The organism is Streptomyces sp. TLI_053, assembly GCF_900105395.1.
In the GTDB taxonomy this organism is placed as follows: domain Bacteria; phylum Actinomycetota; class Actinomycetes; order Streptomycetales; family Streptomycetaceae; genus Kitasatospora.
Genome location: NZ_LT629775.1, coordinates 3,887,823 through 3,944,315, shown reverse-complemented (window position 1 = coordinate 3,944,315; position 56,493 = coordinate 3,887,823). Strand labels below are relative to the sequence as shown.

General features: G+C 73.1%; 52 protein-coding genes and 1 tRNA gene (1 of these 53 cut by a window edge). 41 read left to right on the top strand and 12 right to left on the bottom strand.

Features of this window, described 5'->3' with window-relative positions; all coding sequences use genetic code 11:
* The first annotated feature begins 1,298 nt into the window (after nt 1-1,298).
* Nucleotides 1,299-1,787, top strand: coding sequence for a hypothetical protein (locus BLU95_RS15640; protein ID WP_093860558.1), 489 nt, complete (start codon nt 1,299-1,301; stop codon nt 1,785-1,787).
* A 520-nt stretch (nt 1,788-2,307) separates the two neighbouring features.
* On the opposite strand, the gene BLU95_RS15635 is transcribed toward BLU95_RS15640, so the two are convergent.
* The 3 genes from BLU95_RS15635 to BLU95_RS15625 are packed head-to-tail and all read right to left on the bottom strand — an operon-like array spanning nt 2,308 to nt 3,127.
* The gene (locus BLU95_RS15635) at nt 2,308-2,535 is read right to left on the bottom strand and encodes a hypothetical protein (RefSeq protein ID WP_093860557.1); all 228 of its coding nucleotides are present in this window, start codon (nt 2,533-2,535) and stop codon (nt 2,308-2,310) included.
* Nucleotides 2,532-2,765 carry a hypothetical protein gene (locus BLU95_RS15630; protein WP_093860556.1) on the bottom strand — a complete coding sequence of 78 codons (234 nt, stop codon included), beginning with the start codon at nt 2,763-2,765 and terminating at the stop codon, nt 2,532-2,534. The genes BLU95_RS15635 and BLU95_RS15630 overlap by 4 nt, the downstream gene beginning before the upstream one ends.
* Nucleotides 2,762-3,127: an ATP-binding protein gene (locus tag BLU95_RS15625; RefSeq protein ID WP_093860555.1), complete on the bottom strand. Its 366-nt coding sequence runs from the start codon at nt 3,125-3,127 to the stop codon at nt 2,762-2,764. Before BLU95_RS15625 ends, BLU95_RS15630 begins: the two co-directional genes overlap by 4 nt.
* A 294-nt stretch (nt 3,128-3,421) precedes the next feature.
* On the opposite strand from BLU95_RS15625, the gene BLU95_RS15620 reads away from it, so the two are divergent.
* The 4 genes from BLU95_RS15620 (at nt 3,422) to BLU95_RS15605 (ending at nt 5,130) form a co-directional block, all read left to right on the top strand.
* On the top strand, nt 3,422-4,285 hold the full coding sequence (locus tag BLU95_RS15620) for a helix-turn-helix domain-containing protein (RefSeq protein ID WP_093860554.1): 864 nt from the start codon (nt 3,422-3,424) through the stop codon (nt 4,283-4,285).
* On the top strand, nt 4,278-4,469 hold the full coding sequence (locus tag BLU95_RS15615; protein WP_093860553.1) for a DUF397 domain-containing protein: 192 nt from the start codon (nt 4,278-4,280) through the stop codon (nt 4,467-4,469). The genes BLU95_RS15620 and BLU95_RS15615 overlap by 8 nt, the downstream gene beginning before the upstream one ends.
* A 215-nt stretch (nt 4,470-4,684) precedes the next feature.
* Nucleotides 4,685-4,903 carry a DUF397 domain-containing protein gene (locus BLU95_RS15610; RefSeq protein ID WP_093860552.1) on the top strand — a complete coding sequence of 73 codons (219 nt, stop codon included), beginning with the start codon at nt 4,685-4,687 and terminating at the stop codon, nt 4,901-4,903.
* Nucleotides 4,904-4,938: 35 nt separating this feature from the next.
* Nucleotides 4,939-5,130 (top strand): DUF397 domain-containing protein, encoded by a 192-nt coding sequence (locus BLU95_RS15605; RefSeq protein ID WP_093860551.1) that lies wholly within the window; start codon nt 4,939-4,941, stop codon nt 5,128-5,130.
* Nucleotides 5,131-5,319: 189 nt separating this feature from the next.
* Here BLU95_RS15605 and BLU95_RS15600 read toward each other — a convergent pair whose 3' ends face one another.
* Nucleotides 5,320-5,922, bottom strand: coding sequence for a CatB-related O-acetyltransferase (locus BLU95_RS15600; RefSeq protein WP_093860550.1), 603 nt, complete (start codon nt 5,920-5,922; stop codon nt 5,320-5,322).
* A 19-nt stretch (nt 5,923-5,941) separates the two neighbouring features.
* Entirely contained in the window at nt 5,942-8,221 is a 2,280-nt protein-coding gene (locus BLU95_RS15595) for an FdhF/YdeP family oxidoreductase (RefSeq protein ID WP_093860549.1), read from the bottom strand.
* A 205-nt stretch (nt 8,222-8,426) separates the two neighbouring features.
* On the opposite strand from BLU95_RS15595, the gene BLU95_RS15590 reads away from it, so the two are divergent.
* On the top strand, nt 8,427-10,274 hold the full coding sequence (locus BLU95_RS15590; protein ID WP_159424895.1) for a serine/threonine-protein kinase: 1,848 nt from the start codon (nt 8,427-8,429) through the stop codon (nt 10,272-10,274).
* 21 nt (nt 10,275-10,295) lie between these two features.
* Here BLU95_RS15590 and BLU95_RS15585 read toward each other — a convergent pair whose 3' ends face one another.
* Both BLU95_RS15585 and BLU95_RS15580 read right to left on the bottom strand, forming a co-directional pair.
* Complete coding sequence (locus tag BLU95_RS15585) at nt 10,296-12,254, bottom strand: FAD/NAD(P)-binding protein (RefSeq protein WP_093860547.1); 1,959 nt, start codon at nt 12,252-12,254, stop codon at nt 10,296-10,298.
* Entirely contained in the window at nt 12,251-13,297 is a 1,047-nt protein-coding gene (locus tag BLU95_RS15580; RefSeq protein WP_093860546.1) for an amino acid ABC transporter permease, read from the bottom strand. The genes BLU95_RS15585 and BLU95_RS15580 overlap by 4 nt, the downstream gene beginning before the upstream one ends.
* 773 nt (nt 13,298-14,070) lie before the next feature.
* Between BLU95_RS15580 and BLU95_RS15575 the strand changes: the two genes are divergently transcribed.
* The 7 genes from BLU95_RS15575 to BLU95_RS15545 all read left to right on the top strand — a co-directional run bounded on the left by BLU95_RS15575 (nt 14,071) and on the right by BLU95_RS15545 (nt 20,994).
* On the top strand, nt 14,071-15,249 hold the full coding sequence (locus tag BLU95_RS15575) for an LLM class flavin-dependent oxidoreductase (protein WP_093860545.1): 1,179 nt from the start codon (nt 14,071-14,073) through the stop codon (nt 15,247-15,249).
* Nucleotides 15,246-15,731 (top strand): GNAT family N-acetyltransferase, encoded by a 486-nt coding sequence (locus BLU95_RS15570; RefSeq protein ID WP_093860544.1) that lies wholly within the window; start codon nt 15,246-15,248, stop codon nt 15,729-15,731. Before BLU95_RS15575 ends, BLU95_RS15570 begins: the two co-directional genes overlap by 4 nt.
* 65 nt (nt 15,732-15,796) lie before the next feature.
* Nucleotides 15,797-16,750, top strand: a complete 954-nt coding sequence (locus BLU95_RS15565; protein WP_093860543.1) for an ABC transporter substrate-binding protein — start codon at nt 15,797-15,799, stop codon at nt 16,748-16,750.
* 28 nt (nt 16,751-16,778) lie between these two features.
* Nucleotides 16,779-17,783: an amino acid ABC transporter permease gene (locus BLU95_RS15560; RefSeq protein WP_093860542.1), complete on the top strand. Its 1,005-nt coding sequence runs from the start codon at nt 16,779-16,781 to the stop codon at nt 17,781-17,783.
* 65 nt (nt 17,784-17,848) lie between these two features.
* Complete coding sequence (locus BLU95_RS15555) at nt 17,849-18,601, top strand: amino acid ABC transporter ATP-binding protein (protein WP_093864896.1); 753 nt, start codon at nt 17,849-17,851, stop codon at nt 18,599-18,601.
* Between the two features lie 50 nt (nt 18,602-18,651).
* A complete protein-coding gene (locus tag BLU95_RS15550) occupies nt 18,652-19,641 on the top strand; it encodes an ABC transporter substrate-binding protein (RefSeq protein WP_093860541.1) in 990 nt (329 codons plus the stop codon).
* 138 nt (nt 19,642-19,779) lie between these two features.
* Nucleotides 19,780-20,994, top strand: a complete 1,215-nt coding sequence (locus BLU95_RS15545; RefSeq protein ID WP_093860540.1) for a serine/threonine-protein kinase — start codon at nt 19,780-19,782, stop codon at nt 20,992-20,994.
* On the opposite strand, the gene BLU95_RS15540 is transcribed toward BLU95_RS15545, so the two are convergent.
* A complete protein-coding gene (locus BLU95_RS15540; protein WP_093864895.1) occupies nt 20,950-21,651 on the bottom strand; it encodes an MBL fold metallo-hydrolase in 702 nt (233 codons plus the stop codon). The genes BLU95_RS15545 and BLU95_RS15540 overlap by 45 nt on opposite strands.
* 289 nt (nt 21,652-21,940) lie before the next feature.
* Between BLU95_RS15540 and BLU95_RS15535 the strand changes: the two genes are divergently transcribed.
* Entirely contained in the window at nt 21,941-22,801 is an 861-nt protein-coding gene (locus BLU95_RS15535; protein WP_093860539.1) for a fumarylacetoacetate hydrolase family protein, read from the top strand.
* A gap of 151 nt (nt 22,802-22,952) precedes the next feature.
* On the opposite strand, the gene BLU95_RS15530 is transcribed toward BLU95_RS15535, so the two are convergent.
* Complete coding sequence (locus tag BLU95_RS15530; protein WP_093860538.1) at nt 22,953-23,702, bottom strand: TetR/AcrR family transcriptional regulator; 750 nt, start codon at nt 23,700-23,702, stop codon at nt 22,953-22,955.
* Nucleotides 23,703-23,921: 219 nt separating this feature from the next.
* Here BLU95_RS15530 and BLU95_RS15525 point away from each other — a divergent pair, with 219 nt between their 5' ends.
* The 4 genes from BLU95_RS15525 (at nt 23,922) to BLU95_RS45090 (ending at nt 29,370) form a co-directional block, all read left to right on the top strand.
* A complete protein-coding gene (locus BLU95_RS15525) occupies nt 23,922-24,611 on the top strand; it encodes a rhomboid-like protein (RefSeq protein ID WP_093860537.1) in 690 nt (229 codons plus the stop codon).
* A gap of 84 nt (nt 24,612-24,695) precedes the next feature.
* Nucleotides 24,696-26,420 (top strand): DUF885 domain-containing protein, encoded by a 1,725-nt coding sequence (locus BLU95_RS15520; protein WP_093860536.1) that lies wholly within the window; start codon nt 24,696-24,698, stop codon nt 26,418-26,420.
* Nucleotides 26,421-26,717: 297 nt separating this feature from the next.
* Nucleotides 26,718-28,184 carry an MFS transporter gene (locus BLU95_RS15515; RefSeq protein ID WP_231978768.1) on the top strand — a complete coding sequence of 489 codons (1,467 nt, stop codon included), beginning with the start codon at nt 26,718-26,720 and terminating at the stop codon, nt 28,182-28,184.
* Between the two features lie 157 nt (nt 28,185-28,341).
* Nucleotides 28,342-29,370, top strand: coding sequence for a trypsin-like serine peptidase (locus BLU95_RS45090; RefSeq protein ID WP_093860534.1), 1,029 nt, complete (start codon nt 28,342-28,344; stop codon nt 29,368-29,370).
* On the opposite strand, the gene BLU95_RS15505 is transcribed toward BLU95_RS45090, so the two are convergent.
* The gene (locus BLU95_RS15505) at nt 29,337-30,041 is read right to left on the bottom strand and encodes a helix-turn-helix domain-containing protein (protein ID WP_093860533.1); all 705 of its coding nucleotides are present in this window, start codon (nt 30,039-30,041) and stop codon (nt 29,337-29,339) included. The two genes, BLU95_RS45090 and BLU95_RS15505, sit on opposite strands and share 34 nt — an antisense overlap.
* 442 nt (nt 30,042-30,483) lie before the next feature.
* On the opposite strand from BLU95_RS15505, the gene BLU95_RS42275 reads away from it, so the two are divergent.
* Genes BLU95_RS42275 through BLU95_RS15475 form a run of 7 tightly spaced genes read left to right on the top strand, consistent with a single transcriptional unit; the run spans nt 30,484 to nt 36,271 of the window.
* The gene (locus BLU95_RS42275) at nt 30,484-30,753 is read left to right on the top strand and encodes a phosphopantetheine-binding protein (protein WP_159424894.1); all 270 of its coding nucleotides are present in this window, start codon (nt 30,484-30,486) and stop codon (nt 30,751-30,753) included.
* Nucleotides 30,746-31,564: an SDR family NAD(P)-dependent oxidoreductase gene (locus BLU95_RS15500; RefSeq protein ID WP_159424893.1), complete on the top strand. Its 819-nt coding sequence runs from the start codon at nt 30,746-30,748 to the stop codon at nt 31,562-31,564. Before BLU95_RS42275 ends, BLU95_RS15500 begins: the two co-directional genes overlap by 8 nt.
* A complete protein-coding gene (locus tag BLU95_RS15495) occupies nt 31,561-32,094 on the top strand; it encodes a MaoC family dehydratase (protein WP_093860531.1) in 534 nt (177 codons plus the stop codon). Before BLU95_RS15500 ends, BLU95_RS15495 begins: the two co-directional genes overlap by 4 nt.
* Nucleotides 32,091-32,945, top strand: coding sequence for an SDR family NAD(P)-dependent oxidoreductase (locus BLU95_RS15490; protein WP_093860530.1), 855 nt, complete (start codon nt 32,091-32,093; stop codon nt 32,943-32,945). Before BLU95_RS15495 ends, BLU95_RS15490 begins: the two co-directional genes overlap by 4 nt.
* Nucleotides 32,946-32,967: 22 nt before the next feature.
* Nucleotides 32,968-34,251: a beta-ketoacyl synthase N-terminal-like domain-containing protein gene (locus BLU95_RS15485; protein WP_093860529.1), complete on the top strand. Its 1,284-nt coding sequence runs from the start codon at nt 32,968-32,970 to the stop codon at nt 34,249-34,251.
* Complete coding sequence (locus tag BLU95_RS15480; RefSeq protein ID WP_093860528.1) at nt 34,248-35,558, top strand: beta-ketoacyl-[acyl-carrier-protein] synthase family protein; 1,311 nt, start codon at nt 34,248-34,250, stop codon at nt 35,556-35,558. The genes BLU95_RS15485 and BLU95_RS15480 overlap by 4 nt, the downstream gene beginning before the upstream one ends.
* A gap of 23 nt (nt 35,559-35,581) precedes the next feature.
* Entirely contained in the window at nt 35,582-36,271 is a 690-nt protein-coding gene (locus tag BLU95_RS15475) for an alpha/beta hydrolase (protein ID WP_159424892.1), read from the top strand.
* Between the two features lie 86 nt (nt 36,272-36,357).
* Here BLU95_RS15475 and BLU95_RS15470 read toward each other — a convergent pair whose 3' ends face one another.
* On the bottom strand, nt 36,358-38,007 hold the full coding sequence (locus BLU95_RS15470; RefSeq protein ID WP_093860527.1) for an FUSC family protein: 1,650 nt from the start codon (nt 38,005-38,007) through the stop codon (nt 36,358-36,360).
* Between the two features lie 88 nt (nt 38,008-38,095).
* Here BLU95_RS15470 and BLU95_RS15465 point away from each other — a divergent pair, with 88 nt between their 5' ends.
* The gene (locus BLU95_RS15465) at nt 38,096-38,539 is read left to right on the top strand and encodes a MarR family winged helix-turn-helix transcriptional regulator (protein ID WP_093860526.1); all 444 of its coding nucleotides are present in this window, start codon (nt 38,096-38,098) and stop codon (nt 38,537-38,539) included.
* Between the two features lie 116 nt (nt 38,540-38,655).
* The gene (locus BLU95_RS15460; protein WP_093860525.1) at nt 38,656-39,465 is read left to right on the top strand and encodes an LppX_LprAFG lipoprotein; all 810 of its coding nucleotides are present in this window, start codon (nt 38,656-38,658) and stop codon (nt 39,463-39,465) included.
* Between the two features lie 127 nt (nt 39,466-39,592).
* Here the strand turns inward: BLU95_RS15460 and BLU95_RS15455 are convergent.
* A tRNA-Arg gene (locus BLU95_RS15455) sits at nt 39,593-39,664 on the bottom strand.
* A 195-nt stretch (nt 39,665-39,859) separates the two neighbouring features.
* On the opposite strand from BLU95_RS15455, the gene BLU95_RS15450 reads away from it, so the two are divergent.
* The 14 genes from BLU95_RS15450 to glyA form a co-directional block, all read left to right on the top strand.
* Entirely contained in the window at nt 39,860-40,288 is a 429-nt protein-coding gene (locus tag BLU95_RS15450; protein ID WP_502689864.1) for a response regulator, read from the top strand.
* An 87-nt stretch (nt 40,289-40,375) separates the two neighbouring features.
* Nucleotides 40,376-42,031 carry an arginine--tRNA ligase gene (gene argS, locus BLU95_RS15445; RefSeq protein ID WP_093860523.1) on the top strand — a complete coding sequence of 552 codons (1,656 nt, stop codon included), beginning with the start codon at nt 40,376-40,378 and terminating at the stop codon, nt 42,029-42,031.
* Nucleotides 42,032-42,118: 87 nt separating this feature from the next.
* A complete protein-coding gene (gene lysA / locus BLU95_RS15440) occupies nt 42,119-43,513 on the top strand; it encodes a diaminopimelate decarboxylase (RefSeq protein WP_093860522.1) in 1,395 nt (464 codons plus the stop codon).
* A gap of 139 nt (nt 43,514-43,652) precedes the next feature.
* A complete protein-coding gene (locus tag BLU95_RS15435) occupies nt 43,653-44,945 on the top strand; it encodes a homoserine dehydrogenase (RefSeq protein WP_093860521.1) in 1,293 nt (430 codons plus the stop codon).
* Nucleotides 44,946-44,954: 9 nt separating this feature from the next.
* Nucleotides 44,955-46,052 (top strand): threonine synthase, encoded by a 1,098-nt coding sequence (thrC, locus tag BLU95_RS15430; RefSeq protein WP_093860520.1) that lies wholly within the window; start codon nt 44,955-44,957, stop codon nt 46,050-46,052.
* A 381-nt stretch (nt 46,053-46,433) separates the two neighbouring features.
* Complete coding sequence (gene thrB / locus BLU95_RS15425) at nt 46,434-47,369, top strand: homoserine kinase (protein ID WP_093860519.1); 936 nt, start codon at nt 46,434-46,436, stop codon at nt 47,367-47,369.
* Nucleotides 47,370-47,972: 603 nt separating this feature from the next.
* Nucleotides 47,973-50,084, top strand: a complete 2,112-nt coding sequence (gene rho / locus BLU95_RS15420) for a transcription termination factor Rho (protein WP_093860518.1) — start codon at nt 47,973-47,975, stop codon at nt 50,082-50,084.
* A 134-nt stretch (nt 50,085-50,218) separates the two neighbouring features.
* Complete coding sequence (locus tag BLU95_RS15415) at nt 50,219-51,394, top strand: LCP family protein (RefSeq protein WP_093860517.1); 1,176 nt, start codon at nt 50,219-50,221, stop codon at nt 51,392-51,394.
* A gap of 155 nt (nt 51,395-51,549) precedes the next feature.
* The gene (gene rpmE / locus BLU95_RS15410; protein WP_093860516.1) at nt 51,550-51,771 is read left to right on the top strand and encodes a 50S ribosomal protein L31; all 222 of its coding nucleotides are present in this window, start codon (nt 51,550-51,552) and stop codon (nt 51,769-51,771) included.
* Between the two features lie 144 nt (nt 51,772-51,915).
* Nucleotides 51,916-52,992, top strand: a complete 1,077-nt coding sequence (gene prfA, locus BLU95_RS15405) for a peptide chain release factor 1 (RefSeq protein ID WP_093860515.1) — start codon at nt 51,916-51,918, stop codon at nt 52,990-52,992.
* A gap of 59 nt (nt 52,993-53,051) precedes the next feature.
* Nucleotides 53,052-53,918, top strand: a complete 867-nt coding sequence (gene prmC / locus BLU95_RS15400) for a peptide chain release factor N(5)-glutamine methyltransferase (protein WP_030392793.1) — start codon at nt 53,052-53,054, stop codon at nt 53,916-53,918.
* 142 nt (nt 53,919-54,060) lie between these two features.
* Entirely contained in the window at nt 54,061-54,708 is a 648-nt protein-coding gene (locus tag BLU95_RS15395; protein ID WP_093860514.1) for an L-threonylcarbamoyladenylate synthase, read from the top strand.
* 29 nt (nt 54,709-54,737) lie between these two features.
* The gene (locus tag BLU95_RS15390) at nt 54,738-55,379 is read left to right on the top strand and encodes an arsenate reductase/protein-tyrosine-phosphatase family protein (protein ID WP_231978767.1); all 642 of its coding nucleotides are present in this window, start codon (nt 54,738-54,740) and stop codon (nt 55,377-55,379) included.
* Between the two features lie 156 nt (nt 55,380-55,535).
* Nucleotides 55,536-56,493: the 5' portion of a serine hydroxymethyltransferase gene (glyA, locus tag BLU95_RS15385; RefSeq protein WP_093860512.1), read on the top strand. Its footprint extends 317 nt past the window's final position; the window shows 958 of its 1,275 coding nt (coding positions 1-958); it begins with the start codon at nt 55,536-55,538; its stop codon lies off the right edge, out of view.

The following is a 56,493-nucleotide window of genomic DNA, read 5'->3' as shown; positions in this document are numbered from 1 at the left end:
CTGGGAAGTCGGAGTCGTCGACTTCCCAGCCCCAGCTATCCAGTACCGAACTGGGTGAGGTAGGGGTCCTGGAGGAGTAGGAAGTCGACGAGACCGACTTCCTACTCCTCCACAGCGGGGCTGACAAGGGAGCCACTGGGACCGAGCTGCGCCAGTGGGGGAGCAAGATGCCGGAACCCTCGACTTTTCCACGTGCGGCCGGTCCTTCCGAGCCCGACCGCTCTGGACCGCACCCCCTCACCACCTTGGAGCGGGAGATCGGTGGTCCTGACTTCCCGCCCGAGGTTCGTCGTCCGGCTGCCCCTCGCTCGGCCCGAGCGAGGGGCAGCCACTCACAACCCGCCGCTTCCCAGCGAGATCCAGGAGCAGGTGGAGCAGGAAGTCGACGAGACCGACTTCCTGCGGTCGGGGGCAGACCGTGATAGCCGGTATCCGGTGGCCCTTGTCGCACAAGGGCCACCGGATACCGGCGTACTTCTGGTGAGGGCGAGGCCGGGGGGAGTGGAAAGTCGATGCTGCCGACTTCCTGCTCCAAGGCTTGCTCTGGTGGCTCCCTTGCGGGCGGCAAAGGAGCCACCAGGGTCGAGATGCGTCTCCACGGCGTGGGAAGTCGGCGGTTCCGACTTCCCACGCCGGCCTCCAAGGTAGGACCACCTCACCTGATAGCTGCCCCTCGCTCGGGCGAGCGAGGGGCAGCCACCCCTGACCTGCCGCCCGCGATGAGGTCGGGGCTGACCGGCTCACTGCCCGGCCCGTAGCTGCGTGAGCTTGCCACTGCTCATTCCGGTGGCCCCCTTGTGCGACAAGGGGGTCACCGGAATGCCGCCGTCCCTCTCTGTGAGGACCAAAGCTGGCAGGAGCAGGAAGTCGAAACCGCCGACTTCCTGCTCCCGGGGCTTTGTCCGGTGGCTTCCTTGCGAGCGGCAAGGGAGCGACCGGGACCGAGCTGTGCCGGTGGTGGAGTGAGATGTCAGAACGGTCGACTTCCCGCGTACAGCCAGTTTTTCGGAGCTCCTCAGCCGGGCTCGGAGTGGGAAGTCGATGGGTTCGACTTCCCACTCCACGATCCGACTGCCGTGGACCGCTACCTGGGCTGCCGCTCGCTCGGTCCGAGCGAGCGGCACCCCTCACCACTTTGGGCTGGGAAGTCGGCGATCCTGACTGCCCACCCCAAGGGTTCCTCTTCCGGTGGCCCCTTGCGCAGCAAGGGGCCGTCCTGCCGGTGAGGCCCAATGCCGGGTTCTCCTGACGCCGATCTGGCATGAGCTCAAGGTGGACGGCCCTGGTTGGATGCAGGTATGAACAGCCACCAGGAATCAGGTCTCTCGAAGAGTGTCTGGAGTGATGCCGACTTCGAGGATATGGGCTGGCACGACGCCACCGTCCACGGTCTGCACGTGCAGCAGACCGATGACATCCTGCCGAGGCTCCTGCTCGATCTCGACTACATTGTCCGCTGGGTCCACCCGGTCAGGCCTGCCAAGACCTTCTCCTTCTGGGTCGCCCCCGCGACGCTCGTCTTCGAGCAGGTCTGGGACCTTGAGGGCGGCCTCGGCTTCAAGGACATGCACCCGGAACTGGAGATCGCCGACGTGCACCGGCTGGTGCCGGACGACGGCAAGCAGGACTGGCAGCAATGGCACATCGAGGGCCACTTGTTCGACCTGAAGTTCCGCGCGTCGGGATTCCGTCAGTACTTCCGCCACGCCCCGCGGCTCATGCCGGGCCCGGTCCTGCCCATTGCCGAGCGCGGCGGTTGCTGCTTCACCGAGGTCGGCTTCGCCTGAGCAGCTTCGGTACGACCGGGAACCGATAGCCGGACCACCGCAGGTCGGGTCTCAGAAGCGACCCGAGAGTGGGAGGTCGCCGGCGCCGACTTCCCACTCCACGATCCGACTGCCGTGGACGACTGCCCGGGGTCCCGCTCGCTCGGTCCGAGCGAGCGGCAGCCTCTCACCACCTCTGGGGTTCTCGTTTCGGTGGCCCCTTTGCGAGCGGCAAAGGGGCCACGAGGGGAGCAGGAGGTGGGTGGAGTTGGTTCGCCCGGGTTGTTACCTCCTGCCCCTCGCTCGGCCCGAGCGAGGGGCAGTCAACCGGTGGTCCTTGCGCGGCAAGGGCCACCGGAACGCTGCCGCCCTTCTGGTGAGGACGAGGCCGGGAGGAGTGGGAAGTCGATGCTGCCGACTTCCTGCGTCCGGGATCTCCCGCAGTGATTCCCCGCTGTGTGCAAGGGAGCCACCGGGACCGAGCGGCGGCCGCTGGTGGAGTGGGAAGTCGGAGCGGCCGACTTCCCACTCCCGGAGGGGGTCACTTGGGTATGCGGTGGCGGTCGTGGGGCTGCTGGTCGGCCGGGTGGGGGGTCCAGGTGTGTTCGGTGGTGCCGTCGGGGTGGGTGTGGGGTTCCCAGTGGCCGTGGCGGGTGATCTGGGGTGGGGGCGGGCCGATCTTCAGGGCGGTGACGACGCCGGTGACGACGGTGGCGATCGCGAGGGCCAGGAGGACGGCGAAGGCGGCGCCGACGAGGAAGGTGCTCACTCCCGGGGCACCTCCCGCAGCAGGGTGAGGAGGTTGAGGAGGGTGGAGACGGGGGCGTCGCCGAAGTCGACGAGGAGGCGGCCGTCGATGGTGGGGTCCGAGACGGCGGCGGAGCCCCAGCGCAGGCCGAGGGGTCTGCCGCGTTCGTGGAGTTCACGGAGGAGGGCGGTGACCTCGGGTTCGGTGTAGGTGCGCAGGATGCGGTCGTGGGGGTCGATGGGGGTGTTCACGCGGCGAAGTCCAGTTCGAACCAGACGACCTTGCCGGTCTTGGTGGGGTCGACGCCGAGGCGGTCGGCGAGGGCGCTGACGAGGTGGAGTCCGCGCCCGGAGACCGCGTAGGGGTCGGCGGAGATCCGGGGTTCGGGCAGCTCGGGGCAGTCGTCGCAGACGGCGACGCGCAGGGTGCTCGGCCGCAGGCAGACCAGGACGGCCGGGGCGGGGCAGCCTCCGTGCTGCCACGCATTGACGAACAGTTCCTGGAAGGCGAGTTCGGCGTCGGCGATGCTGTCCGGCGGCCACCCGGCGGTGCGGAGGAGGGAGCGGAGTTCGGCCCGGACGGCGGAGCAGTCGGGCGGGTTGCAGGCACGCATGGCGAACCTCCAGAGGGAGGGCGAGGGAGAGGGAGCGTCGACGGACGCGTCACTGTGAACGAGGCCAGCCCGGACTGGCTGCTCTGCGGTGCAAGAGGGCAGCATGCGCCTACTGCCCTGATGAACAGGCATTACTGACGACCCGTCGGATCGCTGTGATGTAGACCATAGCCGACAGCACCTCTATTTATAGGTATCGGCGAGAAAGTTCCCCCTACCGTGTGGTCGACCCGTAGTTGGACCGGCCCGCCGGGCGCGCGGCACACTGATCCCGCCCCCGTGAGAGAGGACGTCATGGCCCTTCGCCCAAATCCGACCCTCCGTCAACGTCGCCTCGGAAGTGAGCTGCGACGCATGCGGGAGCAGGCAGGGCTCGGTGGCAGCGAGCTCGCCAGGAAGCTCGGCATCAGCCCGGCCCAGGTGACACAGATGGAGATGGCGAAGATCGGCGTCAGTCCAGAGCGGCTGCGGATGGTCGCCTCGGCGTGCCGGTGCGCCAATGGGCCGCTGATCGACGCTCTCGCAGAGATGGCTTCGGAGCGAGGAAAGGGCTGGTGGGAAGACTATCGGGGTGTCCTGACGATCGATTTCCTGGAGGTTGCCGAGCTTGAAGCACATGCCAAGAGGTTGACGTTCTGTACCACCGCGTACGTTCCGGGGCTGCTTCAGACCAGTGCTTACGCGTCCGCGGTCTTTGCTCGGATGTTTCCACCGCTCCCAGCCAGGGATGTTGAAGCCAGGACTGCCTTTCGAATTCGTCGGCAGGAGATCGTTCGGTCAGGTTCCACGCCGTTGCGAACCTTCATCCACGAGGCCGCGTTGCGGATGCAGTTCGGTGGCTCGGCGGTGCTTGTTGACCAGCTCGGTGCTCTTCTCAACGACTCCGAGCACCCTGGAATCTCTGTGCGAGTGGTGCCGTTCGCCCTCGACACCTTCCCGGGGTCGGGCGAGAACCTGACCTTCGCCGAAGGGCCGGTTCCCGAACTCGATGCCATCGAGATGGATGTGTCCCAAGGAGCCCTTTTCTTCGACTCACAAGCAGACCTGGCCACCCATCGAGTCATCTTCTCGCGTCTCGACTCGACCGCTCTCGGTGAAGCCGATTCGCGTGAGTTCATCCGATCCGTCATGAAGGAAGTGAAGAGCGGACATGCCTAGCTCTGAGTGGCAGAAGTCCAGTTACAGCGCCTCGAACAACGAGTGTGTCGAGGTCAGGGTCGGCATCGAGGCGGTTGAGCTCCGCGAATCCGATGCGCCTGGCTTGGTCCTCGCAGCGGGGCCCGCCGTTTTCGCGGATCTCCTCGCCACGATCAAGGCCGGCGATCTCGACCACCACATCTGACATGGCTGGCCGCTCGCTCGGCCCGAGCGAGGGGCCAGCAACCTGCAAGTCGGGGGGTAGGAAATCGGACTCGCCGACTTCCTACTCCGTGCTTCCGCAGCCGGAACGTCCTGTTGCCTTCTGCCGCAGATGTCCAGCCGCTGATCGGTCAACCTGGGAAGTCGGCGCGTCCGACTTCCTGCATCAAGTCCGTGAGAAGGAAGTGAACAGCGATCATGGCAAACGGCGCATGGCAGAAACCCAGCTACAGCGGCGCGCACGACGAGTGTGTTGAGGTCCGTGCAGCCGCCGACGGGTTGGAGTTTCGTGAGTCCGACGACGGCGAGACCATCCTCCGCACCACCCCTGCCGCCGTAGCCGCGCTCCTCCACGCCATCAAGGCCGGCGAACTCGACCACCACGCTCAGCTTCTTGTGGCCCCTCGCTCGGGCTGAGCGAGGGGCCGCAAGCCGGTACGGGGAAGGACGGCGTGTTCAATCACCAATGGCAGAAGTCCAGCCACTCGGGTTCGAGCAACGCGTGTGTCGAGGTTCGCGTGGTGGATGGGTGGGTGGAGCTGCGTGAGTCCGACGAAGGCGATCTCGTACTCTGCGCGACCCGTGCAAATTTCACGAACCTCCTCGACTTCGTCAAGGCAGGCGAACTCGACCACCACATCTGACATGGCTGGCCGCTCGCTCGGGCCGAGCGAGCGGCCAGCCACCCTGCAAGCCTCTGGTCGGCGGGGAGTGGGAAGTCGGAACCGCCGACTTCCCACTCCCCGTTTCCAATGCTGCCCCTCGCTCGGAGCGAGCGAGGGGCAGCCGGATGAGAGGGGTGGCGGAGATGAGAGGTCGGTCAGGCCGACTTCCTAAGCAGGGGCGGCGGCTTCCAGCTCCTCGACGGTGCCGGACATGATCGTCCTGACGTGCCCGGTGATGTGCTCGGTGGGCCAGTCCCACCACGCCATGGCCAGCAGGCGGGCGATTTCGTCCTCGCTGTACCGGGAGCGGATCACCCGGGCAGGGTTGCCGCCGACCACCGCGTAGTCGGGGACGTCCGCCGTCACCACGCTCCCCGTCGCCACGATCGCGCCGTGGCCGATGCGGACGCCGGGCATCACCGTCACGCCGTTGCCGAACCAGACGTCGCTGCCCACCACCGTGTCGCCCCGGTTCGGCAGATCCGTCAGCAGGTCGAAGTGCGCGGCCCACGAGCCACCCATGATCGGGAACGGGAAGGTGGACGGCCCGTCGACCCGGTGGTTGGCGCCGTTCATGATGAAGCGCACGCCGGTGCCCAGCGCGCAGTACCGTCCGATGACCAGCCGCTCCGGCCCGTAGTGGTACAGCACGTTGCGGGTCTCGAACGCCGTCGGGTCGTCCGGGTCGTCGTAGTACGTGAACTCCCCGACCTCGATCAGCGGGGACTTCACCAGCGGCCGGAGCAGCACCACGCGGGGCTGCTCCGGCATGGGGTGAAGGACAGCGGGATCAGGCTCCACTGTCGGCCTCGAAGCGGATCACGACGGCCTTGGACGTCGGCGTGTTGCTGATGTCCGCGGTCGAGTCCAGCGGCACCAGCACGTTCGTCTCCGGGTAGTACGCGGCCGCGCCGCCCCGGGCCACCGGGTAGTGGACGACGCGGAAGTGCGGGGCGCGGCGCTCCACGCCGTCCTTCCACTCGCTGACCAGGTCGACGTATTGGCCGTCGGCAAGGCCCAGATCGGCGCCGTCGGCCGGGTTGACGAGCACCACCCGCCGCCCGCCCTGGATGCCGCGGTAGCGGTCGTCGAGGCCGTAGATGGTGGTGTTGTACTGGTCGTGCGACCGCAGCGTCTGCAGCAGCAGCCGCCCCTCCGGCACCTCGGGCGCGGTGAGCGGGTTGACCGTGAAGTTGGCCTTGCCGGTCGCCGTCGGGAAGGTCCGGGTGTCGCGCGGGCCGTGCGGGAGGGTGAAGCCGCCCGGGCGGCGGACCTTGTCGTTGAAGTCCTGGAAGCCGGGCACGACCCGGGCGATCCGGTCGCGCAGGGTGTCGTAGTCGGACGCGAAGTCCTCCCACGGCACGGTGTCCTGCGGGCCGAGGGCGGCGCGGGCGAGGCGGCAGACGATGGCGACCTCGGACAGCAGGCCGGGGGCCGGCGGGCGCAGGCCGCCGCGCGAGGAGTGGACCTGGCCCATGGAGTCCTCGACGCTGACGAACTGGGCGCCGTGCGCGGTGATGTCCCGGTCGGTGCGGCCGAGGGTGGGCAGGATCAGCGCGCGGGCGCCGGTGATCACGTGCGAGCGGTTGAGCTTGGTGGAGACGTGCACGGTCAGCCGGCAGCGGCGCATCGCCGCCTCGGTGACCTCGGTGTCCGGGGTGGCGGCGACGAAGTTGCCGCCCATCGCGAAGAAGACGCCGACCCGGCCGTCCCGCATGGCCCGGATGGTGTCGACCGAGTCGAAGCCGTGCTCGCGCGGCGGTTCGAAGGAGAACTCGCGGCCGAGCGCGTCCAGGAACGCGGCGGACGGGCGTTCGAAGATGCCCATCGTCCGGTCGCCCTGGACGTTGCTGTGGCCGCGCACCGGGCAGACGCCGGCGCCGGGGCGGCCCACGTTGCCGCGCAGCAGCAGGAAGTTGACCACCTCGCGGATGGTCGGCACCGAGTGCTTGTGCTGGGTGAGGCCCATCGCCCAGCAGACGATGACCTTCTCGGAGGCGAGGACCATCCGGCCCAGCTCCTCGATCTGCTCCCAGGGCAGGCCGGTGGCGGCGAGCACCTCCTCGCGGGAGGTGGTCCGGGCCTCGGCGGCGAACTCCTCGAAGCCGTGGCCGTGCTCGGCGACGAAGGCGTGGTCGACGGCGTCCTTCTCCAGGATCAGCTGGTTCAGGGCGCGGAACAGGGCGAGGTCGCCGCCGAGCCGGATCTGCAGGAAGAGGTCGGTCAGCTTGGTGCCGTGGCCGACCAGTCCGCGGGCCTGCTGCGGGTTCTTGAACCGCTCGAGACCGGCCTCGGGCAGCGGGTTGACGCTGACGATGGTGGCGCCGGCGCGCTTGGCCCGCTCCAGGGCGGAGAGCATCCGGGGGTGGTTGGTGCCCGGGTTCTGGCCCGCGACGATGATCAGATCGGCCTGGTAGAGGTCCTTGAGGCTGACGCTGCCCTTGCCGACCCCGAGGGTCTCGGTGAGCGCCGAGCCGGAGGACTCGTGGCACATGTTGGAGCAGTCCGGCAGGTTGTTGGTGCCGAGCCGGCGGGCGAACAGCTGGTAGGCGAACGCGGCCTCGTTGCTGGTCCGGCCCGAGGTGTAGAAGGCGGCGCCGTCCGGGGTGTCCAGGGCCCGCAGCTCCTCGGCGATCAGCGCGAAGGCGTCGTCCCAGGAGATCGGGGTGTAGTGGGTGGCGCCCTCGTCGAGCAGCATCGGCGCGGTGAGCCGGCCCTGCTGGCCGAGCCAGTAGCCGGAGCGCTCCGCCAGCTCGGCGGCCGGGTGGGCGGCGAAGAACTCGGCGCGGATCCGGCGCTCGGTGGCCTCCTCGGCGACGGCCTTGGCACCGTTCTCGCAGAACTCGGCGGTGTGCGTCTTGCCCGGCTCGGGCCAGGCGCAGCCGGGGCAGTCGAAGCCGTCGGGCTGGTTGACCTTGAGCAGGGTGCTGAGGGTGCGGCGGGCACCCATCTGCTCGGCGGCCATCCGCAGGCTGTGGCCGACCGCGGGCAGCCCGGCGGCCGCGTGCTGGGGCGCGGACACCCGGGGGGCGTCCTGCGCCGGATCGCTCTGCGGGGCCTGCTTGGCCATGACTGCGCTCCTCGCTGTGCGTGCGGTCCGCGCGTCGTCGCGGGCCCGTTGCCATCCTCCCACCAGGGCACTCGGGCGCGGCAGGGGAGAGGTGGGGGAAGGCCGGAAGTGGAGGGCGGAGAAAGAGCGGACGAAGGGACGGCCGGAGCGGGCCGTCCCGTGGATAGAGTGCGGAGGCGGCACGAGTGCGGGGGTGGGGCGGGTGATGATCGGCGACGTGCTCGACGGTCGGTACGAGCTGGTCGAGCGGCTGGGCCAGGGCGGCTTCGGTGTGGTGTGGCGGGCCTTCGACTCCCGGATGCGGCGCCCGGTGGCGGTCAAGGTCATCAACCACCACGGCGAGGAGCAGCAGAAGGCCGCGCTGCGGTTCGTCCGCGAGGCGACCGCGGCGGGCAACCTCTCGCACCCGCACATCGTCACGGTGCACGACCTCGGCGAGGGTGAGCTGGGCGGTCGCAGGGTGACGTACCTGGTGATGGAGCTGATCACCGGCCGCACCCTGACCTCGGTGCTCCGGGACGGCCCGCCCGGTCCGGAGCGGAGCGTGCGCTGGGGGCGGCAGATCTGCTCCGCGCTGGCCGCCGCCCACGACGCGGGCATGGTGCACCGCGACATCAAGCCCGAGAACATCATGGTCACCGACGCCGGCGCGGTGAAGGTGCTGGACTTCGGCATCGCCCAGCTGGACATCGGAGCGGGCGGGCTGACCACCACCGGGACGGTCGTCGGCAGCCCCGCGTACATGGCGCCGGAACGCTGGACCGGCGGCCGGGTGGACGGCCGGGCCGACCTCTACGCCTTCGGCTGCGTGCTGGTGGAACTCTGCACCGGGGCGCGGCCGTTCAGCGGCGACTCGACGCCGGTGCTGATGTACCAGCACCTGAACGCGCCGCCGCCGGCGCTGGACCCGGCGGAGTTCGGGCTGCCGGCGGACCTGGCCGGACTGGTCACCGAACTGCTGGCGAAGGACCCGGAGCACCGGCCGGCGGACGCGCGGACGGTGGAGCGGCGGCTCGCGGAGCTGGAGGGCGGTGCCCCCGGGCGGACGGGCCCGGAGGAGCCGGTGGCGGAGGCGCCCGCAGTGGAGGCGCCCGCCGAGCAGCCGGGGTTCGGGCCGGTGGTGGTGCTCGTCCCGCCGGTGCCGGTGTTCCCGCCGCCCGTCGTGTTCGCACCGGTGCTGCCGCCGCCCGTGGTGTTCGGGCCGCCCGTGCTGCCCCCGCTCACCACGCCGCCGCAGGGCGCAGTGCCGCCGACCCCGCACGACACCGTCCGCTCCGCCCTGAGCGAGCGCCGGAGCGCCGCGCACCGGGCGGCGACGCCCGAGGAGGCCGCCGGCCTGCTCCACGCCCTCGCCCAGGAGGCGCTGGCCGCGCTCGGCCCCGCGGACCGCGAGACCCTCGCCGCCTGGCGCGACTTCGCCTGGTTCCTGAGCCGCACCGGTGACCTGGACGGCGCGATCCGGCTGCTGTCCACCGTCGCCGAGGACCTGGCACGCGCCCTCGGCCCGTCCGACCCGGACAGCCTCACCGCCCGCTACCACCTGCTCCGGTGCATCGGCGAGAGCGGCGAGACGATCAGCGCGATGCGCCGGCTCGCCGAACTGCTGCCGGAGCTGCACGCCGTCTGGGGCCCGCACGATCCGCGGGTGTTCCAGGCGCGGCACGACCTGGCGGTGTACACGGCCGAGCGGGGCGACCCGGAGGCCGCGGTGCTCCAGCTGCGCACCCTGCTGCCGGAGCTGGCCGCCGTCCTCGGCGAGCAGCACCCACTCACCGCGCGCGCCTGGCAGGACCTCGCCGCCCAGCAGCAGCGGCTGGCGGCGGCCCCGGCCGGGCGGCCGAAGCCCGGCAAGCGGCCGCGGATGCACCCGGCCGAGGCGCTGGTGCTGATCCGCCGCGTGCTGGCCTGGGAGTTCGCCTCGGAGCGGGAGGCCGACGCCTGTCTGGACGCGCTGGAACGGGGCACCGGGATCAAGCGGATCGGCGAGTGGATCCTCGCCGCGCCGGACCACGTCACGGCCGAGGACCTGGTGGAGGAGATCTACGGGCCGTGACGCGGCCCGACGGCGGAGCGTCTACACGGCCGCCGTCACCACCTCCGCCGCCACCACCTCCGCCGCCGCCCCCGCCCCGGCGAGCGCGCCCAGCAGCGCCCGCGCCGCCGCGTCGTTCTGCCGGAAGCCGGGCGAGTCGGTGCGCGGCCGGGCGAACGCGGCCGCCGCCCGCACGCTGGTGTGCGGGCCGAGCGCGGTGCGCCGCGGATGCGGCTCCCCGCCGAGCGCCGGGTCGAGCACGAGGCCGTCCCGGGGCCGGATCGTGAGCAGACCCGAGCGGTGGGTGTGCTCGGGGTCGGTGACCACCTCCTCGACGATCCGCCCCTCCCGGTGCAGTTCGCGCAGCAGCGGGTCCCGGGTGCGGGCCAGCACGTGCTTGGGCAGGTACGCCTCGACCAGCGCGGTGGCGGTCACGGTGCGGCCGGGCACGGTGGTGCCGGAGGCCAGCCAGCTGCCGGTGCGCTCGTCCCGCTCGACCCGGACGCCCGCACCGAGGAAGCGGACCACCCCGGCCTCGGAGAGCGCGAGCAGCTGCCGCAGCCGGAAGCCGGGCGGGCCGGACGCCAGGTAGCTGAAGTAGCCGAAGAACCACTCGTCTACCTCCTCGCCCACCGAGCGGGCGGTGAGCCGGCCGGAGGCGAGGATCCGGGGCAGCTGGCCGAACAGCGAGAGCAGGGCGAGGAAGGCGCCGAGGTCGGCGCTGTGGGCGGGGTCGGCGCGCCGGTCGGCGTCCTCGGCGATGTAGCGGCGCAGGTAGCGCTGGAGTTCCTCGCCGGAGCCGAGTTCCAGTCCGGCCAGCGGGTGGTCGAGGCGTTCGAGGTCGAGCCGGTCGGCCGGGTCGGGGACGGCGCGTTCGACCAGCGCGCCGAGTCCGGGGGACGCCCAGGGGTGCGCGTCGAGGCCGGCGAGGAACTCCGCCCAGGGCAGGGCGGTGCGCCCGGGGTGGGCGTGGAACAGCTCGTGGTAGTGGCCGAAGGCGATCTCCTTGGCCATCAACGGCCAGGCGTCGCGCCGCAGTTCCAGTGTCCCCGGCCGGTCCAGCAGTTCGTCGACGGCGGTGGCGTCGAAGTACCGGGGGAACGGCGGCGGCGGTCCGGCCAGGCGGTAGCCGGTCTTGGAGTGGTACGGGACGCCGCGCCGCGAGCCGACGTGGACCACCGGTTCGCGGCCCGAGGGCCGGTAGACCAGGCCGCCAGCGCCGTCGGCCGTCTCCTCGAACCGCCCGCCGCGGCCCTCGGTGAGCAGCGAGACCAGGTCGACGAAGGCGAGCCCGAAGCCGCGCAGCACGGTGTGCTCGCCGGGGGCGATGCGCTCCAGTTCGGCGGCGACGTCGGCGGAGTGGGCGGGCGGCAGGTGGAAGCGGCCGTGCCGGGCGGCGAAGGCGGCGTCGGCGGCGTAGCGGGGGTCGGGGGAGGAGTCGAGGTGGCCGAGGGTGAGGACGACGTGGTCGGCGGTGAGCACCCGGTCGGAGAGGTGGACCAGCTGCGGGCCGTCCGGCGGGCCCTCGATCCGCCGCGCGGTGTCCCGGTGGACGGTGACCGTGACGTGCGGCGGCAGGTCGGCGACGGCGCGCCGGAACACCCAGTCCAGGTAGGCGCTCTGGGCCCGCCGGGTGGGGAAGTCGGTCGGTGCGAGGGTGCGCAGCTCGGCCCGCAGCGCGGGGTCGGCGATCTCCCGGTGGGGGGCGAAGTCCTCGGGGCGCGCGGCCCATTCGGCCAGCGAGGGGCCGGGGCGGACCGGCCCGTCGAGGGTCGAGCGCTCGTCGGTGAACATGGTGACGTCCTCCGCCATCGAGTTCATCCGCAGCAGCGGGGACTGCTCGTGGCGCCAGATCCGGCCGCCGCCCGGTGGGTGCGGGTCGACCAGGTGGATGTGCAACGGCCGGTCGGCGGGCAGCAGTTCGGGGGCGTTGGCGGCGATCCGCTCCAGCACCCCGGTGCCGCGCGGCCCCGCGCCCACCACGACCAGGACGGCGCTCATCGGGCAGCCTCCCCACCGGTCGTGTCCGACGGGGCGGCCTGGTCCGCGACGGCGCGCAGCCGCCGGTACGCGGCGCGGGCCCGGTGCAGCGGCGTGGGCGGCAGGCCCTCGCGGGTGGCGCCCTTCGCGAAGTGGCGTTCGACGTAGTACTGCCCGACCGAGAGCACGGTGGTGATCACCACGTACCAGAGGGTGGCGACCATCAGCATCGGGATGACCTGGTAGGACTGCAGATAGACCAGCTGGACGGAGTAGAGCAGGTCGGAGACGGCCAGCACGCTGATGATGCTGGTCCCCTTGAGCGCGCTGATCAGCATGTTCCCGGCGGTCGGCACGATCGAGCGCATCGCCTGCGGGACGACGATCCGGCGCAGCACCCGCCACCGGCCGAGGCCGAGCGCGGCGGCGGCCTCCAGCTGGCCCCGGTCGACGGAGAGGATGCCGCCGCGCACCACCTCGGCGGCGTACGCGGCCTCCAGCAGGGTCAGTCCGACCACGGCGGTGAAGGTCGGGCCGAACAGGTCGACGGTCCGCACGGTGACGAACTCAGGGCCGAACGGGACACCCAGGCCGAGGGTCGGGTACAGCGCGCCTATGTTGAAGAACAGCAGCAGCTGCACCAGGGCGGGGGTGGAGCGGAAGATCCAGATGTAGGTCCAGCTGAGCGTGCGCAGCACCGGGTTGGCGGACAGCCGCATGGTGGCGAGCACGGTGCCGAGCACGAAGCCGAGGGCGAGGGTGACGGCGGTCAGCCAGAGGGTCAGGGTGAGGCCGTTCATCACCGAGGTGGCGGTGAACCAGTCGGCGACCACGTCCCACTGGAACGCCCGGTTGCGGGCCAGGGAGTTGACCGCCATGGCGAACAGCAGCAGGGCGACGGCGGCGGAGATCCACTGGCCGGTACGGCGGCGCGGGACGATCCGGGCGGTGGCGGCCGAGACGTCGGGGGCGGTGGCGGGTGCTGCGGTGGTGCCGCCCGGGCGTGGGACCGGGGGAACGGGCGGGGAGGAGGGGGCGGGCAGGACGTCCGGCGGGGTGGCCATGCGGAGGCTCCAGGCGGGAGGGCGGAGACGCGGGGTGCGCGCGGGCGCACGGGGCGGGGTACGGCGTGGTCACGTACGGCCGTTGCGGCCGGCCCGCGTCCCTCAACGCGTCCGGCGGGGCACTGCACTCCGCTTTCGATCGTACGCGTGCGCGATCGGCGGGTGTCAAGGGCCGCCGGCGACGGGGCGGCCGGGGCGGGGGAGGCGTCGCGTGGCGACAGGAGATCGCAACAGAGCGGCAATGGTGGACGGTTGACGGGTGCGGGGTTCACTGCTCAACTTGAGGCCATGTACGCCGAGCAGCCCCTGGTCACCCGCGACCACATCGACTTCGGTCGGGTGTGGTCCGCGGCGTGTCGCGGCTGACCCGGCAGCGGGCCGCCCGTCCGGCCCCGTCCTCCTCCGGAGCGACCTCCCTCGGTGCCCCGCCCCGGGCCGGGACGGCCGTCATCTCCTGACGGCCCGTCGGCCGCGCGCTGCCGCCCACCTCTCTTCCTCCCCGCCCCGCTGCGCTCCGGCAGTCCTCCGCACCGCCCGGGCCGTCACGTGCCCGCCGCTGCTCCGTTCCCGTTCCCGTACGACACTCCCGCTCCCGTACGACACTCCCGTTCCCGCACGGCCCTCCCGACGCCGTACGGCCGTCCCGCTTCCGCACGGCCCTCCCGCCCCCGGCCGCCGGCCGGCGGTGCCCCCTGCCGTCCCCCGTTCCCGCACCCACCGGCCGGCCGCCCGCCTCCGGCCGGCCTGCGGACGATCCGAAAGGTTCCGCCACCATGCCCGTCGAATTCCTCGGCATCGCCGCCACCGCCGACGGTACGGAGACCACCGCCCGCACCACGGCCGCGTTCGACCGCGACTACACCCTGAAGCTGGCCCGCGCCCACGAGGATCACGACTGGGACCGGGTGCTGTTCGCCTACGGCTCCGGCTCGCCCGATCCGGCGCCCGCCGCCGCGTTCATCGCCTCCCGCCTCGACCGCCTGCAGATCCTGCTCGCCCACCGCCCGAACGTCTCGTACCCGACCTTCGCCGCCAAGACCTTCGCCACCCTGGACCGGATCAGCGACGGCCGGCTCACCGTCCACTTCATCACCGGCGGCAACGACCACGAGCAGCAGCGCGAGGGCGACTTCCTCACCAAGGACGAGCGCTACGACCGGACCCGGGAGTACATCCGGATCGTCAAGAAGGCGTGGACCAGCCGGGAGCCCTTCGACCACGAGGGCACCCACTACCGCTTCCACGACTTCGTCTCCGACGTCTTCCCGGTGCAGCAGCCCCGGCCGGGCGTCTCCTTCGGCGGCTCCTCGGAGGCGGCGTACGCGGCCGGCGGTGCCGAGGCCGACATCTACTGCCTCTGGGGCGAGCCGCTGGCCCGCACCGCCGAGCAGATCGAGCGGGTGCTGGAGTCGGCCCGGCAGGCCGGGCGGGCGGACGCGCCGCGGATCCAGGTGGCGTTCCGGCCGATCATCGCGCCGACCGAGGAGCTGGCCTGGGAGAAGGCGCACCGGACGGTCGCCGCGATCAAGGCCCGGCGCGAGGGCGGGGAGCTGGTCCGCCGCAGCCGCCCGGCCGGCTCCGGGCCCGAGAACGCCGGTTCGCAGCGCCTGCTGGAGATCGCCGAGGCCGGCGAGCGCTACGACCGGGCGCTGTGGACGCCGACCGCCGCCGCCACCGGTGGGGCGGGCAACTCCAACGCGCTGGTCGGCACCCCGGAGACGGTCGCCCAGGCGCTGCTGGACTACTACGACCTGGGCGTGGACATCCTCTCCGCCCGCGGCTACCACCTGGTGGACGACGCGATCGACTTCGGCCGGTACGTCATCCCGATCGTGCGCGAGGAGGTCGCCAAGCGGGACGCGGCCAGGGCGGCGGCCGAGGCGGCGGCGGAGGCCGAGCGGGCCGCGCGGGCCGAGCACGACCGGCACCAGCTGATCGCGGCCCAGGCGTGAGCGGCGCGCCGGCGCTCGACGTCGAGGTCCGCCGGGTCGGCATCGACGACCCGCTCGCCGGGCCGCTGGTGCGCGAGCTCACCGAGGAGTACGTGCGCCGCTACGGCCCCGAGGCGCACGAGGAGATGACCCGCTACCCGGCGGACAGCTGGACCGCGCCGCACGGCCTGCTGCTGCTCCTGCTGGAGGACGGCGAGCCGGTGGCCGGCGGCGCGTACAAGCGGTACGACGAGCGGACGGCGGAGGTGAAGCGGATGTGGACGGCCTCGGCGCACCGTCGCCGGGGGCTGGCGCGCCGGGTGCTGGCCGAGCTGGAGCGGGCCGCCGCCGGGGCCGGCTACCGGCGGATCTTCCTCACCACCGGCCCGCGCCAGCCCGAGGCCAGGGGGCTGTACCTGGCCGCCGGCTACACCCCGCAGTTCGACGTCGACGCCGATCCTCTGACGATCGGACCACTGCCGTTCGAGAAGCGGCTGCCCTGAATCCGCCCGCCCCCCGTCCCCCCGTCCTGCCCGCACCGCCCCCGCACCTCCCGAAAGGCACTTCCGTGAGAACCACCACCGCCCGCCCCCGGCTGCTCGCCGCCACCGCCCTGCTGCCGGTGCTGGCCCTGGCGGCGTGCAGCTCGGACCCGAGCACCGGCACCGCGGCGGGCGGCTCCGCCGGGCCGGCCGTCTCCGCCGCCGCCGAGGACCTCGTCTCCGGCCTCAAGAAGTCGGACACCGCCGCCGCGCTGCTGCCCGCCGACGTCCGCGCCGCCGGGACGGTGAAGTTCGGCTCCTCGATCGGCGCCCCGCCCTCGGCGTTCTACGCCGACCAGGCCACCAAGAAGGCCGCCGGGGTGGACATCGACTTCGGCGACGCGGTCGGCCGGCTGCTCGGCCTGACCGTGCGGCGGGAGGAGGCGGCGTTCGAGACCATCCTGCCCGCGCTCGACAGCGGCAAGTACGACGTCGGCACCGGCAACTTCGGGGTGACCGCGGCCCGGCTGAGGACCATCGACTTCGTCACCTACATCGACGACGGCCAGGGCTTCGCGGTCAAGAAGGACAACACCGCCGTCAAGCCGGTCACCGACCTGGTCCAGCTGTGCGGGCTGACCATCGGCACCGGCGCCGGAACCACCTTCGAGACCACCCTCAACGCCAAGAAGAACGTCTGCACCGACGCGGGGAAGCAGCCCTACGAGGTCAAGGCGTTCAGCGACAACGGCGCCACCCTGACCAGCCTCCAGCAGGGCCGGGTGGACGTCGTGATGTCCACCATCAACGGCCTGCGCTACCAGGCCGCGCAGGAGGCCTCCGGCACCAGGTTCCTGGGCGAGTTCCACCGGCTCGACGTCGGCTTCGCGTTCAAGAAGGGCTCGGCGCTGACCCCGGCCTTCCAGGCGGCCGTCAACGAGCTGATCAAGGACGGCACCTACGACCGGATCCTCAAGAAGTGGGGAGTGACGGACTCGGCCGTCAAGGAGTCCCTGATCAGCCCGCCCGAGCACGCGTGATCCCCTGTCCCCCCGGGAGGAGTCCCCCATGACCACCGCCACCACCACCGTCGCCCCGGCCCGTTCGAAACCCGACCGCGCGCCCGCCACCGCCCCGCTCGACCTCGGCGAACTGGCCGGCCTGCGCACCGTCCGCGCCCGCTACCCCTGGCGCTGGGCGGCCGGCCTCGCCGCCCTCGTCGTGCTGGCCCAGTTCGCCCACGGCCTGGCCACCAACCCCGGCTGGGACTGGGCCACCTTCCGGGTCTACTTCTCCGCCGACACCATCCTGCGGGCGGTCGGCCGCACCGTCGAACTCACCGCGTACGGCACCGTGCTGGGCTTCCTGCTGGGTGCCGTGGTGGCCGCGATGCGGCTCTCCCGCAGCACGATCCTGCAGACCGTCGCCTGGGCCTACGTCTGGGTGTTCCGCTCGATCCCGCTGATCGTCCAGCTGGTCTTCTGGTTCAACCTCTCCTACCTCTACAAGCGCTTCGGCTTCGGCATCCCGTTCGGCCCCACCTTCGGGGACTTCGAGACGGTCGGGGTGCTGGGCGCGCTCGGCGCGGCCGTGCTCGGCCTCGGGCTGCACCAGGCCGCCTTCGCGGCCGAGATCATCCGCGGCGGCATCATCGCCGTCGACCCCGGCCAGCGCGAGGCGGCCGCGGCGCTCGGCGTGCCGCGCTGGCGGCAGGCCCGGCGGATCGTGCTGCCGCAGGCGATGCGCGGCATCCTGCCGTCCGCCGCCAACGAGGTGATCTCCCTGTTCAAGGGCACCTCGGTGGTCTACGTGATGGCGATCGGCGAACTCTTCTACCAGGTGCAGGTGGTGTACGGCCGCACCGGCCGGGTGGTGCCGCTGCTGATGGTCGCCACCGTCTGGTACGTGCTGCTGACCACCGTGCTGTCGATCGGCCAGTACTACGTCGAGCGGTACTTCGCCCGCGGGGCCGACCGCACCCCGCCGCCCACCCCGCTCCAGCGGGCCCGCTCCCTCGTCCGGGGCCTGCGCGCCCGCACCGCCACCGCCGTCGCCCTCGGAGGCCGCTCATGACCACCGTCGTCAAGGAACCGCTCGTCCAGGACACCCCGGCGGTCGGGCCGGCCGCCGCACCGTCGATGGTGCAGGTCCGCGGCCTGTGGAAGAGCTTCGGTCCGAACGCGGTGCTGCGCGGCGTCGACCTCGACGTCCCGGCCGGCTCGGTGACGGTGGTGCTCGGGCCGTCCGGCTCCGGAAAGTCGACCCTGCTGCGCGCGATCAACCACCTGGAGAAGGTCGACCGCGGCTTCGTCGCGATCGACGGCGAGCTGATCGGCTACCGCCGGTCCGGGGACAAGCTGCACGAGCTCAAGGAGCGCGAGGTCCTGCGCCAGCGGACCGGCATCGGCTTCGTGTTCCAGAACTTCAACCTCTTCCCGCACCTCACCGTGCTGGAGAACATCGTCGAGGCGCCGGTCAGCGCCCTGCGCCGGCCGAAGGCCGAGGCCCGGGCCGGGGCGCGGGAGCTGCTGGAGCGGGTGGGCCTGGCCGACAAGGCGGACGCCTACCCCCGGCAGCTCTCCGGCGGCCAGCAGCAGCGGGTGGCGATCGCCCGGGCGCTGGCGCTGGAGCCCAAGGTGCTGCTGTTCGACGAGCCGACCTCGGCGCTGGACCCGGAGCTGGTCGGCGAGGTGCTCGACGTCGTCAAGGACCTCGCCCGGGCCGGCACCACGATGATCGTGGTGACCCACGAGATCGGCTTCGCCCGCGAGGTCGCCGACACCGTGGTCTTCATGGACGGCGGCGTCGTGGTCGAGCAGGGCCCGCCGCGGGCCGTCCTGGACGAGCCGAAGCACGAGCGGACCAGGGCCTTCCTGGCCAAGGTCCTCTGAGTCCACCCACCCCCTTCCCCCCTTCCCCCTTCACCCGCAGGAGTTCCGCCGTGTCCCTACCCCGTCGCGCCCTCGTGACCGCCGCCGCGCTCGCCGCCTCCCTCACCCTGGCCGCCTGCGGCAGCTCCACGGACGCGGCGGCGGACCTCGCTCCCGCCAAGGGCGGCACCGCCCCGGACGGCACCGCGGTGAACCTCACCCCGCGGCAGAACCGGGTGACCACGCCCAAGGTGGACGCCCTGGCCGCCCTGGTGCCGGAGGAGATCAGGAGACGCGGGACGCTGACCGTGGTCGACTCGCTCGGCACCACGCCACCGCTGGACTTCTACGCCGACGACGACCGGACGGTGATCGGCGTCGAGCCGGACATCGCCTCGCTGATCGGCAATGTGCTCGGCCTCGAGGTGGAGTTCAACCCGGTCTCCTGGGAGAACATCTTCGTCGGCCTGGACAGCGGCAAGTACGACGTCGGCATCTCCAACATCACCGTCACCGAGGCGCGGAAGGAGAAGTACGACTTCGCCACCTACCGGCTGGACGTCCTCGGCTTCGAGGCGAAGAAGGGCACCGGCTGGAAGGTCACCGGGCCCGAGGACATCGCCGGGAGGACCGTCGCCGTCGCCTCCGGCACCAACCAGGAGAAGCTGCTGATCGCCTGGAACGAGGAGAACACCAAGAACGGCCTGAAGCCGGCCGACATCAAGTACTTCCAGAACTCCTCGGACTACTACCTGGCGCTCTCCTCCGGCCGGATCGACGCCTACGTCGGCCCCAACCCGGTGGCCGCCTTCCACGCCGTGCAGAGCGGCGAGACCGAGGTGATCGGCACCTACTCCGGCGGCGGCGCCGAGGTGCTCGGCAAGATCGGGGCCACCACGAAGAAGGACAGCGGCCTGGTCGGGGCACTGAACGGGGCGATCAACGAGGTGATCAGGAACGGCAGCTACGCCCAGGTGCTGAAGCGCTGGGGCCTGGACGCCGAGGCGGTGCCCGCCTCGGAGGTCAACCCGGTCGGCCTGCCCAAGCCCAAGCAGCCGTAGCGAGGGCCCGGGGGCGGCCCCGGAACCGCAGCGGGGGAGCGGTCCCGGGGTCGTTCACCCGGGTGCCGCTCCCCGCCGCTATCGTGACCCGGTCAGGATGAACGGTGTTCGATTCCGGCGGACTTGGTGGGGGAACGCATGCAGGCGGGCGATGTCGTGGGCGGCCGCTACCGGCTGGACCGGGAGCTGGGCCGGGGCGGGTTCGGTGTGGTCTGGGCCGCCCACGACGAGACCATCGGGCGGGCGGTCGCGCTCAAGCTGCTCTCCGACGAGAAGGCGGGCGACGAGGAGGCGGTCGGCCGGTTCGTCCGCGAGGCCAGGACGGTCGGCGGGCTGTCCAACCCGCACATCGTCACCCTCTACGACTACGGGCGGATGCAGGACGGCGTCCGGTCGACCCACTACCTGGTGATGGAGCTGGTCCGGGGCCGCTCGCTGGCCCAGGTGATGCGCGACGGCCTGCCGGAGCCGGCGGTCTCGCTGCGCTGGGTGCGGCAGATCTGCAAGGCGCTGGACGCCGCGCACCGCAACGGTGTGGTGCACCGGGACATCAAGCCCGAGAACATCATGATCACCGACAGCGGCGAGGCCAAGGTGCTGGACTTCGGCATCGCCCGGCTGCTCTCCCAGCCCGCCGCCGGCGGACTCACCTCCACCGACGTGGTCATCGGCACGCCGGTGTACCTGGCGCCGGAGTGCTGGGCGGGTCTGCGGATCGACGGCCGGGCCGACCTCTACGCCCTCGGCGTGGTGCTCTACCAGCTGTGCACCGGCCGCCGCCCGTTCAACGCCGACCAGGCCGTCACCATGATGTACGCGCACCTCCACGAGCAGCCGCTGCCCCCGGCCACCGGCGACCCGGCCCTGGACCGGCTGATCCTCCAGCTGCTCGCCAAGAACGCGGAGGACCGGCCCGCCGACGCCGCCGAGGTCCGGCAGCGGCTGCGCGACCTCAAGGCGCTGCGGGACCGCAAGGGCGGCACCGACCCGGAGGCGCTGCGGCAGAAGGCCGACGACGCCTGGCGGCGCGGCGCGGCCGGCTCGCCCGAGCGGGCCGCCGAGCAACTCGTCGCCCTGATCCCGCAGTTCGCCCGGGCCTTCGGAGCGGACGATCCCCGGACCCTGCGCACCTGCCACGACCTGGCGCTGTGGCTGGCCCGCTCGGGCCGGCCGGGGGCGGCCGTCGCCCTGCTGCGCGAGCTGCTGCCCGCACTGGACGGCCACCCCCGGGCCCGCGAGGACGTCGGGCGGGACCTCGAGCGGTGGGAGCGCGAGAGCGCCGGCGCCGCGCCCGACCCGGCCCGGCCGCTAGTGCTGGCCGAGCTGCTCGACGGCCCGGCGCAGCGCGGCTGAGCCGCCCTCGGCGATCGGCTCGCCGTGCCCGAACAGCACGGTGTCGGCCTCCAGCTCCGACAGCCGGCGGAAGGACTCCACGGCCAGCGCCGGATCGGCGTTGAAGACGCCGGGCATGGTCCGCCGCTCGACGTTGGCGGCGAGGTCCCCGGTGAACAGCACACCCCGCTCCGGCAGGTGCAGTGCGATCGAGCCGTCCGTGTGGCCCGGTACGTGCACCACCACCGCGCCGCCGCCGAAGCCGAGCACCTCGCCGCCGGCCACCTCGCGGTCGACCGCGCACGGCGGGGCGGGCGGCAGCTTCGGCAGGCTGTCCCAGATCTCCTGCTCGAAGGGGCTCAGCACCATCGGCCGGGGCTGCTGCTCGCCCCGGAGCACCGGGGCCTCCAGCCGGTGGGCCACCACCTCGGCGCCCAGCCGCCGGGAGAGTTCGGCCGCCGATCCGGCGTGGTCCTCGTGGTAGTGGGTGAGCACGATGCTGCGCAGCGCGGCCGGGTCGGCGCCGTCGGCGCGGATCGCCTTCTCGATGGTGTCGGCCTGTCCGACGGTGCCGGTGTCGATCAGGGTGAGCGAGCCGTCCTCGTCGCGCCAGAGGTAGACGGTGCCGAAGTCCAGGTTGACGACGGTCAGTTCGGGGCGGATGCGGGTGATCTCCATGGGATCGAGCATGCCCCGCGGGTTGCCCGTTCGACCGGGTGTTCGCCCCGGGCGTGACACCCCGCAGGACGGCTGGCCGGCTGTCAACCGTACGGCCGCCCAGTGCGGCCGGTGCCGGGCTCGGACGGTTGGGAGGATTTCGCCGATCGGGACGGTCTGGTCCGGGGCGGCGCGCCGTTGATATACCTCGCAGCACAGGGGCCGGGCACGGTCCGCGCCGCCTCCGGGCGGCCCGGTCCGGAGCCCGGCGAGCTGCGACGAATTCGACGAACTAGGAGGTGGGGATCGGATGAAGCTTCTCCGCGTCGGCCCGCCGGGCGCCGAACGCCCGGTCGCGCTGGGCCAGGACGGCACCGCGTACGACCTCTCCGGGGTGACCGCGGACATCGACGGCGGCTTCCTCGCCGGGCTGGCCGGTGACGGCGCGGCCGCGCTGGCCGGGCGGCTGGCGGCCGGCCGGCTGCCGGTGACCGAGATCGGCGGGCAGCGGGTCGGTCCGCCGGTGGTGCGCCCCGGCAAGGTGGTCGGCATCGGCCTCAACTACCGGGACCACGCGGCCGAGGCGGGCGCGGCGATCCCGGACGAACCGGTGATCTTCCTCAAGCCCGGCTCGACCGTGGTCGGCCCGTACGACGAGGTGCTGGTGCCGCGCGGCGGCGAGAAGACCGACTACGAGGCCGAGCTGGCCGTGGTGATCGGCCGGACGGCCCGCTACCTGCCGGACCACGCGGCGGCGGCCGGGGTGATCGCCGGCTACACCATCGCCAACGACGTCACCGAGCGGGCCTTCCAGTTCGAGCGCGGCGGCCAGTGGGACAAGGGCAAGTCGGCGGAGACCTTCACCCCGCTCGGCCCGTGGCTGGTCACCACCGACGAGGTGGCCGATCCGCAGCGGCTGCCGCTGCGGCTGTGGGTCAACGGGGAGCTGCGCCAGGACGGCTCCACCGAGCGGATGGTCTTCCCGGTGCTGGAGCTGGTCCGCTACGCGAGCCAGTTCATGGTGCTGGAGCCGGGCGACGTGATCGTCACCGGTACCCCGGCCGGGGTCACCCTGGGCCGCCCGGGGACGCCGTACCTGGCGCCCGGCGACATCGTCGAGATCGAGATCGACGGGCTCGGCCGGCAGCGGCAGGTCCTCGGCAAGGCGTAGTGCTCGGCCGTCCCGACCCTTGGCACGGGGGTCGGGCCGTACCCCGTACCCGGCCCGCCGCGCCGTACCCCGGACCCGGCCCGCCGCGCCGGGCCACTCGGTCGGGCCGCGCCTCCGGCGCACTGCTCGGCCGGCGGCAGATCCGGCGCCGCTACCCGACCGGTCCGCCCAGCGCCGCCCGCAGCCGGGCCGTCCGCGGCGAGTCCGCGCCCTCCAGGGCCAGCAGCCCGGCCAGCACCTCGGCGGTCTGCGGGTCGTGCAGCGAGGTCGCCGCCGCCATCGCCACGAACTGGTCCACCAGCCACTCCCGCAGCTCGTCCACCGGGACCTCCCGGCCCTCGTCGAGCCAGCTCAGCGAGGCCCCCTCGACCACCGCGATCCACGAGCGCACCAGCAGGGTCAGCCTGGGCCCGGCCTGCCGCACCCCGAGGTGGCGCAGCGTGCGCTTCAGCGCCGCCCGCCGGACCTCGTCCACGATCGCCGAGGTGCGGGCCGTCTCCACCACCGATCCGCCGCGCAGCAGTGCCGAGTAGCCGGTGCCGTGCTCGGCGACGAAGGCGAAGTAGCTCTCCAGGACGGCGGACAGCTGCTGGGTCGGGGTCCCGGCGAGCGGGACCACGAACCGGCCGGTGAGCTCCTCGGCCGCGCTGCGCAGCGCGGCCTCGTAGAGCTGCTGCTTGCCGCCCGCGAAGTAGCGGTACACCAGCGGCCGGGAGGCCCCGGCGGCCTGCGCCACGTCGTCCAGCCCGACCTCCTCGGGCGCCCGGTGCGCGAACAGCTCCAGGGCCACCGCGATCAGCTGCTCGCGCCGCTGCTGCACCGGCAGCCGCCGGTACCCGGCGCGCCGCGGTCTGGCGGCCGGTTCGGGGGCCGGCGGTACGGGGGCTGAGCTGGCTTCCATGCCGGTCAGCGTAACGGCCCCGGGCCGGATCGGAGCCGGGTGTGCACCGATCTTCCGAACGGGCGTTTGTGCCTGTCCGGGCGGTCGCCCGCGCCCCGGGACGACCCGCCCGGGGGCCGGTGCCGGGGCGGGCCGGGGGAGGCCCCGGGAGGCGCTCCACCGGGCTCCGGCCGAGGATGATGGGACGCACCCCGCCACCCTGCCGAGGAGGCCCGCCGGATGGCGCACACGCTGGAACGGCCGCCCCGCGCGCGCCGCCTGCGCGGGGCGCTCCTGGCCTGGGTGCGCTCGGCGCCGGGGACGTACCTGTGGCTGTTCCTGCTGGGGGTGACCAGCCTGGTGGTGGCCCGGATGGACCAGCACACCCTGGACTGGTTCCTGGCCGCCCGCTCGACCAACCTGGAGCAGCTGCGCTCGCGTCCGGTGCACGCCCTGGTGGCCAGCGCGCTGTGGACCGAGTCGTCCAGCTGGCCGCTGTACGCGGTGCTGTTCACCGTGTTCCACGCCAACGCCGAGCGCTGGCTGGGCACCGCGCGCTGGTTCGCGGTGGCCGCGACCGCGCACGTGCTGGCGACCCTGGTGAGCGAGGGCGTGGTCGCCTGGGGGATCGTCCGGGGGACCCTGCAGCGGAGCATGGCCGAGACGGTGGACGTCGGGGTCTCGTACGCGCTGGCGGGGGTGGTCGCGGTGCTCACCTACCGGTTCGCGGGCGGCTGGCGGTGGCTCTACGGTGCCGGGGTCGTCGTCTTCTACCTGGTGCCCCTGGTGGTCTCGCACACGTTCACGGACCTCGGGCACTTCAGCGCCGTACTGATCGGTCTCTGCTTCTTCCGCTTCGCACACGGACGGTCCAGGTGGGACCCGGGTCGGGCGCTGCGGCGCCGGTGGCGGCGTCGCCCGGGCGGGTGAGGGTGCGCCGGCAGCAGCGAATTGGCCGGTCCATGCCACCGGGTAGGGGCTTGCAAACGGCGCGCGCCACGAAATGATGTCCGGATGGTTGAACTGATCAGCTCCGACGGCATCACCCCCCGCCGTGTCGCCGACGCCTACGTGCGGGACCTCGCCGAGCTCGACCCGCTGACCGCGGTGTATCTGGGCCTGAACCCCGAGGACGACCGCCTCCCCGACCTCTCCCCGGCCGGTGCCGAGGCGATCGCGGAGCTCGGGCGCTCCACCCTGGCCCGGCTCGACGAGGCCGAGGCGGCGCTCGACCCGGCCGCCGCGGCCGATGCCGCCCGGGACGAGGCCGAACGGCGCTGTGCCCGTCTGCTGCGCGAGCGGCTGGTCGCCGAGCTCGCCGTCCACGACGCGGGCGAGCGGTTCCGGGCCGTCCACAACCTGGGCTCCCCGCTGCACAACCTCCGTGACGTCTTCACCCTCATGCCCACCGACACCGAGGAGCAGTGGGCCATCCTCGGCCGCCGCCTGGCCCGGGTGCCGGAGGCGCTCGCCGGGTACCGCGCGACCCTCGCCGAGGGCATCGAGCGCGGCCTGCTCTCCGGCCCGCGCCAGGTGACCACGGTGATCGGCCAGCTCGGCGAGTGGCTGGCCGGCGACACCCCGGGCGGCTGGTTCGGCGACCTGGTCGAGGAGGCCCCCGAGTCGCTGCGCGCCGAGCTGTCCGCGCGCGCGACCGCCGCCGCCGAGGGCCTGGCGGCCCTGCGGGACTGGCTGGGCGAGGTCTACGGACCGGCCGCGGCCGGTGCCCCGGACACCGTCGGCCGCGAGCGCTACGGCCGCTGGGTGCGCTACTGGACCGGTGCCGACCTCGATCTCGACGAGGCCTACGCCTGGGCCTGGCAGGAGTTCCACGACCTGCTGGCCCAGATGCGCACCGAGGCCGAGAAGGTGCGGCCGGGCGCCGACCCGATGCAGGCGATGAAGTGGCTGGAGACCGACGGTCCCGCGCGGTTCGGTGCCGAGGCCGCCCGTGAGTTCCTGCAGGGGCTGATGGACGGCGCGATCGCCGACCTCCAGGGCATCCACTTCGACCTGGCCGAGCCGATCACCCGGGTCGAGTCCCGGATCGCCCCGGCCGGCAGCGCCGCCGCGCCGTACTACACGGCCCCCTCGCTGGACTTCAGCCGTCCCGGCCGGACCTGGCTGCCCACCCTCGGCCGCGAGCGCTTCCCGGAGTGGGACCTCGTCTCGACCTGGTACCACGAGGGCGTCCCCGGCCACCACCTGCAGCTCGCGCAGTGGAACTACGTCGCGGACCGGCTCTCCACCTACCAGGTCAGCCTCGGCGGGGTGAGCGCCAACCTGGAGGGCTGGGCGCTCTACGCCGAGCGCCTGATGGACGAGCTCGGCTACCTCACCGACCCGGGCCACCGGCTCGGCTACCTCAACGCGCAGATGATGCGGGCGCTGCGGGTCATCGTCGACATCGGCATGCACGCCGGACTGGACTTCCCGGCCGACTCGCCGTACCGCCCGGGGGAGCGGGTCGAGCCGGACGCCGCCCGTGAGTTCTTCGGCCGCTACTGCGGGCTGTCCGCCGACTTCCTGGACAGCGAGCTGGTCCGCTACCTGGGCCTGCCCGGTCAGGCGATCGGCTACAAGCTGGGCGAGCGGGCCTGGCTGCGCGGCCGGGCGGCGGCCCGGGCGGCGCACGAGGCGCGCGGCGAGGTGTTCGACCTCAAGGCCTGGCACATGGCGGCGCTGTCGCAGGGCTCGCTGGGCCTGGACGACCTGGTCGCGGAGCTGTCCGCGCTGTAGTCCGGTCCGGCGGCCTCCGTGCCGTCCGATCGCGGCGCGGGGTCCCGGGCATGTCCCGGGGCCCCGGGCCGCAGTCCCGGTCGATCTGGTTCTTTGGTCCCATTTCAACCGATTTGGTGAGCTTTTTCCTTGCCATTCGCCGCGAGGCGAGTTTGGCTTGAAGACGACTGCGTGACCTTCCCGCACCTCTCCGGAAAGGCTCCCCCAGTGTCCTCCCAAGCCCAAGCTGCCACCGGTCATGGAACGGCGGGTTCCCGCCGCTGGTGGGCCCTGGCCGTCATCGCCATCGCCCAGCTGATGATCGTCCTCGACATCACCATCGTGAACATCGCCCTCCCGTCGGCCCAGAAGGATCTCGGGATCTCGGACGCCGACCGCCAGTGGGTGATCACCGCCTACACGCTGGCCTTCGGCGGACTCCTGCTCCTCGGCGGCCGGCTCGGCGACCTCTTCGGCCGCAAGCGCGTCTTCACCATCGGCCTGCTCGGCTTCGCCCTCGCCTCGGCGATCGGCGGCGCCGCCAACGGCCCGACCATGCTCTTCGCCGCCCGCGCCCTCCAGGGCGCCTTCGGCGCGCTGCTCGCCCCGTCCGCCCTGGGACTGCTCTCCACGACCTTCACGGATCCCAAGGAGCGGAGCACCGCCTTCGGCATCTTCGGCGCGATCGCCGGCGGCGGCGCCGCGATCGGCCTGCTCCTCGGCGGTCTGCTCACGGAGTACCTGAACTGGCGCTGGTGCCTGTTCGTGAACACCCCGATCGCGATCGCCACCGCCTTCGCGGCGTTCTCCGTGCTGACCCGCGACCACATCGGCAAGGACACCCGGACCAGACTCGACCTGCCCGGCGCCGTGCTCGGCTGCGGCGGTCTGCTCGCCATCGTCTACGGGACCTCCGAGGCCGTCACCCGCGGCTGGGGCGACTGGCTGGTGCTCGGCTCGCTGGGGCTCGGCGTGCTGCTGCTCGTGGTGTTCGTCCTGGTCGAGAAGCGCACCCCGCACGCGCTGCTGCCGCTGCACATCGTGGCCGAGCGCAACCGCGGCGGCGGTGCCCTCTCGGTCGGCCTGGCGATGATCGGCATGTTCGGCCTGTTCCTGTTCCTGACCTACTACCTCCAGGTCATCAAACACTTCTCGCCGGTGATGTCCGGGGTCTCCTTCCTGCCGATGACGGCGGCCATCATCATCAGCTCCACCGGTTTCGCGGCCCGGCTGATGACCAGGGTGCCGTCCCGCAACCTGATCGGTCCGGGGCTGCTGCTCGCCGCCGCCGGCATGGCCTGGCTGACCCAGATGAAGGTGGACAGCCCCTGGGCCGGCATGGTGCTGCCCGCCGAACTGCTGCTCGGCTTCGGCATGGGCCTGATCTTCATGCCGTCGATGAGCCTGGCCACCCTCGGTGTCGCGCCGAACGAGGCCGGCGCGGCCTCGGCCACCATCAACTCGGCCCAGCAGGTCGGCGGCTCCTTCGGCACCGCACTGCTCAACACCATCGCGGCCAGCGCCACCGCGAGCTGGCTCGCCGCCCGGATCACCACCGCCGGGGACCCGGCGGTCCAGGCCCAGGGCGCGGTGCACGGCTACGTGATCGCCACCTGGGTGGCCATGGGCATCCTGCTGCTGGCCGCGGTGATCGCCTTCGTGATGATCGACCACCGGCCCGCGCCGGGCGAGGCCACCGGGGCGACCGGCACCGCCGCCGAGGCCCCGGCGAGCGCCGGCGCACCGGCCCAGACCCCGGCCCACCAGCAACAACGGGCCACCTGACCCGATCCGTCGCCCCCGCCCGCGGACCTCCCGGACGGGGGCGACCGGCTGAATTCTCATGCCGTTCCCAGCGACGCATCACCACCCTCCCAGTTCGGGGCGCCATAGTCGGGACCGACCTCGCACCGCCGCCGACCAGGGCAGGAGCCGACCGAGCATGGGCCAGCACCGCCGCCGTACCCCCCGTCGCCGCCGTCTCCTGGCGCCGACCCTGGTCACCACGGCCCTCTCCGTGCTCACCGTGGCGGCCGTGGTGGTGGGCACCCACAGCCTGACCCCGCGGGCCACCGCCGTCGCCTCCCCGGCCACCTCGGCCGCCGTCGCGCCGCCGGTCCCGGGTACCCCCACCGTCCCCGCCGCCGTCCCGGTCGCCGGCACCGAGCCGTCGGCCTCCGCGGAGCCGTCGGAGCCCCCGGGCCCCTCGGCGCCGGACCCGGTCACCGGGTCGGCCACGCCCACGCCCACCGCCACGCCCACGCCCACCGCCACGCCCGCGCCCACGACGGCCGCCCCCACCCCCGCCGACGGGCCGCTCGGCACCACCGCCACCGCCCCGGCCACCCCCGAGGCGGCCACCGTCGGCGCCCTGTTCACCGGCACCGTCCGCCCGGGCAACCACTTCTGCACCGCCAGCGTGCTGCACAGCGCCACCGGCAACCTGCTGCTCACCGCCGCCCACTGCCTGGACGACCCGGGCGGCGTCACCTTCGCCCCGGGCTACCGCGACGGCAGGGCCCCGTACGGCACCTGGCGGGTCACCGCCGTGCACACCACCACCGGCTGGTCCCGCGGCGGTGACCAGGACGAGGACTTCGCCGTCCTGGAGACCGCCGCGGACGACAGCGGCCGCCGGGTCGAGGACGTGGTCGGCGGCAACACCCTCGGCACCGACGAGCCGTTCGGCGCCACCGTCCGGCTCTACGGCTACCCCGCGGGGGGCGAGCAGCCCCTGCTGTGCACCAACACCACCGGCCGGCAGAGCGCCTACCAGCGGGTCGTCGACTGCCCGGACTACCCCGGCGGCACCAGCGGCGGACCCTGGATCTCCACCGCCACCGGCCACGTCGTCGGCGCCATCGGCGGCTACCAGCAGGGCGGCGACACCGACGACACCTCCTACAGCGCCTACTTCGACCACACCGTCGCGGCGCTCTACGCCGAGGCGGCGGCCGCGGCCGGCTCCTGACCGCCGTAGCGGGTCCGGTGCCGCGGTAGCGAGCGCACCCGGGCGACGGCGGCCGGAACCACGGCCGGCCCGCAACTGCCGACCGCCCGGAACCAGGCCGCGCGCCAGGCGGCGATCCGGTCCCCCGGGATGCCGCAGCAGCGGACGTAGGTGACCAGCAGCGGTTCCGAGGGCATCCGGAGCCCGCCCAGCACGTCCGCCAGGGTGCTGCGCGGCAGCGCGCCGAAGCCGCCGGTCCGGGCCCGCTCCTGGAGTTCGCGCAGCGAGGGCTGTCCGGCCGCCAGCCGCAGCCGGTGCATCGCCTCCAGCAGATGGGCCGGCTCGTAGACCAGCTCGAGTCTTCGGGCCCGCCCGCCGGCCGCCGCCGCGCCCGGCCGCCGTTCCGCGCGCGCGGACGCCGTGCCCGTGCCGGTGGCCGCCCGTTCCCAGCGCTGCCGCGCCTCGCGGACCGAGGCCCCGCAGGCCGCCGCGTAGGCCTCGACCACCCCCAGCCGGGGCAGGGCGGAACCGCTGTCGGCCCGGGACAGGGTGGCCGGCGAACACCCCGAGCGGGCGATCCGGTCGGCCATCTGCCGGTAGGTGAGGCCGGACTCCGCGCGCAGGGCGCGCAGCCACTGGGCCAGTTCGTAGTGCGGTGCCGCCGCGGGCACCGCCTTCTTGCGTCGCGCCATTGCCGCCCTCCCCACGGCGTGCCGCCCGGTCGGCCGTCGTTCCCGGTAACGGCCGGAACCTGGTCCGACCGGTTCGGCCAGCCGACTGCGATGCGATGTCGTGAATCGCCTCGAATGACGTTCCGGGTGGTACACGTAAGGGTGCGACCACGGTAGTCATCGAGTTCTCCCAAGGTCAATCCCCTTTGCTTCTTCTTTGCGTCCCCGGATGTTGTAGAAGTTGCCACCACAGGGGCTTGTCAGGAGCGGTTGATTCAATTCGTCCGGAATCCGGTGGGACGGGTTCCGCCGTCCTGGCCTGGCTGAAGAGAGGTCCGGAGGGCGTTCCTCCGAGGCGGTTGTCCGGCGCCGGAGGGATGAGTGGCCCTTGCGAAGTGCTTTACCGGTCTGTTGGCATTGGCGGCGTCCGCAGCAGTATTTCGGAACTCTCGGAGGAGACATTATGCCGCCCACGGAAAACACCGATTTCAACGTCCTGGTCGAGCTGCTCAAGGACGTCAAATCCGGACTGGAAGGACAGCCGATCACCCCGGCCGACTCGGTGGTCGAGGACCTCGGGCTGGATTCCCTGGACCTTCTCCAGCTGGCCCGGAAAATCAACCGCCGGCTCGGCGTCGACTTCGACCTGGACCACTGGAACGAGACCGCGGCCGAGCACCGCCGCACGGTCGGCTCGATCCTGGCCGCGGTCGCGGCGGCCCAGGGTGTCTGAGCGGCCCGGCGGGTCCGAGCGGCCCGGCGGCACGTCCGGCGCCGGCCGGATCGCCCTGGTGACGGGCGGCTCGCGCGGGATCGGCGCGGCCGTCGTGCACCGCCTGGCGGCCGACGGGCTGACCGTGCACCTGGTCTACCGCGAGGCCGAGGAGTCCGCCCGGAACGTCGTCGCCGCCGTCGCGGCGGCCGGCGGCCGGGCGGTCGCCCACCGCGCCGACGTCGCGGACGAGAAGCAGGTCGTCGACCTGGTCGAGCGGATCGCCGACCAGGAGGGCGCGCTGCACGTCCTGGTCAACAACGCGGCCGTGATCGACGACCGGCTGGTCGCCGCCACCCCGACCGCGCACTGGGAACGGGTGCTCCGGATCAACCTGACCGGCCCCTTCCTGACCTGCCGCGAGGTCCTCCCGCTGATGCTCGACCAGGGCTGGGGCCGGATCGTCAACATCTCGTCCAACTCCGTGCGGATCCCCGGCCCCGGCCAGAGCGCCTACGCCGCCGCCAAGGGCGGGCTGGAGGCGCTCACCCGGACGCTGGCGGTCGAGGTCGGCCGCAAGGGCATCCGGATCAACACCGTCGCCCCCGGCAAGGTGCGCACGGAGATGACCGACGCCGTCGCCGAGCGGCTCGGCTCGGACGGCGCCAGCACCCGCTGGGGCCTGCCCGAGGACATCTCCGGCCTGGTCGCCTTCCTGGCCGGCGAGGAGGCCGACTACATCCAGGGCCAGACCTTCACGGTGGACGGCGGCCGGCTGGTGATGCGGGCCGCCGCCGGGGCCAGGCCGCGCCGGGCGGGGGTGCCGGCGTGAAGTACTGGGAGGACCTGGTGGGCGCGCCCGACCACCGGTTCGGTCCGCTGGTCTTCGGCGGCGACCTGCTCGACCGCCTGCTCGACCTGATGGGCGAGAAGCACCCCGTCCACGACGACGACGCCTTCGCCCGGGCCCTCGACCGCGCCCGGCGGATCGTGCCCGGTGGCTTCATCCACTCGATCACCTCAGGCTGGGTGGTCCAGCACGGCTCGCCGGCCGCGGTCGTCGGCCTGCGGACCCTGGCCTGGGACTTCGTCCGCCCGCTCTACCCCGACACCCCGTTCTGGTTCACCACCCGCACCGGCCGGTCCGTCGAGATCGACGACCGGCTCGGGCTGGTCGAGTCCACCCGGCGGGTGCACGACGACAACGACCGGACCTACGCGATCGGCCGGATGAGCGTGGTGGTGCTGCGCCGCGCCGCGGCCGTCGCGACCGCCCCGGACCCGGCCGCCCCGGGACCCGTCACCGAACCGGCGCAGGCGGCCACCGCCCCCGCCCGGACCAGCGAGAGGACAGAACGATGACCGACGGCACCACGAACAACCCGCCGGCCGCCCCGCTGCCCGGGCCGCTGGCACCCCGGCCGCTGGAGGGCCGGGTGGCCCTGGTCACCGGCGGCTCGCGCGGCATCGGCGCCGGCATCAGCCGCAAGCTCGCAGCCTGGGGCGCCACCGTCGCGATCAACTACGTCGACCGGGGCGGACCCGCGAAGGAGCTCGCGGCCGAACTCACCGAGTCCGGCGCCAAGGTGACCCTGCACCGGGCCGACCTGTCCGAGGCGACGGCCGCCGAGGAGCTGCTCGCCGAGGTCGGCGAGGCCCACGGCGGTGACCTGCACATCCTGGTCCAGAACGCGGCGGCCACCAAGTTCTCCCTGCTGGAGAACGCCACCCTCAGCCAGTGGCAGTTCGTCCAGGACACCAACGCCCGGTCCACCTGGCTGCTCGCCAAGCACGCGGTGCCGTTGATGAAGGGCCGCCCCGGCGCCCGGTTCATCACCATCACCAACTCGACCACCACCCGGATCGTGCCGCGGGCCGGCCTGCTCGGCGCCGCCAAGGCCGCCCTGGAGAACCTCACCCAGTTCCTGTCCTACGAACTGGCACCGCACGGCATCGTCACCAACTGCGTCCGCCCGGGCCTGGTGCAGACCGGGGTCTTCAGCGTCCGGCCCGACTTCAACCACGGGGTGCGGCACGAGCTCTCGGTCTCCCCGTGGGCGGACGGACGGATGACCACCCCCGAGAACAGCGCCGACGTGGTCGCCATGCTCTGCCTGGACGAGGCCGCCTGGATCGTCGGGCAGACCATCACCGTCGACGGCGGTTACGCGATCTGGGGCAACCTCAACAGTCCGCTCCGGGTCGGCGAGTGAGGACGGGAAGGAGGCCCTCGCCATGTCCGATGTGATCGTGACCGGCACCGGGGTGATCTCCCCGGCCGGTCCTGGCACCGAACCGCTCTGGTCCGCGATGGCCGCCGGCCGGTCGCTCTTCGAGCCGGCCGGGCCGCTGCCATGGCCGGTGGCCGCGGTCGACCGCTCCGCCGTGGGGTGGCCCACCGGCAAGCAGTGGGTGGACAACCGCAAGTACGCCAACCTGGCCGCCCACTGGGCGGTCGAGGCGGCCCGGCTGGCCCTGCGGCAGGCCGGCCGCGACCCGGACGCCCCCGACGCCCCGGGCCGGGGCGACCCGGAACGCGGCGGCACCGTGATGGCCGTCGGCAGCACCGGCGACGAACTGGGCGACGTGATGCCCCGCCTCGCCGGGATGGCCCTGGACGACCCGCGTCCGCTCGCCACCCTGCTCTACGAGGAGGTGCCGGACTACTCCTACATCCGCGGCATCCCCTCCCAGCTCGGCCAGTTCGTCAACATGGCGACGGGCTTCCGGGGCTCCAACGTCGCCGCCTACGGCGAGGTGGCGGCCGGCGGCCTGGGCTCGCTGGCACTCGCGCTGCGGCTGCTGGAGAGCGGCGAACTCGACCGGGTCCTGGTGGTCGGGGTGGCCCCGCCGTCCTCCGTCACCGCGTTGCACTCCTTCGACCGGGACGAGCCGATCGGCACCGAGGCCGCCCCCGGACGCGGCCCGTTCGACGAGGAACGGGCCGGACCGCTGCTCGGCCAGGGCGCCGCCGCCGTCCTGCTGGAGCGGGCCGCCCCGGCGGACGCCCCGGCACCCCGGGCGCTGGCCCGGCTGCTCGCCTGCGAGACGGTCGTCGCCGCCGACCGGGCGAGCGCGACCGGACTGGCGGTGCGGGCGGCGCTCCGCCGGGCCGGCGCGCGGCCGGACCACTGGTGGGCGCACGGCTCGGGCTCGCCGGCCACCGACCGGGAGGAGGTCTCGGCCGTGCTGCCCCAGATCGGCGCCGTACCGGTGACCAGCAGCAAGGGCACCCTGGGTCTCGCCCTGGAGTGCTCGGCACTGATCGACACCGTGCTCGCGGTGGAGTCGCTGCGGCGGGGCCAGTTGCCACCGGTCGGACTGCTCCGCCGTCCCGACCCCCGGCTCGGCGGCCCGGACCTGGTGACCGGGCGGGCCCGTCCGGTGCCGGGGCCCGGCACCGCCCTGATCACCGGGATCGACCACGGCCGGAGCAGCGCCTCGGCCGGCGCCCTGGTGCTCGGCGGCGTCACCGCCGACCCGGGCGACCACCACGCACGTCGGGAGGAGGAGCGGTGACGGACGAGGACATCGTGATCACCGGGATGGGTGTGGTCACTCCGATCGGTGCGACGGTGGAGGACTTCTGGGAGGCCAACCTGGCCGGACGGTCGGGCGTGGTCGCCGAGGACCGGATGGACCTCGGCGGACTGCCCTGCGGCTGGGCGGCCGGCCTGATCCCCGAGGACGTCAGGAAGGAGGTGTCCGAACGCTGGGGCGCCCCGGACCGCACCTGGGGCGACACCCTGCTGCACTGCGTCGTGGACCAGGCGCTCACCGATGCGGGCATCACCGGCCCGCTCGGCGGCGACGCGGCCGGACTGGTCTGGTCCCGGGTCTGGCCGGGGCCGAGCGGCTCCTTCCCGCAGGACTACGCGGTCCACTTCCGGGAGCTCGGGCAGCGCTACCGGCGGATCGGCAACGACCCGGCCGCCGTGCTGGAGAGCCTGCGGAGCCGCCGGCTCTCGGCGGAGGCCTCGGACCACTCGGCGTTCCCGGTCGAACTGGCCGGACGCCTGGGCGTGCCGCTGATCGCCTCCCGGGTGGAGGCCACCTGCTCCGGCGGCCTGCGCTCGATCGCCGAGGCGGTCCGGCTGCTGCGGCTCGGACGGGTGGAGGTCGCCGTGGTCGCGGTCTCGGTCTCCCGCAACACCCAGTACGTGCTCTCCCAGTACGGGCAGTTGATGGCACTGTCCCGTTGGAAGGGCGATCCGGCCCTCTCGTCGATGCCGTTCGACCGGCGCCGCTCCGGCATGGTGATCAACGAATCGGCCGGGGCGCTGGTCCTGGAGACGGCGGGCCATGCCGCCCGGCGCGGCTCGGCCGGGGCGCACGCGGTGGTCGGCGGCTGGGGCCTGGCGGTGGACACCACCCACATCACCGCGCCGCAGGTCGGCATGGTCGAGCGGGTGATGCGCACCGCGATCGCCGGCTCCGGGCTGACGCCGGACGACATCGACACCGTCAACGCGCACGGCACGTCCACCAAGCTCAACGACATCACCGAGGCCCGGGCACTGCACCGGGTGTTCGGCGAGCGCACGGCGGAGCTCGACGTCTGCGCGGTGAAGTCGCTCACCGGCCACGGTTCGGCCGCTTCCGGGGTGGTGGAGACGGTGGCGGCGGCGCTCACCCTCGGGCGGGGCGTCGTGCCGCCGGTGGTGACCTGCACCGAACCGGACCCGGCCTGCGCGGTGAAGACCTCGCTCACGCCGGTGGAACGGCCGGTGGCCACGGTGCTGAAGAACTCCTTCGGCTTCGGGGGCCAGTACGCGTCGATGGTGTTCAAGCGCCCGGCGCAGCCCCGTCGGGCGCCGGTCCGGTGAGCGGCCGGAACGCGGTGGGGGCGGTGAGGCTGCCGGTCGAGGTGGTCGAGGTGGTCGAGCCGGTCGGCCGGCACCGGGCCACCGTCCTCTGGCTGCACGGTCTCGGCCAGGGACCGGAGAGCCTGGTGGAGGTGGCGGACCGGCTGGAACTGGACCGGGCGGGCATCCGCGGGGTGTTCCCGCAGGCGCCGCTGCGGCCGATCGGCCGGGTCTCCGGCGACCCGGTGCGGGCCTGGTTCGAACAGGACGTGTTCGCCCTGGAGAACCCCGGTCCGGCCTCGCTGCCGGGTGTACTCGCCATCGAACGGCGGCTGCGCGCCGTGCTCGACGAGGAGACCGCGAGGGTGGGGCCCGGGCGGACGGTCGTCGCCGGGTTCTCGCAGGGGGCGCTGATGGCGCTGGTGCTGGCGCTGCGGTACCCGCAGCGGCTGGCCGGGCTGGCGCTGTACGCGCCGTTCCTCCCGGACGAGGCCGTCCCGCTGCTGGCCTCCCGCCGGTCGGCGGTTGCGGTGGACCTGCCGGTGTGGATCGGTCACGGCGCCTTCGACTGGATCATCCCGGAGCAGAGCGGGGCGAAGGTGCGGGACGTCCTGGCGGACTGGGGCCACCCGGTGGGCTGGCAGCGCTACCGGGCCGGCCACGAGGCCTTCGGGGGAGTGAAGCGCGCGCTGCCGGACTTCCTCGAGCGCGTGCTCGGCTCCGACGGGGGCTGACGGTCGGCTCCGAACCTCGCACGGGAAGTCGGCCCGCCCGACTTCCCGTGCGAGCGGGAGCAGCGGTGCCACCGCAGCCGCGGCGATCAGGAGACTTCCGCCTCCTCGGCCGCTTCCGGTCCGGCAGGCGGCGGGTCGCCGAACACCGCGGCCATCGTGCCGAGCGCGTCGTCGACGGCGAGCAGCGCCGCCAGCATCCGCAGCTGCTCGGGGGAACCCGCCGGGACCGCCCCCGGCTGCCGGGGGATCCGCGCCCGGACCGCCTGGTAGGCGGGCCCCGGGCGGCGGCCGATCGCCCGCCGGACCGCCGCGCTGTTCGCGGCCACCGCCCGGTTGAGCCGGGCCACCCGGGGGTCGGACCAGAGCGCGGGATCGGCGACCGCCCCGTCCACCAGCACGCCCAGCGGGGCCTCGCAGGCGGCGACGGCGTCCACCACGTCGGCCCGGTACGGGTGGGTGGACGGAGTGCCGCCCGGCAGCCGCCCGGCCAGTCCGGAAGCACGCCGTTCGGCCCGCAGCGGGCGGGCCAGCAGTTCCAGCTGCGCGGCCCCGTACGCGAACCGGGCCCGCCCGCGCTCCAGGGCGGGCCGGTCGGTGCCCGCGACCCCGAGCAGCTCGGTCAGCGCGGCCAGCGCGTCGGCGGTCCGTCGGCGCAGCACGTCCCGGGTGCGGAGCGGGAGGATCAGCCAGGAGGCCGCGATGCCGACGGCCGCGCCGAGGCCGATCGCCGCCAGCCGGGTACGCAGCAGGTCGTCCGAGCTCTGCCCGAACCAGCCGTAGAGCAGCGAGAGCACGGCGGTGACGCAGGCCGCCCAGTACGCGTAGCTGAGTTCGCGCAGCCAGGTGGCGACCGCGAGGACCGCGAAGATCAGGACGACGGCGGCGTCCTCGTGCGGGCCGAAGGAGCCCGCGACGGCTGTCGCGACCACTGTGCCCGCCGCCGCGCCGACCGCCCGTTGCAGCCCCTTGAACAGCACGTCGCCCCTGCCGCGGGCGCCGCTGCAGACGATGAACGCGGTGAGCACCACCCAGGCCCAGTGGTCCGGCCAGACGGCCCGCCCGGCGACGAACGCCCCGCCCACCGCGCCCGCCATCTGGAGCGCGGTCCGGGTGTGGACGCCCGGACGCCGACGGGCCTCCGGTTCCGGCTGCGTCGGTGGCACCGGCTCCGGAGCGGGCTCCCGGACGGGCGCCGGGACCAGCCCGGTGCGGACGGCGACGGCCTGGAGGACGGCCACCCAGGCACCGGACACGACGGCGACCAGCGCGACCCACAGCGTGTGGTCGTGGCCGGGGACCGGCCCGGTGCCGGGCGGCACGACCAGCAGCGCCACCAGCGGCAGCACCAGCAGGCTGCCGGCCCGGGTTGCCCGGGGTCCGAACCGGCGGACCCACACCGCCAGCGCCGTCCCGAGGGTGAACAGGGCGTCGGCGGCGTTCGGGTGGAGGGTCATCAGCCGCCCGACCTCGGCGGCGCCCGCGCCCGCCGCCGGGAGGACGGCGAGGCCGAGCAGCCGGTCGTACCGGTCGGCGCCGAGCTGGACCCGTGCGGCGGTGGCGGCCAGCACCACGGCCTGGACCACCACGTCGACCCGCAGGCGGGCGAAGTGCTCGATCAGCAGCGCGGAGCCGTACGAGGCCAGCATGGCGGCCGTGGTGACGGCGGTCCCGCGGAGCAGCCGGAGCCCGGGGTCGAAGCGGACGGACCGGGGGATCCGGGAGAAGTAGCTACTCATCACGTACGGATTTCTCCCTCGCCTGCTCACGCTGACCCAGGAAGTGCCGATTCTCTGCCACTCGAATGGTAAGTGTTAGCGTAGCAATATGGAGATTGATCAGCGGTGGCTCCCGGAGGCTGCGGAGATCCGCCAGGGCACCGTCCGGCTGGCCCGCCGACTGCGCTCCGAACGCGTGGGGGAGGGCCTCAGCCTCAACAAGCTGAGCGTGCTCGGGCACCTGCTCCGGCACGGCCCGATGTCCCCGGGGGAGCTGGCCGCCGCCGACCACCAGCAGCCGCAGTCGCTGACCCGGGTGTTCGCCGACTTGGAGCGGGACGGCCTGCTCCGCCGCGTCCCGGGCGAACGGGACCGCCGGCAGTCCGTGCTCCACCTCACCGCCGAGGGCCGTACCGCGCTGGCCCGCGACATGGCCGGCCGGGACGCCTGGCTGGCGGAGGCACTGGGGGACCTGTCGGAGACCGAGCGCGAAGTCCTCCGCCTCGCCGCCCGCCTGATGGACCGCCTGGCGGACGCGCCCGCGCGGCCGTGAGGCGCCACCGGGCGGCCGGGGCGCGGGATCGAAACCGGGTTCGACCGGCGGTCGGGCCCCGTGGGAAGCTCTCCGCGCACCGACCACCGTTCTCCGCCCCGGGGGCTTCCGCCACGATGCGCCGTACCACCGTCCTCGCCGCCGCCGCGACCGCAATCGCCCTGGCCGCGCTCACCGCCTGCAACGACACCGAGGACAAGAACGCGGCGGCCCCCGCCCCGGCGACCACCTCGGCCGCCGCCGCGCCCACGGCCACCGCCGCCGGGACCCCTGCCCCGGCTCCCGCCGCCCCGACGGCTGCCGTCACGCCCCCGGCCGGGGACTTCGACCCCGCGAAGGCCGTGGCGAACGCGAGCAAGGAGCCCTACGCGGTCTCCATGAGGACGACCATCGAGATCGACGGCGAGCCCTCCGGGACCGTCTCGGGCCGGATGAACCTCAACACGGTCCACACCGGGCGCACCGAGACGAAGGTCGCCGACGCCGGTGCGATCGAGACGATCCTCACCACCGACAGCGTGTACACCCGGCAGGTCCCGGCCGGGAAGTGGAGCAGGACGGCACGGCCTGCGGACATCTCGATGGGCGACTACTCGGGTTACGCCGCGCTGCTGCTGGCCCAGGGCCCGTCCGCCCGCAAGGGCGCCGAGACCCGGGACGGCGTCCCGACGCAGCACCTCTCCGGTCGCATCGACGTGGAGCAGCTCGTGACGATCGACCCGTCGTTGTACCGGAAGACGAAGGCCAAGGGCGTCACCGCCTTCGACTTCGACCTGTGGGTCGACGCCGAGGGCCGGACCCGGTACGCCGAGCAGATCCTGGCCTACCAGGGCGTCAAGAACGTCAACAAGGTGACCTTCACCGACTTCGGTCCCGTCGAGACCTTCGCCGCCCCCGCCGGTGCGGGTGCCGCCGCCGCGAGCTGACCGCCGTACCCGTGGGGCCGGACCCCGGCCCCACGGGTCGACCGGGCGTCAGGCGCGAAAAACGAATCAGGCCCAGTCCGGTGGCAAATCGCCACTGGCCTGGGCCTGTTCAGCACTTCCTGCGAAGTGCCCCCGGTAGGATTCGAACCTACGCACCCGCCTCCGGAGGGCGGTGCTCTATCCCCTGAGCTACGGGGGCTTGCTCGTTGTTGTCGTCGCGTTCGCTTCGACGTGGAGAACACTACCAGGCCCGCGCCGTGCTCCGTGCACGGGTTTCGCGGAGGTCCGGCCCGAGGCCCGGGGGGAGCGGGGCCGGGGCGGCCGGTCCGGGCGGAAGTGGCCAAAGGCCGGACGGGGCGGCGGGCCCGCCGATACCCTCGGTGAGGTGTCGGGAGTGTCCGGGCGGGTCCTCGTGGTGGACGACAGCGAGGTGATCCGTCAGCTGATCAGGGTCAACCTGGAGCTCGAGGGCTTCGAGGTGGTGACCGCCGCCGACGGTGCCGAGTGCCTGGAGGTGGTCCGCCAGGTGAAGCCCGACGTGGTGACGCTGGACGTGATGATGCCGAGGCTGGACGGCCTGCGGACGGCGGCCCGGCTGCGGGCGGCCCCCGGGACGCGGCTGCTGCCGATCGCGATCGTGAGCGCCTGCTCGCCGGCCGACCTCGACCTGGGGGAGTCGGTCGGGGTGGACGGCTACCTCGGCAAGCCGTTCGACCCGGCGGACCTGGTGGCGCTGGTGCGGCGGCTGATGGAGCGCGACCGGGACGGCGGGGCGGTGGACGGGTTTCGCCCTGGGCGAACAGGCCGGAGTGATCGGGCCTGAGTGATCGGGCCCGAGCGGGGTGCCCCGGTGTCTCAACCGGCAAACCGAGTGGCGAGGGCCCACCCCCTCTCGCCTACGCTTGGCGTCGTGACCCCCGCAGAGCTTTCCCAGGCAGTCCAGGCCGCAGTGAGCGCCGCCGTCGAGGCGGGCGAGCTGGCCGTCGCCGTGCCCGAGCACGTGACGATCGAGCGGCCCAAGAACAGGGACCACGGCGACTACGCGACCAATGTGGCCCTCCAGCTCGCGAAGTCGGCCGGCAAGCCGCCGCGAGCCGTCGCCGAACTGCTGGCCGAGCGCCTGCGAGGGATCACCGGCGTCACCCAGGTCGACATCGCCGGTCCGGGCTTCATGAACATCACCCTCGACGCCGCCACCCAGGGCGAGCTGGCGCGCACCATCGTCGAGGCCGGGGCCGCGTTCGGCCGCAACGAGGCGCTCAAGGGCCTCAAGATCAACCTCGAGTTCGTCTCCGCCAACCCGACCGGCCCGATCCACATCGGCGGCGTCCGCTGGGCCGCCGTCGGCGACTCGCTGGCCCGGGTGCTGCGCGCCTCCGGCGCCGACGTCACCACCGAGTACTACCTCAACGACGCGGGCGTGCAGATCTCCAAGTTCGCCAAGTCGCTCCAGGCCTCCGCCAACGGCAAGCCCGTCCCGGAGGACGGCTACGTCGGCGAGTACATCGCCGACATCGCCAAGGCGATCACCGATGGCGTCCCGGGCGTGCTCGACCTCTCCGAGGGCGAGCAGCTGGAGGTCTTCCGCACCGAGGGCCTCAAGCTCATGGTGGCCGAGATCCAGCGCTCGATGGAGGAGTTCGGCACCCACTTCGACGTCTGGTTCTCGGAGAAGTCGCTGCACGACTCCGGCGCCGTCGAGAAGGCCATGGAGCGGCTGCGCGAGCAGGGCCACGTCTTCGAGCGGGACGGCGCGATCTGGCTGCGCACCACCGACTTCGGCGACGACAAGGACCGCGTCCTGATCAAGGCCGACGGCGAGACCACCTACTTCGCCGCCGACGCCGCGTACTACCTGTCCAAGCGGGACCGCGGCTCCGAGGTCTCGGTCTACATGCTGGGCGCGGACCACCACGGCTACGTCAACCGCCTCAAGGCCATCGCCGCCTGCGCGGGCGACGACATGGACCGCAACATCGAGGTCAAGATCGGCCAGTTCGTGAAGATGCTTCGCGACGGCGAAGAGGTCCGCATGTCCAAGCGGGCCGGCAACATCATCACCATCGACGACGTGGTCGAGTGGATCGGCGTGGACGCGGCCCGCTACACCCTGGCGCGCTCCTCCACGGACTCCACCATCACGCTCGACATCAACGTGCTGACCAGCCAGACCAACGAGAACCCGGTCTTCTACGTCCAGTACGCGCACGCCCGGATGTGCTCGGTGCAGCGCAAGGCCGGCGAGCTGGGCATCACGCGCTCGGACGACTTCAAACCCGAGCTGCTCGCCACCGAGTGGGAGTCCGACCTGCTCGGCCAGCTCGGCGAGTTCCCGCGGGTGCTGGCGACGGCCGGCGAGCTGCGCGAGCCGCACCGGGTCGCGCGCTACCTGGAGGAGCTGGCGGGCAAGTACCACCGCTTCTACGACAACTGCCAGATCCTGCCGAAGGGCGACGAGGAGGTCACCGACCTCACGCACGCCCGGCTCTGGCTGGCCGACGCCACACGCACGGTCATCGCCAACGGCCTCACGCTCCTTGGCGTGACGTCGCCCGAGCGGATGTAGGCACCACCCCCATGCGCACAGCGGGGGCGGCTGACGGTCAACGGGGACCGTCGCCGCCCCTCGCCATAGGTCGAGGAAACCGAGGACATGTCTCGCTCCGCACATCCCGCAGGCCCCCGGCACGGTGACGTACTGCCCGAGGGTCACTACCAGGCACCGCCGGCCGACCTGAACGCGCTCGACCCCAAGGTCTGGCCGGAGACCGTCGCGCGCGGCGCCGACGGCGTGGTCACCGTCGGCGGCCTTGACGTGAACCGTGTCGCCGCCGAGTTCGGCACCCCGGCCTACGTCATGGACGAGGCCGACTTCCGTTCCCGGGCGCGCGCCTGGCGGGACGCCTTCGGCGCCGACGCGGACGTCTACTACGCCGGCAAGGCCTTCCTCTCCAAGGCGGTCGTGCGCTGGCTGCACGAGGAGGGCCTCAACCTCGACGTGTGCAGCCCCGGCGAACTCGCCGTCGCGCTGGCCGCCGGGATGCCGCCGGAGCGGATCGCGCTGCACGGCAACAACAAGTCGGTGGACGAGCTCGAGCAGGCGGTGAAGACCGGTGTCGGGCACATCGTGGTCGACTCCTACGAGGAGATCGAGCGCCTGGCGGCCGTGGCCGGACGCCAGGGTGTCCGCCAGCCGGTGCTGATCCGGGTCACCGTGGGCGTGGAGGCGCACACCCACGAGTTCATCGCCACCGCGCACGAGGACCAGAAGTTCGGCCTCTCGCTGACCGGGGGAGCGGCCGCGGAGGCCGTCCGCCGGGTACTGGCACACCCCGGGAGCCTCGAACTCCGCGGCATCCACTCCCACATCGGCTCGCAGATCTTCGACACCGCCGGGTTCGAGGTGGCCGCCCGCCGGGTGGTCGGCCTGCTGGCGTCGATCCGCGACGAGCACGGCGTCGAGCTGCCCGAGATCGACCTCGGCGGCGGCCTCGGCATCGCCTACACCAGCGAGGACGACCCGCGCGAGCCGGCCGCGATCGCGGCCGCGCTGGCCGAGATCGTCCGCCGCGAGTGCGCCGCCGCGAACCTGACCGCCCCCCGGCTGAGCGTGGAGCCGGGCCGGGCGATCGTCGGCCCGACCGCGTTCACGCTGTACGAGGTCGGCACCGTCAAGCCGCTCGAGGGTCTGCGGACCTATGTCAGCGTGGACGGCGGGATGTCCGACAACATCCGCACCGCGCTCTACGACGCCGAGTACACGGTGGCCCTCGTGTCGCGCACCAGTGACGCCGGGCCGATGCTGGTCCGGGTGGTCGGCAAGCACTGCGAGTCCGGCGACATCGTCGTGCGGGACGCCTTCCTGCCGGCCGACCTGGCCCCCGGCGACCTGATCGCGGTGCCCGCCACCGGCGCCTACTGCCGCTCGATGGCGAGCAACTACAACCACGCCCTGAAGCCTCCGGTGCTCGCCGTCCGGGACGGTGCGGCCCGGGTGATCGTCCGGCGCGAGACGGAGGAGGATCTCCTGCGTCTCGATATCGGATGACGAAATCCTTGTCTCAGATCATGGAACGACCGTAGATCCGTACGGAAAGTCCCGGAGACTGGTACGGACCGAAAGTCCGGCGGGACACCGAAATGCCCGCCGGAACGACCGAAGAACGACGAATGCAGAGCGGAGTCGGATGATGCGTACGCGGCCGCTGAAGGTGGCGTTGCTGGGCTGTGGTGTGGTGGGCTCCGAGGTGGCGCGCATCATGACGACAGACGCCGCCGACCTCGCCGCGCGCATCGGCGCGCCGGTCGAGCTCGCCGGCATCGCGGTCCGGCGCCAGGGGCGGGTCCGTCCGGGCGTGCCCGAGCACCTGCTCACCACCGATGCCGAGGCCCTGGTCAACCGGGGCGACATCGACGTGGTGGTCGAGGTGGTGGGCGGCATCGAGCCGTCCAAGAACCTCATCCTGACGGCGTTCGCGCGGGGCGCCTCGGTGGTCAGCGCCAACAAGGCGCTGCTCGCCCAGGACGGCACCGAGCTGCACGCGGCCGCCGCCGCGGCCGGTGTCGACCTCTACTACGAGGCGGCGGTGGCGGGCGCGATCCCGCTGCTGCGCCCGCTGCGCGAGTCGCTGGCCGGCGACCGGGTGAACCGGGTGCTGGGCATCGTCAACGGCACCACCAACTTCATCCTGGACAAGATGGACACCACCGGCGCCGGGTACTCGGAGGCGCTGGAGGAGGCCACCGCGCTCGGGTACGCCGAGGCCGACCCGACGGCCGACGTGGAGGGCTTCGACGCCGCCGCCAAGGCCGCGATCCTGGCCGGCATCGCCTTCCACACCGAGGTGACCGCCGCGGACGTGTACCGCGAGGGCATCACCGAGGTGACCGCGGCCGACATCGCCTCCGCCAAGGCGATGGGCTGCGTGGTCAAACTGCTGGCGATCTGCGAGCGGGCCGCCGACGGCGAGTCGGTGACCGCGCGGGTCCACCCGGCGATGATCCCGCTGTCCCACCCGCTGGCCTCGGTCCGCGAGGCGTACAACGCGGTGTTCGTGGAGGCCGAGGCGGCCGGCCGGCTGATGTTCTACGGCCCGGGCGCGGGCGGCGCGCCGACCGCCTCGGCGGTCCTCGGCGACCTCGTGGCGGTCTGCCGCAACAAGCTCGCCGGCGCCACCGGCCCCGGTGACTCGGTGTACACCCAGCTGCCGGCCAAGCCGATGGACGAGGTCGTCACCCGCTACCACGTCAGCCTGGACGTCGACGACCGCGCGGGGGTGCTCGCCCAGGTCGCCTCCGTCTTCGCCGAGCACGGCGTCTCCATCGACACCGTGCGCCAGCAGGGCCGCGACGGCGACGCCTCGCTCGTCGTGGTCACCCACCGTGCGACCGACGCCGCGCTGTCGGCGACGGTCGACAAGCTCCGCGCACTCGACAGCGTGCGCGACGTGGCCAGCACCATGCGGGTCGAAGGGGAATAGGAACAGATGATGAGCAGCGTTGCCGAGAACGCCGCCAGAGGCACCCACACCCACCAGTGGCGGGGTCTGATCGAGGAGTACCGGGACCGCCTGCCGGTCAGCGCGGCGACCCCCGTGGTCACCCTGCTGGAGGGCGGCACCCCGTTGGTCCCCGCCCAGGTGCTGTCCGAGCGCACCGGCTGCGAGGTCTACCTCAAGGTCGAGGGCGCCAACCCGACCGGGTCCTTCAAGGACCGCGGCATGACGATGGCCATCTCCAAGGCGAAGGAGGACGGCGCCCAGGCCGTCATCTGCGCCTCCACCGGCAACACCTCCGCCTCCGCCGCCGCCTACGCGGTGCGGGCCGGGATGGTGTCGGCGGTCCTGGTCCCGCAGGGCAAGATCGCCCTCGGCAAGATGGGCCAGGCGCTGGTGCACGGCGCGAAGATCCTCCAGGTGGACGGGAACTTCGACGACTGCCTCACCCTTGCGCGTGAACTGTCCGAGAAGTACCCGGTGGCGCTGGTCAACTCGGTGAACCCGGTCCGGATCGAGGGCCAGAAGACCGCCGCCTTCGAGATCGTCGACATGCTCGGCGACGCACCGGACATCCACGTCCTGCCGGTCGGCAACGCGGGCAACATCACCGCGTACTGGAAGGGCTACCGCGAGTACGCGACGGACGGCCTGGCCTCCCGCACCCCGCGGATGTGGGGCTTCCAGGCCTCCGGCTCGGCCCCGATCGTGGACGGCGCCCCGGTGCTCAAGCCGCAGACCATCGCCACCGCGATCCGGATCGGCAACCCGGCGTCCTGGGACTTCGCGCTCGCCGCGCGGGACGAATCGGGCGGCCTCATCGACAAGGTGACGGATCGTCAGATTCTGTCCGCGTACCGGCTGTTGGCCTCCCAGGAGGGTGTCTTCGTGGAGCCCGCCTCGGCCGCCTCGGTGGCCGGCCTGCTGGCCAAGGCGGAGGCCGGTCTGGTCGACCCGGGCCAGCGGATCGTCTGCACCGTGACCGGCAACGGTCTCAAGGACCCGGACTGGGCGGTGGCCGGCGCGCCGCAGCCCCGGATCGTCCCGATCGACCCCGAGGCCGCCGCCCGGCAGCTGGGCCTGCTCGACTGACGGAACGTCCGGCGGAACGCCGCGCGGACGACGGGAGGGTGAACATCCCCCCACCCCGGGCCGACCCTTTCGGGGGTCGGCCCGGTCCCGTTCTGGACTGACTCTTTTGTGTCAATTCAGTGCTGGATTCGGATCCGATTCCGGCATGAATTCCGGCCAGAACCGGCAACACACCAGATCGAAGGCCCACGGGGTGTACCGCTGTGGAACCTGTCTTCGATACTCTGGGTGCGGCCGTGTGGCACATGCCCCGGGTCCGACCCCCTTCCGGGCCGCACCACCGAATGTGACCGCCCGCCCCGGCCGGGGCCCCGCGGCCCGCTCCCCACCCTCGCACCGACGCGCTTCGCGCCGCCCGATTTCCCCAGGAGAGTCCACCGCATGGCCGGTCCTGCGTTCCGTGCCGCCGCCGTCCGGGTCCGGGTCCCCGCGACCAGCGCCAACCTCGGTCCGGGGTTCGACGCCTTCGGACTCGCCCTGGGCCTGTACGACGACGTGGTCGTCCGGGTCGCCGACTCCGGGCTCTCCGTCGACATCGCGGGCGAGGGCGCCGAGACGCTTCCCCGCGACGAGCGCCACCTGCTGGTCCGCTCCATGCGTGCCGCCTTCGACCTGCTCGGCGGCCAGCCGCGCGGCCTCGAGGTGGTCTGCGCCAACCGCATACCGCACGGTCGCGGCCTGGGCTCCTCGTCCGCCGCGATCTGCGCCGGCATCGTCGCCGCCCGCGCCGTCACCATCGGCGGCCCGTCCGCCCTGGACGAGGACGGACTGCTGGCGCTCGCCTCGGAGCTCGAGGGCCACCCGGACAACGTCGCGGCCTGCCTGCGCGGCAACTTCACCGTGGCGTGGACCGAGGAGGACCGGGCCCGGGCGATCGCCCTGGAGCCCTCCGCCGAGGTCGTTCCGGTGGTGTTCGTCCCGGCCACCGAGGTGCTCACCGAGACCGCCCGCGGACTGCTGCCGAAGACCGTGCCGCTGGCCGACGCCGCCGCCAACGCCGGCCGGTCCGCGCTGCTGGTCGAGGCGCTGACCCGGCGTCCCGACCTGCTGCTCGCCGCCACCGAGGACCGGATCCACCAGGACTACCGGGCCTCCGCGATGCCGGACAGCGCCGCGCTGGTGGCCGCGCTGCGGGCCGAGAACGTGCCCGCGGTGATCTCCGGTGCCGGTCCGACCGTGCTCGCGCTCACCGACGAGGCGGGCGTGCAGAAGGTCCTGGACTTCGCGGCCGACCACGGCGGCGGCGGACCGGCGTTCGCCGCCCACCGGCTCGAACTCGACCGGACCGGAGCCTCGGTGCTCCCGCTCGACGTCTGAAACACCCCGTCCGCGACGGTCCGGCCCGGTGCACCGCCACCGGGCCGTCCGGACACGATTGGCAACCGCAAGGCTGGGGAATGTCTGAGGGGGTCGGTAGTGTTAACCTCATTGCTGCACCAGGTGCCCTCCGGGGCTCGGTGCGCCGCGTCCCGATCCCAGCACTCCGCGTCAGCGGAGTCCCGGCGATACACGGGGCGACGATTCTCCGGGAGCCCACCGCAGCGCGTACGCAGCCTGCCTGCGCGACTTGCGGCCGCATCCCGAAGCCGTGACGGCACCTGACTCCCACCCGCGGCCTCCCACCTGGAGGAACAGGACGGGCGGAGCGCGGGCCACCGTCACGCGACGGGGGCCCGGGATTCGCAGGCAGCGTGGGGGCAGCTCCCGGCCGGCGGCCGGGGGGAGGGTCGGCACACGACCGTCCCGCCACGCCACTCAGCACCACCGTGCTTCTAGCACCGCACCTCGCAGCTCTCCCCCGACCGGCACCGCCGTCCGGGGGAACACCGCCTCGGACCGACGCAGTCGAGCGTTGGTCAGGACAGCACAACCGGTCGCCGAGCCAGACAGGCCGACGTCCGCTCCAGGGAAGGACCCTTAGTGAGCGACACCACCGATCTGATGGGCGCGCGCCCGGACGCCGAGGCGTCGGACGCCGCCGCCCCCGCGGCCCCGGCGCGGCGCCGCCGCAGCGCTGCCGCCGGCCTGGACGGCATGGTCCTGGCTGAGCTGCAGAAGCTCGCCGGTGACCTGGGCATCACCGGTACCGGGCGCATGCGCAAGAGCCAGCTGATCGAGACCATCAAGGAGAAGAGCGGGGGCGACCCGCTGCTCGCCGGCGCCACCGCCGCTCCGGCCGCCAAGCGCGCGGCCAAGGCCGAGACCGCCGAGCCGGCCGAGAAGCCCGCCCGCCGGACCAGCAAGGCCGCCGCCGCCCGGGCCGAGGCCCCGGCCGCCGCCGAGGCGCAGGCCCAGATCGAGATCCCGGTCCAGGCCGCCGCCGAGACCGCCGCGCCGGCCCGGGCCGAGCGCACCCGCCGCCGGGCGACCTCGGCCGCCGGTGCCCCGACCGCCGAGGCCACCGAGGCGCCCGCCGCCGTGGCGACCGAGGCCAAGCAGGCCGAGGCCCGCCCCGAGGGTGCCCGCGCCCCCGAGGGCCGCGAGGAGGGTCGCGCCGAGACCCGCCGCGACCGCCGGGACCGCCGCGACCGTCGCGAGGGCGGCGAGCGCGAGGGCCGCCAGGAGACCGCCGAGGCCCCGGCCGGTCAGGACGGCGAGGGGCGCGAGTCGCGCCGCGACCGGCGCAACCGCCGGGACCGGGCCGACCGCCCCGACCGTGCGGACCGCACCGACCGCCAGGGCGGCCAGCAGGGCGCCCAGGGCGAGGGCCAGCAGGGCCGCCAGCCCGCCGCCCAGCAGGCCCAGCCGCAGGCGCAGGTGCAGCAGGGCGGTTTCGACGACGACGAGTTCGGCGACGGCCGGCGCGGTCGCCGCGGCCGCTACCGCGACCGCCGGGGCCGGGGCAGCCGCCGCGAGGGCTTCGAGGCCGGTGTCGTCGAGCCGCAGATCGGCGAGGACGACGTCCTGATCCCGGTCGCGGGCATCCTGGACATCCTCGACAACTACGCGTTCGTCCGCACCTCCGGCTACCTGCCGGGCCAGAACGACGTCTACGTCTCGCTCGCCCAGGTCCGCAAGAACGGCCTGCGCAAGGGTGACGCCATCACCGGTGCGGTGCGCCAGCCCAAGGACGGCGAGCGCCGCGAGAAGTTCAACGCCATGGTGCGGCTGGACTCCGTCAACGGCATGGACCCGGAGAGCGGCCGCGGCCGTCCCGAGTTCAACAAGCTGACCCCGCTGTACCCGCAGGAGCGGCTGCGGCTGGAGACCGACCCGGGCATCCTGACCACCCGGATCATCGACCTGGTCTCGCCGATCGGCAAGGGCCAGCGCGGTCTGATCGTCGCGCCGCCGAAGACCGGTAAGACCATGGTGCTGCAGGCGGTCGCCAACGCGATCACCCACAACAACCCCGAGTGCCACCTGATGGTCGTCCTGGTCGACGAGCGTCCGGAAGAGGTCACCGACATGCAGCGGTCGGTGAAGGGCGAGGTCATCTCCTCGACCTTCGACCGCCCGGCCGAGGACCACACCACCGTCGCCGAGCTGGCCATCGAGCGCGCCAAGCGCCTGGTGGAGCTGGGCCACGACGTGGTCATCCTGCTGGACTCGATCACCCGTCTGGGCCGTGCCTACAACCTGGCGGCGCCGGCCTCCGGCCGCATCCTGTCCGGTGGTGTCGACTCGACCGCGCTGTACCCGCCGAAGAAGTTCTTCGGTGCCGCGCGCAACATCGAGAACGGCGGCTCGCTGACCATCCTGGCCACCGCGCTGGTCGAGACCGGCTCGCGGATGGACGAGGTGATCTTCGAGGAGTTCAAGGGCACCGGCAACATGGAGCTCAAGCTCGACCGGAAGCTCTCGGACAAGCGCATCTTCCCGGCCGTCGACGTGGACGCCTCCAGCACCCGCAAGGAGGAGATCCTGCTCGGCGGCGAGGAACTCGCCATCGTCTGGAAGCTGCGCCGGGTGCTGCACGCGCTCGACTCGCAGCAGGCGATCGAGCTGCTGCTGGACAAGATGAAGCAGACCAAGAGCAACGCCGAGTTCCTGATGCAGATCGCCAAGACGACCCCCGGGTCCGGCGACTGACCTTCCTCGGTACACGGACGAGCCCCGGCCCGCGCGAGCGGCCCGGGGCTCGCCGGGTTCCGGACCGGTGTTTGTTCCAGACTTGGGACAGTCTGGACTCTTTCAAGCATCTTGTCCGATTTATTCTGGACCGTATGGCCGAACACAAGAGGGTCCCGAGCCGCCGCCGCAGGATCCTGCGCGCGGCCGCCTGCGGGTCCGTCGCGCTCGTCGTCCTCGGCGCCGGGGCCGCCGGGTACGCGTACCTGCGGCTGGACGGCAACATCAGGAGCGTCGACATCGACGGCGGGCTCGGCACCTCCCGCCCGCCCACGGCCACCGACGGCTCGTTCAACCTGCTGGTCCTGGGCTCGGACTCGCGGGCCGGCGGCAACGCGGACCTGGCCGGCGGCGACACCGGCGGCACCGCCCGCTCGGACACCGCGATGGTGCTGCACGTCAACCAGGACCACTCGCGCGCCGACGTGGTCTCCATACCGCGCGACACCCTCGTCCCGCGGCCCGAGTGCACCGACCGGCAGGGCCGGACGGTGCCCGCCGCCAAGCGCGCGATGTTCAACAGCGCCTACGAGGCCGGCGGCGCGACCTGCGCGGTCAAGACCGTCGAGCAGCTCAGCGGGCTGCGGATGGACCACTACGTCGAGGTGGACTTCGCCGGCTTCGCCCGGCTCGTGGACGCGGTGGGCGGCGCCACCGTGACCACCACGGTGGCCATCCACGACAAGGACAGCGGCCTGGACCTCCAGCCCGGCGAGCACCACCTCGACGGCAAGCAGGCACTCGCCTTCGTCCGCACCCGGCACGGTGTGGGGGACGGCAGCGACCTCGGCCGGATCGAGCTGCAGAAGCAGATGGTGCGCTCGCTGCTCAAGCAGGCCGGCGGCGTGGGGCTGATGACCAACCCGGTGAAGCTCTGGTCGGTCGGCGACACCCTGACCCGCTCGATCACCACCGACTCCGCGCTCGCCTCGGTGAACGCCCTGGTCGGCCTGGCCGAGCAGCTCAAGGGGATCGGTCCGGACCAGCTCGGCATGGTCACCCTGCCGGTCACGGCCGCCCCCGGCGACCCGGACCGGGTGGTCGAGCTCCAGCCGCAGGCCGACCAGCTCTGGGCGGCCCTGAAGGCCGACCGGCCGGTCCCCGAGGCCGTGGCCGCCGCCCAGCCGTCGAACCCCGCCCAGGCCACCCCCACGGCCCCGGCGAAGGCACCCGCGGCAGGCGCGTCGAAGGCGCCCGGGAGCGGCACGTCGAAGGCGCCCGCGGCCGGCACGTCGAAGGCGCCCGCGACCGCCCCCGCCCGGCACGGCTGAGTCCCGGCCGGCCCCCGGAGGAGTCCGGAATATCCCGGAGCGCCCCCCGGTTTGGGAAGAAGCGGCCGGTCCTGGCAGACTGGTCCGTCGGTCCCGGTTCACGAGCGGCGTCCCCGCCGCCGACCCGGTGCCCTCCCGAACACTAGGAGAATCCCTTGAAGCCCAACGCCCACCCCGAGTACGTGGTCACCCACGTGACCTGCACCTGCGGTGCCGAGTTCACCACTCGCTCGACCGAGACCAGCGGCGTGATCCGCGCCGAGGTCTGCTCGCAGTGCCACCCGTTCTACACCGGCAAGCAGAAGATCCTCGACACCGGTGGCCGCGTGGCCCGCTTCGAGGCCCGCTTCGGCAAGCAGCACAGCGCGAAGGCCTAGCGCTCCCTCGGCGCCGGTTCCCGGTGCCCCCGTACTCGTTCCGGGGGCATGGGGGACCGGCGCCGTTCGCGTCCCCCCGCACCGTCCGCGCTCCGCGGTCCCCCTCAGCTCCACCCACCGATCCCCGGGAAGAAGGCCACCCCCATGTTCGAGGCAGTCGAAGAGCTCCTCGTCGAGCACGCCGACCTCGAGGCGAGGCTGGCCGACCCGTCCGTCCACGCCGACCAGGCGAACGCCCGCAAGCTGGCCAAGCGCTACGCCGAGCTCACGCCGATCACCCGGGTCTTCCGGGCCTGGCGACAGGCCGGCGAGGACATCGAGGCCGCCCGCGAACTCGCCGCCGAGGACCCCGAGTTCCTCGCCGAGGTGAAGACCGGCGAGGCCCGGCGCGAGGAGCTGACCGAGGAGCTGCGGCTGCTGCTGGTCCCCCGCGACCCGAACGACGACAAGGACGTCATCCTGGAGATCAAGGCCGGTGAGGGCGGCGAGGAGTCCGCGCTGTTCGCCGGTGACCTGCTCCGGATGTACCTGCGGTTCGCCGAGCGGATCGGCTGGAAGACCGAGCTCATCGACTCCAACGAGTCCGACCTCGGCGGCTACAAGGACGTCTCGGTGGCCGTGAAGACCAAGGGCAACGCCGAGCCCGGCCAGGGCGTCTGGGCCCGGCTGAAGTACGAGGGCGGCGTGCACCGCGTGCAGCGCGTCCCCGCCACCGAGTCGCAGGGCCGCATCCACACCTCGGCGGCGGGCGTGCTGGTCACCCCGGAGGCCGAGGAGGTCGAGGTCGAGATCCTCGCCAACGACCTGCGGATCGACGTGTACCGCTCGTCCGGCCCGGGCGGCCAGTCGGTCAACACCACCGACTCCGCGGTCCGGATCACCCACCTGCCGACCGGTATCGTGGCGTCCTGCCAGAACGAGAAGAGCCAGCTGCAGAACAAGGAGCAGGCGATGCGCATCCTGCGTTCGCGGCTGCTGGCCGCCGCGCAGGAGGAGGCCGAGCGCGAGGCCTCGGACGCGCGCCGCAGCCAGGTCCGCACGGTGGACCGCTCCGAGCGGATCCGGACGTACAACTACCCGGAGAACCGCATCTCGGACCACCGGACGGGCTTCAAGTCGTACAACCTGGACCAGGTGCTGGACGGTGAGCTGAACGCCGTCATCCAGTCCTGTGTCGACGCGGACGCCGCGGCCAAGCTCGCCGCGGCCCAACAGAACTGACACCGGGCGGCGGCGGGACCGACGTCGAGGCCGGAGAGCGGAAGCAAGAGGTCGTACGGATGAACCTGCTACTCGCCGAGGTGGCCCAGGCCACCCAGCGGTTGGCCGCGGCCGGCGTGCCGTCGCCGCGCTTCGACGCGGAGGAACTCGCCGCACACGTCCACAACGTCAGGCGCAGCCAGCTGCACACCGTCAAGGACGCCGACTTCGACGCCCGGTACTGGGAGGCGGTGGCCCGCCGGGAGGCCCGCGAGCCGCTCCAGCACATCACCGGCCGGGCGTTCTTCCGCTACCTGGAGCTCGAGGTCGGGCCGGGGGTCTTCGTGCCCCGCCCGGAGACCGAGTCGGTGGTCGAGTGGGCCATAGACGCCGTCCGCGACATGGACGTGGCCGAGCCGCTGGTCGTCGACCTCTGCTCCGGCTCCGGCGCGATCGCGCTCGCCCTCGCCCAGGAGCTGCCCCGCTCGGTCGTCCACGCCTTCGAGCTGGACGAGGGCGCGCTGCCCTACACCCGGCGCAACATCGGCTCCTCGCCCGACCGCGCCCGGGTCACCCTGCACGAGGGCGACGCCACCCGGGCCTTCGAGGACGACCGCGCCTGGGACGGCCGCTTCGACCTGGTGATCTCCAACCCGCCCTACATCCCGCTCACCGAGTGGGAGTACGTGGCCCCGGAGGCCCGCGACCACGACCCGCAGATGTCGCTGTTCTCCGGCGAGGACGGCCTGCACACCATCCGCGGCATCGAGCGCGTCGCCGCCCGTCTGCTGCGCCCGGGCGGCGCCGTGGTGATCGAGCACGCCGACACCCAGGGCGGCCAGGTCCCGTGGATCTTCAACGAGGAGGCCGGCTGGACCGACACCGCCGACCACCGCGATCTGAACAACCGCCCGCGCTTCACCACGGCCCGCAAGGCGTCGCTGTGACCGAGCGGGTGACCGGCGGGCACCGCGGCCCGTCGGGGCGCCGGAGCACCGCCGCCGGCGCCGGCAGCAGTACGAGCGCCACGAGCAGCACGAGCACCACCACGAGCACCACCATGAGCCCGTCCGGAAGGGGACCGCACCGATGAGCCGCCGCTACGACTGTGCCGATGCCGGGGACCGCGCCACCGGTCTGCGTGAGGCCGCCTCTGCCGTCCGCCGCGGCGAACTCGTCGTGCTGCCGACCGACACCCTCTACGGGGTCGGCGCGGACGCCTTCTCCCCGGAGGCGGTGGCCGCCCTGCTCGCCGCCAAGGGTCGCGGCCGCAACATGCCCTCGCCCGTCCTGGTCGGCTCGCCGACCACCCTGCACGGTCTGGTCACGGACTTCTCCGAGCAGGCCTGGGAGCTCGTCGACGCCTTCTGGCCGGGCGGTCTCACCCTGGTCGCCAAGCACCAGCCCTCGCTGCGCTGGGACCTCGGCGAGACCCGCGGCACCGTCGCGGTCCGGATGCCGCTGCACCCGGTCGCCATCGAGCTGCTGAACAGCACCGGTCCGATGGCCGTCTCCAGCGCCAACCGGACCGGCGGCCCGTCCCCGGCCACCTGCGACGAGGCCCAGCAGCAGCTCGGCGACGCCATCTCGGTCTACCTGGACGGCGGCACCGCCGACCACGCCCAGGCCTCGTCGATCGTCGACGTCACCGGCAAGGTGCCGGTGCTGCTGAGGGCCGGCGCGATCTCCGTCGAGCAGCTGAGGGAGGTCGTCCCCGACCTGGAGGCCGGCAGTTGACGGCCGCCTCCCTCCATGCCGGGCCCGGCATATCGCCGTACCTGAGCGTGGGACCCAGGCCGCTGGACCACTTCCGGATCCTGTACGTGTGCACCGGCAACATCTGCCGCTCGCCGATCGCCGAGCGGCTCACCCGGCGTGAGCTGGACACCCGGCTGAACCCCCGGGTGGCCGGCCGGATCCTGGTCGAGTCGGCCGGCACCTGGGGCCATGTCGGCGCGCCGATGGAGGACCACGCCGCCACGGTGCTGGACGAGTACGGCGCCGACAGCGGCGGCTTCACCGGCCGCGAACTGCTGGACGAGCACGTGGTCGAGGCCGACCTGGTGCTCACCGCGACCCTGGACCACCGGGCCCAGGTCATCTCCATGGGCCACGAGGCGGGGCTGCGCACCTTCACCCTGAAGGAGTTCACCCGGCTGGTCCGGACGATCGACCCGGGGACCCTGCCGGACCCGCGCCGCGGCGCCGACGTCACCGAGCGCGCCCGGGCCCTGGTCCGGGCCGCCGCGGCGCTGCGCGGCTGGCTGCTGGCCGCCGACCCCGAGACGGACGAGCTGCACGACCCGTACGGCGCGCCGATCGGGATGTTCCGCAACTGCGGCGAGGAGATATTCCACGCCGTCGACCCGGTGGTGACCGCCCTCACCGGGGTCCGCGCGCTGCGCTGAGCGCCGGCCCGGACGCCGGCCGGCCGCCGTGGCACCGCCGGCCCGGTCGCGCCGCTTCCCACGGCCGGGCGTACCCCGGCACGCGCCGCCGTGCCGGGGCGCGGGGGCGGTCCTACGCTGGAGGGATCCGACCCGACGCGCCCGGGAGCCCCCGCCATGACCGTCACCGATGCCGCGACCGGCCCCGTCGAGACCCCCGAGGCGCTCTCCGCCGCCCTGTTCCGGGCCGATCCCCAGCTGGCCGACCTGATGGCCGCGGAGGCCGAACGACGGGCGGAGACGATCCAGCTGCTGGCGGGGGAGAACCTCACCGGCCCGGCCGTGCTGGCGGCCCTCACCGGCCCGCTGATCGACAAGTACGCCGAGGGCTACCCCGGCCGCCGCCACCACGCCGGCTGCTCGCTCGCCGACGCCGCCGAGCTGCTGGCGATCGACCGGGCCCGGGAGCTGTTCGCCGCCCCGCACGCGAACGTCCAGCCGCGCTCCGGCACCGCGGCGATGCTCGCCGCCTACGCCGCGCTGCTGCGGCCCGGCGACGTGGTGCTCGCGATGTCGCTGGAGCACGGTGGCCACCTCAGCTGCGGCTCGCGGGCCAACTTTTCCGGCCGCTGGTTCGACTTCGTCGGTTACGGGGTGCGCCGCGAGGACGGGCTGATCGACCTCGACCAGGTCCGCGAGCTGGCCCTGCGGCACCGGCCGAAGGCGATCGTGGCCGGCTCCATCTCCTACCCGCGGCACCCCGACTGGGCCGCCTTCCGGGCGATCGCCGACGAGGCGGACGCCTTTCTGGTGGCCTCCGTCGCGCAGACCACCGGCCTGGTCGCGGCCGGTGTCGCGCCGTCCCCGGTCCCGTACGCGGACGTCACCGTGGCGGCCACCCACAAACTGCTCCGGGGCCCGCGCGGTGGTCTGCTGCTGTGCACCGCCGAGCTGGCCGAACGGGTCGACCGGGCGGTCTTCCCGTTCAGCCAGGGCGGCGCCGCGATGAACGAGGTGGCCGGCAAGGCCGTCGCGCTGGCCGAGGCCGCCACGCCCGCCTTCCGGGCGTACGCCCACCGCACGGTGGCCGGGGCACGGGTGCTCGCGGACGGGCTCGCGGCGGCGGGAGCGCGCC

Bases quoted from the DNA above. Each gene is read 5' to 3' on its own strand.
- BLU95_RS15640 (WP_093860558.1), top strand. From the start codon at position 1,299: ATGAACAGCCACCAGGAATCAGGTCTCTCGAAGAGTGTCTGGAGTGAT.
- BLU95_RS15625 (WP_093860555.1), bottom strand. From the start codon at position 3,127: ATGCGTGCCTGCAACCCGCCCGACTGCTCCGCCGTCCGGGCCGAACTC.
- BLU95_RS15620 (WP_093860554.1), top strand. From the start codon at position 3,422: ATGGCCCTTCGCCCAAATCCGACCCTCCGTCAACGTCGCCTCGGAAGT.
- BLU95_RS15615 (WP_093860553.1), top strand. From the start codon at position 4,278: ATGCCTAGCTCTGAGTGGCAGAAGTCCAGTTACAGCGCCTCGAACAAC.
- BLU95_RS15610 (WP_093860552.1), top strand. From the start codon at position 4,685: ATGGCAAACGGCGCATGGCAGAAACCCAGCTACAGCGGCGCGCACGAC.
- BLU95_RS15600 (WP_093860550.1), bottom strand. From the start codon at position 5,922: ATGCCGGAGCAGCCCCGCGTGGTGCTGCTCCGGCCGCTGGTGAAGTCC.
- BLU95_RS15595 (WP_093860549.1), bottom strand. From the start codon at position 8,221: ATGGCCAAGCAGGCCCCGCAGAGCGATCCGGCGCAGGACGCCCCCCGG.
- BLU95_RS15590 (WP_159424895.1), top strand. From the start codon at position 8,427: ATGATCGGCGACGTGCTCGACGGTCGGTACGAGCTGGTCGAGCGGCTG.
- BLU95_RS15585 (WP_093860547.1), bottom strand. From the start codon at position 12,254: ATGAGCGCCGTCCTGGTCGTGGTGGGCGCGGGGCCGCGCGGCACCGGG.
- BLU95_RS15580 (WP_093860546.1), bottom strand. From the start codon at position 13,297: ATGGCCACCCCGCCGGACGTCCTGCCCGCCCCCTCCTCCCCGCCCGTT.
- BLU95_RS15575 (WP_093860545.1), top strand. From the start codon at position 14,071: ATGCCCGTCGAATTCCTCGGCATCGCCGCCACCGCCGACGGTACGGAG.
- BLU95_RS15560 (WP_093860542.1), top strand. From the start codon at position 16,779: ATGACCACCGCCACCACCACCGTCGCCCCGGCCCGTTCGAAACCCGAC.
- BLU95_RS15555 (WP_093864896.1), top strand. From the start codon at position 17,849: ATGGTGCAGGTCCGCGGCCTGTGGAAGAGCTTCGGTCCGAACGCGGTG.
- BLU95_RS15545 (WP_093860540.1), top strand. From the start codon at position 19,780: ATGCAGGCGGGCGATGTCGTGGGCGGCCGCTACCGGCTGGACCGGGAG.
- BLU95_RS15540 (WP_093864895.1), bottom strand. From the start codon at position 21,651: ATGGAGATCACCCGCATCCGCCCCGAACTGACCGTCGTCAACCTGGAC.
- BLU95_RS15535 (WP_093860539.1), top strand. From the start codon at position 21,941: ATGAAGCTTCTCCGCGTCGGCCCGCCGGGCGCCGAACGCCCGGTCGCG.
- BLU95_RS15530 (WP_093860538.1), bottom strand. From the start codon at position 23,702: ATGGAAGCCAGCTCAGCCCCCGTACCGCCGGCCCCCGAACCGGCCGCC.
- BLU95_RS15525 (WP_093860537.1), top strand. From the start codon at position 23,922: ATGGCGCACACGCTGGAACGGCCGCCCCGCGCGCGCCGCCTGCGCGGG.
- BLU95_RS15520 (WP_093860536.1), top strand. From the start codon at position 24,696: ATGGTTGAACTGATCAGCTCCGACGGCATCACCCCCCGCCGTGTCGCC.
- BLU95_RS15515 (WP_231978768.1), top strand. From the start codon at position 26,718: ATGATCGTCCTCGACATCACCATCGTGAACATCGCCCTCCCGTCGGCC.
- BLU95_RS45090 (WP_093860534.1), top strand. From the start codon at position 28,342: ATGGGCCAGCACCGCCGCCGTACCCCCCGTCGCCGCCGTCTCCTGGCG.
- BLU95_RS15505 (WP_093860533.1), bottom strand. From the start codon at position 30,041: ATGGCGCGACGCAAGAAGGCGGTGCCCGCGGCGGCACCGCACTACGAA.
- BLU95_RS42275 (WP_159424894.1), top strand. From the start codon at position 30,484: ATGCCGCCCACGGAAAACACCGATTTCAACGTCCTGGTCGAGCTGCTC.
- BLU95_RS15490 (WP_093860530.1), top strand. From the start codon at position 32,091: ATGACCGACGGCACCACGAACAACCCGCCGGCCGCCCCGCTGCCCGGG.
- BLU95_RS15485 (WP_093860529.1), top strand. From the start codon at position 32,968: ATGTCCGATGTGATCGTGACCGGCACCGGGGTGATCTCCCCGGCCGGT.
- BLU95_RS15470 (WP_093860527.1), bottom strand. From the start codon at position 38,007: ATGAGTAGCTACTTCTCCCGGATCCCCCGGTCCGTCCGCTTCGACCCC.
- BLU95_RS15465 (WP_093860526.1), top strand. From the start codon at position 38,096: ATGGAGATTGATCAGCGGTGGCTCCCGGAGGCTGCGGAGATCCGCCAG.
- BLU95_RS15460 (WP_093860525.1), top strand. From the start codon at position 38,656: ATGCGCCGTACCACCGTCCTCGCCGCCGCCGCGACCGCAATCGCCCTG.
- lysA (WP_093860522.1), top strand. From the start codon at position 42,119: ATGTCTCGCTCCGCACATCCCGCAGGCCCCCGGCACGGTGACGTACTG.
- BLU95_RS15435 (WP_093860521.1), top strand. From the start codon at position 43,653: ATGATGCGTACGCGGCCGCTGAAGGTGGCGTTGCTGGGCTGTGGTGTG.
- thrC (WP_093860520.1), top strand. From the start codon at position 44,955: ATGAGCAGCGTTGCCGAGAACGCCGCCAGAGGCACCCACACCCACCAG.
- thrB (WP_093860519.1), top strand. From the start codon at position 46,434: ATGGCCGGTCCTGCGTTCCGTGCCGCCGCCGTCCGGGTCCGGGTCCCC.
- BLU95_RS15415 (WP_093860517.1), top strand. From the start codon at position 50,219: ATGGCCGAACACAAGAGGGTCCCGAGCCGCCGCCGCAGGATCCTGCGC.
- prfA (WP_093860515.1), top strand. From the start codon at position 51,916: ATGTTCGAGGCAGTCGAAGAGCTCCTCGTCGAGCACGCCGACCTCGAG.
- prmC (WP_030392793.1), top strand. From the start codon at position 53,052: ATGAACCTGCTACTCGCCGAGGTGGCCCAGGCCACCCAGCGGTTGGCC.
- BLU95_RS15395 (WP_093860514.1), top strand. From the start codon at position 54,061: ATGAGCCGCCGCTACGACTGTGCCGATGCCGGGGACCGCGCCACCGGT.